The 56,917-nt window shown below is 70.9% G+C and carries 44 protein-coding genes and 7 pseudogenes (1 of these 51 only partly in view); 31 read left to right on the top strand and 20 right to left on the bottom strand.

What is annotated here, in order from left to right; all coding sequences use genetic code 11:
• Nucleotides 1-105: 105 nt before the first annotated feature.
• Nucleotides 106-2,178 carry an RICIN domain-containing protein gene (locus ACFQ79_RS05410; protein ID WP_383579501.1) on the bottom strand — a complete coding sequence of 691 codons (2,073 nt, stop codon included), beginning with the start codon at nt 2,176-2,178 and terminating at the stop codon, nt 106-108.
• Nucleotides 2,179-2,999: 821 nt separating this feature from the next.
• Here ACFQ79_RS05410 and ACFQ79_RS05405 point away from each other — a divergent pair.
• Both ACFQ79_RS05405 and ACFQ79_RS05400 read left to right on the top strand, forming a co-directional pair.
• Nucleotides 3,000-3,533, top strand: a pseudogene (locus tag ACFQ79_RS05405) (ATP-binding cassette domain-containing protein); the annotation flags it as partial.
• A gap of 222 nt (nt 3,534-3,755) precedes the next feature.
• Nucleotides 3,756-4,856, top strand: a pseudogene (locus ACFQ79_RS05400) (SpoIIE family protein phosphatase); the annotation flags it as partial.
• Nucleotides 4,857-5,079: 223 nt separating this feature from the next.
• Here the strand turns inward: ACFQ79_RS05400 and ACFQ79_RS05395 are convergent.
• Complete coding sequence (locus ACFQ79_RS05395) at nt 5,080-6,141, bottom strand: hypothetical protein (RefSeq protein WP_383579500.1); 1,062 nt, start codon at nt 6,139-6,141, stop codon at nt 5,080-5,082.
• A 164-nt stretch (nt 6,142-6,305) separates the two neighbouring features.
• A complete protein-coding gene (locus tag ACFQ79_RS05390) occupies nt 6,306-6,542 on the bottom strand; it encodes a hypothetical protein (RefSeq protein ID WP_383579499.1) in 237 nt (78 codons plus the stop codon).
• Nucleotides 6,543-6,913: 371 nt separating this feature from the next.
• On the opposite strand from ACFQ79_RS05390, the gene ACFQ79_RS05385 reads away from it, so the two are divergent.
• A complete protein-coding gene (locus ACFQ79_RS05385; RefSeq protein ID WP_383579498.1) occupies nt 6,914-8,845 on the top strand; it encodes an NAD-binding lipoprotein in 1,932 nt (643 codons plus the stop codon).
• A gap of 270 nt (nt 8,846-9,115) precedes the next feature.
• Here ACFQ79_RS05385 and ACFQ79_RS05380 read toward each other — a convergent pair whose 3' ends face one another.
• Nucleotides 9,116-10,021, bottom strand: a complete 906-nt coding sequence (locus ACFQ79_RS05380; protein WP_383579497.1) for a S41 family peptidase — start codon at nt 10,019-10,021, stop codon at nt 9,116-9,118.
• Nucleotides 10,022-10,077: 56 nt separating this feature from the next.
• Here ACFQ79_RS05380 and ACFQ79_RS05375 point away from each other — a divergent pair, with 56 nt between their 5' ends.
• Together ACFQ79_RS05375 and ACFQ79_RS05370 are read left to right on the top strand one after the other, a co-directional pair.
• Nucleotides 10,078-10,665, top strand: coding sequence for an ArsR/SmtB family transcription factor (locus ACFQ79_RS05375; protein ID WP_383579496.1), 588 nt, complete (start codon nt 10,078-10,080; stop codon nt 10,663-10,665).
• A 193-nt stretch (nt 10,666-10,858) separates the two neighbouring features.
• A complete protein-coding gene (locus ACFQ79_RS05370) occupies nt 10,859-11,683 on the top strand; it encodes a hypothetical protein (RefSeq protein ID WP_383579495.1) in 825 nt (274 codons plus the stop codon).
• A gap of 741 nt (nt 11,684-12,424) precedes the next feature.
• Here the strand turns inward: ACFQ79_RS05370 and ACFQ79_RS05365 are convergent.
• Nucleotides 12,425-12,928, bottom strand: a complete 504-nt coding sequence (locus ACFQ79_RS05365) for an N-acetyltransferase (RefSeq protein WP_383579494.1) — start codon at nt 12,926-12,928, stop codon at nt 12,425-12,427.
• Between the two features lie 207 nt (nt 12,929-13,135).
• Here ACFQ79_RS05365 and ACFQ79_RS05360 point away from each other — a divergent pair.
• A pseudogene (locus tag ACFQ79_RS05360) lies at nt 13,136-13,931 on the top strand (IS5 family transposase).
• Nucleotides 13,932-14,300: 369 nt separating this feature from the next.
• On the opposite strand, the gene ACFQ79_RS05355 reads toward ACFQ79_RS05360, so the two are convergent.
• Nucleotides 14,301-15,113: a DUF6426 family protein gene (locus ACFQ79_RS05355; protein WP_383579493.1), complete on the bottom strand. Its 813-nt coding sequence runs from the start codon at nt 15,111-15,113 to the stop codon at nt 14,301-14,303.
• Nucleotides 15,114-15,457: 344 nt separating this feature from the next.
• Here ACFQ79_RS05355 and ACFQ79_RS05350 point away from each other — a divergent pair.
• From ACFQ79_RS05350 to ACFQ79_RS05310, 9 genes and pseudogenes are all read left to right on the top strand, one after another.
• A pseudogene (locus tag ACFQ79_RS05350) lies at nt 15,458-15,832 on the top strand (ATP-binding protein); the annotation flags it as partial.
• 114 nt (nt 15,833-15,946) lie between these two features.
• On the top strand, nt 15,947-18,748 hold the full coding sequence (locus ACFQ79_RS05345; protein WP_383579516.1) for a LuxR C-terminal-related transcriptional regulator: 2,802 nt from the start codon (nt 15,947-15,949) through the stop codon (nt 18,746-18,748).
• A gap of 184 nt (nt 18,749-18,932) precedes the next feature.
• Entirely contained in the window at nt 18,933-19,646 is a 714-nt protein-coding gene (locus ACFQ79_RS05340) for a glyoxalase (protein ID WP_383579492.1), read from the top strand.
• Between the two features lie 44 nt (nt 19,647-19,690).
• Entirely contained in the window at nt 19,691-20,125 is a 435-nt protein-coding gene (locus tag ACFQ79_RS05335; protein WP_383579491.1) for a YdeI/OmpD-associated family protein, read from the top strand.
• 81 nt (nt 20,126-20,206) lie between these two features.
• Nucleotides 20,207-20,668, top strand: coding sequence for a DoxX family protein (locus ACFQ79_RS05330; protein WP_383579490.1), 462 nt, complete (start codon nt 20,207-20,209; stop codon nt 20,666-20,668).
• 185 nt (nt 20,669-20,853) lie between these two features.
• Nucleotides 20,854-21,273: an MmcQ/YjbR family DNA-binding protein gene (locus ACFQ79_RS05325; RefSeq protein WP_383579489.1), complete on the top strand. Its 420-nt coding sequence runs from the start codon at nt 20,854-20,856 to the stop codon at nt 21,271-21,273.
• A gap of 177 nt (nt 21,274-21,450) precedes the next feature.
• Nucleotides 21,451-21,879, top strand: a complete 429-nt coding sequence (locus ACFQ79_RS05320; RefSeq protein ID WP_383579488.1) for a VOC family protein — start codon at nt 21,451-21,453, stop codon at nt 21,877-21,879.
• Between the two features lie 349 nt (nt 21,880-22,228).
• Nucleotides 22,229-23,419: a cytochrome P450 gene (locus ACFQ79_RS05315; protein WP_383579487.1), complete on the top strand. Its 1,191-nt coding sequence runs from the start codon at nt 22,229-22,231 to the stop codon at nt 23,417-23,419.
• 14 nt (nt 23,420-23,433) lie between these two features.
• Nucleotides 23,434-23,625 carry a ferredoxin gene (locus tag ACFQ79_RS05310; protein WP_383579486.1) on the top strand — a complete coding sequence of 64 codons (192 nt, stop codon included), beginning with the start codon at nt 23,434-23,436 and terminating at the stop codon, nt 23,623-23,625.
• Between the two features lie 181 nt (nt 23,626-23,806).
• On the opposite strand, the gene ACFQ79_RS05305 is transcribed toward ACFQ79_RS05310, so the two are convergent.
• Nucleotides 23,807-24,835, bottom strand: a complete 1,029-nt coding sequence (locus tag ACFQ79_RS05305; RefSeq protein ID WP_383579485.1) for a hypothetical protein — start codon at nt 24,833-24,835, stop codon at nt 23,807-23,809.
• Between the two features lie 378 nt (nt 24,836-25,213).
• Here ACFQ79_RS05305 and ACFQ79_RS05300 point away from each other — a divergent pair, with 378 nt between their 5' ends.
• A complete protein-coding gene (locus ACFQ79_RS05300) occupies nt 25,214-26,188 on the top strand; it encodes a hypothetical protein (RefSeq protein ID WP_383579484.1) in 975 nt (324 codons plus the stop codon).
• Nucleotides 26,189-26,577: 389 nt separating this feature from the next.
• Here ACFQ79_RS05300 and ACFQ79_RS05295 read toward each other — a convergent pair whose 3' ends face one another.
• Nucleotides 26,578-27,123 carry a flavoprotein gene (locus ACFQ79_RS05295; protein WP_383579483.1) on the bottom strand — a complete coding sequence of 182 codons (546 nt, stop codon included), beginning with the start codon at nt 27,121-27,123 and terminating at the stop codon, nt 26,578-26,580.
• A gap of 17 nt (nt 27,124-27,140) precedes the next feature.
• On the opposite strand from ACFQ79_RS05295, the gene ACFQ79_RS05290 reads away from it, so the two are divergent.
• The 5 genes from ACFQ79_RS05290 (at nt 27,141) to ACFQ79_RS05270 (ending at nt 34,740) form a co-directional block, all read left to right on the top strand.
• Nucleotides 27,141-28,592 (top strand): competence protein CoiA family protein, encoded by a 1,452-nt coding sequence (locus ACFQ79_RS05290; protein ID WP_383579482.1) that lies wholly within the window; start codon nt 27,141-27,143, stop codon nt 28,590-28,592.
• A 431-nt stretch (nt 28,593-29,023) separates the two neighbouring features.
• A complete protein-coding gene (locus tag ACFQ79_RS05285) occupies nt 29,024-30,268 on the top strand; it encodes an FG-GAP repeat domain-containing protein (RefSeq protein WP_383579481.1) in 1,245 nt (414 codons plus the stop codon).
• Between the two features lie 323 nt (nt 30,269-30,591).
• Nucleotides 30,592-32,724: an FG-GAP repeat domain-containing protein gene (locus tag ACFQ79_RS05280; protein ID WP_383579480.1), complete on the top strand. Its 2,133-nt coding sequence runs from the start codon at nt 30,592-30,594 to the stop codon at nt 32,722-32,724.
• A gap of 192 nt (nt 32,725-32,916) precedes the next feature.
• The gene (locus ACFQ79_RS05275) at nt 32,917-33,108 is read left to right on the top strand and encodes a hypothetical protein (protein WP_383579479.1); all 192 of its coding nucleotides are present in this window, start codon (nt 32,917-32,919) and stop codon (nt 33,106-33,108) included.
• 1,203 nt (nt 33,109-34,311) lie between these two features.
• A complete protein-coding gene (locus ACFQ79_RS05270) occupies nt 34,312-34,740 on the top strand; it encodes a pyridoxamine 5'-phosphate oxidase family protein (RefSeq protein ID WP_383579478.1) in 429 nt (142 codons plus the stop codon).
• A gap of 38 nt (nt 34,741-34,778) precedes the next feature.
• On the opposite strand, the gene ACFQ79_RS05265 is transcribed toward ACFQ79_RS05270, so the two are convergent.
• Nucleotides 34,779-36,257: an alpha/beta hydrolase gene (locus tag ACFQ79_RS05265; protein WP_383579477.1), complete on the bottom strand. Its 1,479-nt coding sequence runs from the start codon at nt 36,255-36,257 to the stop codon at nt 34,779-34,781.
• 208 nt (nt 36,258-36,465) lie between these two features.
• Here ACFQ79_RS05265 and ACFQ79_RS05260 point away from each other — a divergent pair.
• Nucleotides 36,466-37,698, top strand: a pseudogene (locus ACFQ79_RS05260) (sensor histidine kinase).
• Nucleotides 37,699-38,376, top strand: coding sequence for a response regulator (locus ACFQ79_RS05255; protein WP_383579476.1), 678 nt, complete (start codon nt 37,699-37,701; stop codon nt 38,374-38,376). It abuts the pseudogene before it with no gap.
• 129 nt (nt 38,377-38,505) lie between these two features.
• On the opposite strand, the gene ACFQ79_RS05250 is transcribed toward ACFQ79_RS05255, so the two are convergent.
• Nucleotides 38,506-38,853, bottom strand: coding sequence for a winged helix-turn-helix transcriptional regulator (locus ACFQ79_RS05250; protein WP_383579475.1), 348 nt, complete (start codon nt 38,851-38,853; stop codon nt 38,506-38,508).
• Between the two features lie 114 nt (nt 38,854-38,967).
• On the opposite strand from ACFQ79_RS05250, the gene ACFQ79_RS05245 reads away from it, so the two are divergent.
• Entirely contained in the window at nt 38,968-39,807 is an 840-nt protein-coding gene (locus tag ACFQ79_RS05245) for an SDR family oxidoreductase (RefSeq protein ID WP_383579515.1), read from the top strand.
• A gap of 504 nt (nt 39,808-40,311) precedes the next feature.
• Nucleotides 40,312-41,439 carry a hypothetical protein gene (locus tag ACFQ79_RS05240; RefSeq protein ID WP_383579474.1) on the top strand — a complete coding sequence of 376 codons (1,128 nt, stop codon included), beginning with the start codon at nt 40,312-40,314 and terminating at the stop codon, nt 41,437-41,439.
• Nucleotides 41,440-41,561: 122 nt separating this feature from the next.
• Here ACFQ79_RS05240 and ACFQ79_RS05235 read toward each other — a convergent pair whose 3' ends face one another.
• From ACFQ79_RS05235 to ACFQ79_RS05225, 3 genes and pseudogenes are all read right to left on the bottom strand, one after another.
• On the bottom strand, nt 41,562-42,428 hold the full coding sequence (locus ACFQ79_RS05235) for a phosphatase PAP2 family protein (RefSeq protein ID WP_383579473.1): 867 nt from the start codon (nt 42,426-42,428) through the stop codon (nt 41,562-41,564).
• Between the two features lie 62 nt (nt 42,429-42,490).
• Nucleotides 42,491-43,445: pseudogene (locus ACFQ79_RS05230) on the bottom strand (YihY/virulence factor BrkB family protein).
• A complete protein-coding gene (locus tag ACFQ79_RS05225; protein WP_383579472.1) occupies nt 43,445-45,442 on the bottom strand; it encodes a phosphatase PAP2 family protein in 1,998 nt (665 codons plus the stop codon). Before ACFQ79_RS05225 ends, ACFQ79_RS05230 begins: the two are co-directional and overlap by 1 nt.
• Before the next feature lie 220 nt (nt 45,443-45,662).
• Here ACFQ79_RS05225 and ACFQ79_RS05220 point away from each other — a divergent pair, with 220 nt between their 5' ends.
• Nucleotides 45,663-45,977, top strand: a complete 315-nt coding sequence (locus tag ACFQ79_RS05220; RefSeq protein WP_383579471.1) for a hypothetical protein — start codon at nt 45,663-45,665, stop codon at nt 45,975-45,977.
• A 25-nt stretch (nt 45,978-46,002) separates the two neighbouring features.
• On the opposite strand, the gene ppk2 is transcribed toward ACFQ79_RS05220, so the two are convergent.
• Entirely contained in the window at nt 46,003-46,944 is a 942-nt protein-coding gene (gene ppk2, locus ACFQ79_RS05215; RefSeq protein WP_383579514.1) for a polyphosphate kinase 2, read from the bottom strand.
• Between the two features lie 953 nt (nt 46,945-47,897).
• Here ppk2 and ACFQ79_RS05210 point away from each other — a divergent pair.
• Both ACFQ79_RS05210 and ACFQ79_RS05205 read left to right on the top strand, forming a co-directional pair.
• Nucleotides 47,898-48,179, top strand: coding sequence for a hypothetical protein (locus ACFQ79_RS05210; RefSeq protein ID WP_383579470.1), 282 nt, complete (start codon nt 47,898-47,900; stop codon nt 48,177-48,179).
• A 647-nt stretch (nt 48,180-48,826) separates the two neighbouring features.
• Entirely contained in the window at nt 48,827-49,471 is a 645-nt protein-coding gene (locus ACFQ79_RS05205; RefSeq protein ID WP_383579469.1) for a GAP family protein, read from the top strand.
• Nucleotides 49,472-50,099: 628 nt separating this feature from the next.
• On the opposite strand, the gene ACFQ79_RS05200 is transcribed toward ACFQ79_RS05205, so the two are convergent.
• A complete protein-coding gene (locus ACFQ79_RS05200) occupies nt 50,100-50,876 on the bottom strand; it encodes a hypothetical protein (RefSeq protein ID WP_383579468.1) in 777 nt (258 codons plus the stop codon).
• 476 nt (nt 50,877-51,352) lie between these two features.
• Complete coding sequence (locus ACFQ79_RS05195; RefSeq protein WP_383579467.1) at nt 51,353-52,540, bottom strand: IS30 family transposase; 1,188 nt, start codon at nt 52,538-52,540, stop codon at nt 51,353-51,355.
• 416 nt (nt 52,541-52,956) lie between these two features.
• On the opposite strand from ACFQ79_RS05195, the gene ACFQ79_RS05190 reads away from it, so the two are divergent.
• Entirely contained in the window at nt 52,957-53,193 is a 237-nt protein-coding gene (locus tag ACFQ79_RS05190; protein WP_383579466.1) for a hypothetical protein, read from the top strand.
• Between the two features lie 345 nt (nt 53,194-53,538).
• Nucleotides 53,539-53,742, top strand: a complete 204-nt coding sequence (locus ACFQ79_RS05185; protein ID WP_383579465.1) for a DUF5954 family protein — start codon at nt 53,539-53,541, stop codon at nt 53,740-53,742.
• A gap of 115 nt (nt 53,743-53,857) precedes the next feature.
• Here the strand turns inward: ACFQ79_RS05185 and ACFQ79_RS05180 are convergent, their stop codons facing one another.
• The 4 genes and pseudogenes from ACFQ79_RS05180 to ACFQ79_RS05165 form a co-directional block, all read right to left on the bottom strand.
• Entirely contained in the window at nt 53,858-54,154 is a 297-nt protein-coding gene (locus ACFQ79_RS05180; protein ID WP_383579464.1) for an integrase core domain-containing protein, read from the bottom strand.
• Nucleotides 54,138-54,635 (bottom strand): annotated as a pseudogene (locus ACFQ79_RS05175) (IS30 family transposase); the annotation flags it as partial. The pseudogene ACFQ79_RS05175 and the gene ACFQ79_RS05180, both read right to left, overlap by 17 nt.
• Nucleotides 54,636-54,742: 107 nt before the next feature.
• The gene (locus ACFQ79_RS05170) at nt 54,743-55,003 is read right to left on the bottom strand and encodes a transposase (protein ID WP_383579513.1); all 261 of its coding nucleotides are present in this window, start codon (nt 55,001-55,003) and stop codon (nt 54,743-54,745) included.
• Nucleotides 55,004-55,239: 236 nt separating this feature from the next.
• Nucleotides 55,240-56,304 carry an IS110 family transposase gene (locus ACFQ79_RS05165; protein WP_383579463.1) on the bottom strand — a complete coding sequence of 355 codons (1,065 nt, stop codon included), beginning with the start codon at nt 56,302-56,304 and terminating at the stop codon, nt 55,240-55,242.
• 332 nt (nt 56,305-56,636) lie between these two features.
• On the opposite strand from ACFQ79_RS05165, the gene ACFQ79_RS05160 reads away from it, so the two are divergent.
• Nucleotides 56,637-56,917: the start of an IS110 family transposase gene (locus ACFQ79_RS05160; protein WP_383579462.1), read on the top strand. It continues 754 nt past the right edge of the window; only the first 281 of its 1,035 coding nucleotides appear in the window; its start codon is at nt 56,637-56,639; the stop codon falls past the right edge of the window.

Here is a 56,917-nt window from a genome sequence, read left to right as displayed (position 1 = left end):
GGGGGGGGGGGGTGCCGGGGCGGGGGGGGGGGGGGGCCCGGGGGGGGGGGCCCCCCCCGGGGCGCCCCGCCCGAGGTACGGCGCGGAAGGGACTTGTGGGCCGGCTCAGCCGGCCCGGCGGGTCGTCCAGATCTGAGCCGGCCGTCCGTCCACGCGCTGGAGGTCGAGCAGCCAGGACCCGTAGTACGGGCGGTTGCTGACGGTCAGGGCGTAGGACCCGCTCCGGTCGGTGAGCGTGACTGCGCCGTTCGCGACCGTCATCCTCCACTGCTGGGCGGAGGAGCCGGCGGCACAGGGCTGCTGGGCCACCCACATGCCGGGGGCAGGCGTGCCGCCGGGTTGCAGGCACTTGGCGGAGGCCGCCGACCTGACGCGTACGAGACCACTGCCTGCATCGTCGAAGTACCACTGCTGCTGCTCGTATCCGCTGCTCTGAGCACCGACCAGGACCGTGCCGTCGGCGCTCCTGCCGCCCCACAGCTGGGCGCTCAGCCCGGTGCTGCCGTTGGAGAGCAGGTAGCGGGTGCCGGGAGTGGTGGTGCCGCCCGCCCCGGCGGTACGGAAGCTCGTCGCCCGGCCCTGTCCGCTGTCACGGCCTTGGCCGTCGCGGACGGAGACGGCGGCGGTGTGCGAGGTGCCCGGCCGCAGGTTGTAGATCCGCAGTGCGGTGCCCTGGACCCAGGTCAGGTGCCGGCCGTCGAGGAGTACCTGGTACCAGGACGCTCCGCTGACCCGGGGCCAGCTCACCACGACGGAGTCCGCCTGGATCTGGCCGACCGTCACGTCCGGTCCGGCGCCGGGCCGCGGCCCGGTCGGCGTGGGCGTGGGAGTGGGTGTGGGTGTGGGAGTTGGCGTGGAGGTGGATGTCGGGCTGGGCGTGGGGTTCGGTGTCGGGTCCGGTCCCGTACCGCCGCCCTTCGCCCGCATGAGGAACTGGTTGTCGGCGATGTTCCAGTGCGTGGCGAGATAGCTGCCGGGCCGCGGGCTGGTGTGGAAGTAGTCGTCGTGGTTGCAGTCGAGGATGTTCTCGGAGGCCCGGTTGGTGCAGACGTTCCGCATCTGCGGGTAGTGCGGGCTGTCCGAGTAGCACATCACGTCCCACTCGTCCGTACAGTGCGCGCCCCGGCTGGTGTTGGGCGCGCTGTTGTTGACCGCGCCCAGGTTGTGGCCGAGTTCGTGGGCCGCGGTGTGCCCGCCCCAGCAGCCGCTGTCCGTACGCCCGTACGAGGGGCCGAAGTTGCTCTGGTTGGACTGGCCCGGCCGCTCGTCCCCGGCGAAGGTGCCGATGCCGCAGTACACCTGCGCCTCGGCGAAGATCATGTACTTGCGGTCGCGTCGGTCGAGGCCCTTGGCGGCGAGGGCGCGGTTGGTGGCGCTGAACTCGGCCAGTGCGGAGTCGGGGAGTTCGATGTTGAGGACGGTGGGCGTGCAGTCCGCGGCCGTCACGTACCGGATGTGGCGGACGCCGCCGGTCTCCTGGGCGCTTGCCGAGTAGATGAGGTCGGCGTCTGCGGCCCACTTGCGGAAGGAGGCCAGGTACTCGGAGTAGCGGTCGCGCCCCGGGCCGTGGACGTAGACGACCTGGACCCGGTTGCCGGTGCTGCCGTCGCCGTCGCACTGGACGGTCTGCCCGGCGGGCCCCGCGGCGGCCGTGGTGGTCCCGGGGGCGGCCGGGGCCTTGGGGGCGGCCGGGCCCGGCGACGCGGCGGCCCCCGCGGTCCGCGGGTCCTGCGCGTCGACGGCGGGCGCGTCCTGCGAGGGTCCGCGGCTCTTGCGGGGAGCGGGCTGCGGCGCGGCCGTCTTGGCGGGATCGGTAGCGGGCGTCACGGACTTGACCGCGGGTGGAGTGTCCTTCTTGATGTCGACGCCCTTGGGCGGCGCGTCGGGGCCGTGGGTACACAGGCCGGTGCCCGTGGCGTAGACGCCCGCGCAGCGGTCGCCCTCAGGGGCCACTTTCAGCCCGTCGTACACCATGCCTCTGGCGGGCTCGTTGGTCGGCTTCTTCTCGATCGGCTCGGGCTCCACGCTCCGGGCCGGCGCGGCGGCGGGGGCGGTGGGCACGGCGGTGTCGGCGATGGCGGTGACGGGGGTCTCGAGGCGGGCGAGCGGAGTTCCGCCCGAGTCCGCGCGTCCCGCCCCGTAGGCGATCCCGCCGGCCACGACGGCGGCGATGGCCATCGCCGCGGTCAGGCCTATGAAGGGTCTGCGAGGCCGTGCCCCGCGTGCCCGACTCTCCTTCGGCTTCCTATGTCTAGGCATGCACACCTCAACTCTTTGGTCAGAAGACTGGGTGCGCGGAAGCCTGTCAGAACCTCCCGGTGAAGAATTCGGACAAAGGGGAGAGGGTTCAAAGAATCCATTCCGTTACCTACGCTTCCGTTTCTGATGAACACTCAACTTGCTTTGTTTTAAGGATAGTTGAGGAAATCGCGAAGCCCTGGTCCAGGCCTTTCCGGCGAGCCTGTTATGTAATCGAAATAAACTCCGGCGAGGCGAAGGCGGTTATTGACGCGAATTCAGTGAAGGATTCACCTAATTTCTCACCTCGCGAATCCCTTCGATCACCAGCTGTGAGCACCTGGCCCACTCGGCTCTCGAACTCGCCCGGCTCCCGGCCCGACACGGCCGTGGCGACGAGGCCGTCGACGTGATGCGCCCGCCGGCGGGATCGCCGTGAACGCCGCAGCGACAAGCGTGTGATGGGGCCGGTCGGGTGGCGGAAACGGCGAGGACGTCCCTGGACGGTGGGACGTGTCGGCGAGAACGTGTCGACGTGCCGGCGCGAACGTGCCGACGTGCCGACGTGCCGACGTGCCGGCGTGAACGTGCCGAGGTGCCGGCGCGAACGTGCCGAGGTGCCGGCGTGAACGTGCCGCCGAACGGGGCGTTCTCGCGTGTCCCGTCACCACCGTTCACCGGGCGGGCGCCGGGGTGGACAACCCTTGCTGCAGGCTCCTCGGAAGGCTCGCCCGTTCGGGCGGCGGACCGGGTGCCGTCTGATGGGCTGCGGAGAGGGTGGAGGTGGGGGAGTGCCCGGAGGGCCGCTCTTGTCCCTGCGCGGGATCACCAAGCACTTCGGCGGAGTCGTCGCCCTCGACTCGGTCCACCTCCAGGTGGACCGGGGTCAGGTGCTCGGCCTGGTGGGTGACAGCGGAGCCGGCAAGAGCACGCTGGTCAAGGCGGTCTCAGGGTTGGCCCCGCCGGATGGCGGGATCATCGAGTGGCAGGGCGTGCCCGTCGAGCTACGCAGGCCCGCCGATGCCCAACGGCTCGGCATCGCCACCGTCTACCAGGATCCGTCGCTGGTCGACCGCCTGGACGTGGTCGCCAACCTCTACCTCGGCCGCGAACTGCGCAGGTTCGGCGTACTGCGGCAGATCGAGATAGAGAAGCGGACCATCGCCCTGCTCGAACGACTCGCCATCAGCCTTCCCGGACTCCGCACTCCCGTGAAGGCGCTCACCCTGGGCCAGCGTCAGACGGTCGCCATCGCACGGGCGCTGCTGGGCAGCCCTCAGCTGGTGGTCCTCGACGAGCCGACCGCCACGCTCACCGTGGAACAGACCTCGCGGATGCTCGACCTGATCCGCCGGCTGCGGGACCAGGGCCATGCGGTGATCATGGTCAGCCACAACCTCGACGACGTCCAAGCCGTCGCCGATCGCATCTCCGTGCTCCGGCTGGGCTGCAACGGAGGCGAGTTCGAATCCCGGTACACCAGCCAGGAACAGCTGGCGGCCGCCATCAGCGGCGGCCATCCGCTCGCGGTGACCCTCCAGCAGAGCCTGCTGCCGCGTGGGCTCCCGGCACAGGACGCCGTCGAGGCCGCCCACCGGTACCTCCCCGCGCATTCGGGGGTGGGCGGTGACTGGTTCGACGTGATCCCGCTGTCCGGCGCCCGGGCCGCACTCGTGGTCGGCGACGTCGTCGGACACGGCCTGCACGCCGCCGCCACCATGGGGCGACTGCGCACCGCCGTGCACAACCTCGCCATGCTCGATCTTCCGCCCGACGAACTCCTCACCCACCTCGACGAGGTCGTTGCCCGCATCGACGAGGAGCAGACGGCCGGCGGCCGCGAGGACGCCGTCATCGGTGCCACCTGCCTCTACGCGATCTACGACCCGGTCACCTGCCGCTGTCAGCTGGCCCGCGCCGGGCACCTGCCGGCCATGCTGGTGAGCCCCGACGGCACCACCGGCATCCCCGAAACGCCGGTCGGACCGCCGCTGGGGCTGCGCGGGCTGCCTTTCACCACGGTCGAGTTCGACGTACCCGAGGGCAGCCAGCTGGTCTTCTACACCGACGGGCTGGTGGAGTCACGGACCCACGACATCGACGTGGGCCTGGAGCGGCTGCGCACGGTCCTGTCCCACCCCGGGCGCAGTCCGGAGGAGACCTGCCAGGCCGTGCTCAGGGGGATGCTTCCGGCGGACTCGGCCGACGACATCGCGCTCCTTGTGGCGCGTACCCGCGCGTTGCCCGGCGACAGGATCGCCGAGTGGAACGTCCCGCCCGACCCTGCGGCGGTGTCCGCCAGCCGGGCCGCTGCCACGGCCCAGCTGCGCCGCTGGGGTCTGGAGGACCTGGTCCTCGGTACGGAGCTGATCCTGAGCGAGTTGGTCACCAACGCCATCCGGCACGGCGGCAGCCCGATCGGCGTGCGGCTGGTGTACGCACGGACGCTGATCTGCCAGGTCGCCGACGGCAGCAACACCTCGCCACGGGTACGGCTGGCCGCGGACACGGACGAGGGCGGACGCGGCCTCTTCCTGGTCGGCCAGATCGCCCAGCGCTGGGGGACGCGGTACACCGAGAACGGGAAGATCATCTGGACCGAACAGCAGGTGCCCTGACCGCAAGGCGCCGCGTGACGTGCCCGTCCCGGTCGGCCGGTTGCCGAACCTCACCGTCCGTCAGCGCACGCAGGAAGGCACTCAGCGAGCTACGGATCCGTGTACCCGTCCCGTGTACCCGTCCCGTGTACCCGTCCCGTGTACCCGTCCCGTGTACCCGTCCCGTGTACCCGTCCCGTGTACCCGTCCCGTGTACCCGTCCCGCGTACGCTGGGCCCGCTGCTCAGGATGCGTCGGAGAAGCACACTCGCACGGCCACGAGGCCACCCGACGAATCCAGATCGGCGACCACCGGGAAGAACCCGTCGCCCCAGCTCGTCATGGCGCACAGCAGCCGGGCATCGCCGAGTTCCACGGATCCGGCCCCGACGTGCGAAGCACGGACCTCGCGCATGATCTGCCAGTGATGGGAGTGCGGTCGGAAGTCCACAGCCATGCGGCGTCCGGTCTCGTCCTTCCACCTGGTCAGAGCGCGTGCTCTGTCCATCGCCTCAGAGACGGGCAGGCCGGTCCATCCGCGAACACCGTCCTCGCCGGGCTCGCCCAGTTCGGGTGCGGCGAATACCGCGGCCGCTTCGTCAGCCGCAGCACCCCAGAACGCCACGTCGGCCAACCCGTCCACCGGCTCGTCGTGCTGCCAGGTGCCCAGGGCGTCGACATCGCCGAAGAGCACACGGGCCCAGTCCACGCCGATGTCACCCAACGGAACCGATGACGTCACCTGGCCCTGACCCATGCGGATCGAGATCTCGGACCAGCGCTCGTCGCCACCGACACCGCCACTGACACCGACACCGCCACCGTGGCCGACCCGTGTGGCCAGTACGGGCAGGCGCCGACTTCGAGGTACGCCGCCCACGGCGACGACGGGCACCCCGAACATCAAGAAGCCGCCACCGCCCTCTTCGGCCGTCCGGCGGGCCCTCTGGGCATGCGTCTCGCGAACCGGCAGGGCCTCCAGCCGGGCGTCGAGGCCGGCAGATCGGCAGTGCTCATCGAAGGTCGCCTCGAGTTCGGCGGCTTTCGAGGCGGGGATGTCATGGAGCAAGGAGCCCGGCTGACGGTCGAAGCTCCGAACGGCTTCGGAAGCGTCCGGCCCGGTGACCACGAAGTCGATGGAGCCCGCGACGTCGGCGGCCACGACGGGGTCTTCGATTCCCAGGCAAGCCGGATCGATGTCAGCCGGTGACTGATCCCCGCTCCACAGCCCCAGATAACCCCCGTCGATGATCACCAGGATGCCGGACGGGCAACTGACGGCCCCCAGCTCGAACGTCTCTTCCACGAGGTGAGACTCTACGGCCACCCGGCAAGCCGTCCGTAAGCGGAGGCGGCTCGACCGCAGGCGGGAGGTGGCTCGACCGCAGGCGGAGGCGGTTCGACCGGGCGGGCCGCCTGAGGCAGGCTCACCTTCTCCGGCCTGAGGCACCATCGGTTCTGTGTGTGAGGTCAGGGCGCGAAGTACCAGCAGTACAGGCTCAGGCCGCTCTCCGTACGGCTCCCGGCCAGGGCTGACACACGCTCAAGGAGGTCGACGGCACTGCCCGACTCCAGCTCGTCGCCCGCTTCGGAGACTGTCCCGGCCCACGTGAGAGCGGCGGCTCGGAGCTGCCCCGCTCCGGCACGGGCCAAGGCCGCCGAGAGCGTCTGCGGAACCTCGAAGACGGTGAAGCCGTCGTTGGCCATGGGCACCACATGCCGGAGCGGACTCTCCGCCCCCGTCAGAAGGGTCTCCCACCTCGGAACCGCGTCATCCGGGTAGATGCCGTCACACGGCACGGCAGGAAGACCGTGGCCCTTGCTCGGCCCCACCCGCTGTGCGGACGCGTCGTCCGCAGCAAGGAAGAACTCTCCTACAAGCACCATCCGCCGATGATGGCATGCCTCGATACTCGCCCGACACCCACGCCCCGACCCGGCGCCCAGGCGCACGGAGGAGCGCGGTGGAGTGCGCTGGCGCCTGCGGATCGAACGCCTGACTCCCGGCCGCCTGCCCGAAAGGATGAACGGCACCCGACGACGGCGTTTCGCCCCGGCGCCGCCGTCACCCTGCTGACGTGCGCAAGGAGCTCGAGAACACGGTCCCGCCCCAGCGGCCGCCCCGTCCCGCGGGCGTGCCGGCCCCGCCCGCCCCCGGCCAGCCCCGCCACCGTCCCGCGCCGTCGCTGCGGGACCGGACGCGGTACTGGGTGGACCGGACCGTGGTGAAGGGCATGACCACGGCAGCGGGCTGGCTCGCGTTGGTCTGCCTGGCCGTGGTGGCACCGGCGAGCGCCCTCCTCGTCTGGACCGACAGCCGCTCGCCCGACACCGTCGAGGGCAAGGTGGCGACCGTCTGGCGGACCGTCGGCCAGACCTTACGGCTCGGCGGCGAGGTCGGCCCGCCGCTGCGGATCGTCCTCTCCGTCCTGCTGGCGCTCGTCTCCCTGCTCTACGTCTCCACCCTCGTCGGTCTCGTCACCACCGCGATCACCGACCGGCTGACCGAGCTTCAGCGCGGCCAGTCGACGGTCGTGGAGCGCGGTCACTCACTGGTCCTCGGTTGGTCCGAGCAGACGCCGACGCTGGTCGCCGAGCTGCTCGCCGCTCATGCCCAGCGGCGGAACAGCGCGGTCGTCGTCCTCGCCGACCGTGACAAGCTCGACATGGAGCGGGAGCTGCGGGCGGTTCTCACCGCAGCCGGCGGCCGACGCGTCCGGCTGCTCTGTCGCCGGGGCCGCCCCGCCGACCCGGCGGCTCTCGCCCGCGTCAGCCCGGCCGCCGCCGGGGCGGTCGTGGTGCTGCCGCCGGACACCCCCGAGGCCGACACCCAGGTCGTCAAAACGCTGCTCGCGCTGCGGGCCGTGGTCGGCGACGCGAGCCCGGTACGCGTCGTGGCGGCGGTCCGGCAGACCCGGTACGTCGCCACCGCCCGGCTCGCCGCCGGGCCCGGCGCGGTCGTGGTCGACGTCGACGGCATCGCGGCCCGGACCCTCGTCCAGTGCGTCCTCGAACCCGGACTCTCGCGCGTCCTGGAGGACCTGCTCGACTTCGCCGGTGCCGAGCTCCACGTCCACCGTGTCCCCGGGCTCGGCGGCCGGACGTTCGCCGAGCTGCGGGCCGCCTGCGCGGACGCGTGTGTGGTGGGCCTCGTACGTCCGAACGGCTCGCCGCTCCTCAACCCGCCGCCGCAGACAGTCCTCGGCCCCGGCGACGCCGTCGTCGTCCTGGCCGAGGACGAGACCCCACCGACCTGGACCGCGCCCCCGGCAGCACCACTCCCGCCGCTTCCTCCGTTCCCGCCGCCCTCGTCCGCGAAGTCGCCGACCGCCGCCGACATCCATGCCGCCCCTCGCCGTGTCCTCGTCCTCGGCTGGAACCGGCGCGGCCCGGAGATCGTCGACGGCCTCGCCCGCAACGGCTGGGAGGCGGTCCGTGAGATGACCCTCCCGGCGCCTGACCCGGCCCACCACGTCCTCGTCCTCGGCGGCCCCGACGGCCACCCCGACCCCGACGAGCACACCCTCGTCACCCTCCTCCGACTCCGCGCCGCCGAGCGCGAGTCGGGCCGTCGGAGCCCCACCGTCGCCGAACTGGCGGACGCCCAGCACCGCCCCCTCGCCCCGGCCGGCCCGCACACGGATCTCGTGGTCGGCGGACGGCTCGTCGGCCTGCTCATGGCCCAGGTCTCGCAGACCGTCGAACTCGCGGCGGCCTTCGACGAGCTCTTCTCCCCGGCGGGCAACGCGATCCGCCTCCGCCCCGCCACCGACTACGTCCCCGCAGGGACCGAGGCGCCCTTCGCCACGCTCGTCGAGGCCGCCGGACGGCAGGGCGCCACCGCCCTCGGCCACTGGCCCGGCGACTCCCCGACCCCGCTCCTCAACCCGCCGAAGACCGGAACACGCCGTTGGTCGCACGAGGACACCCTGATCGTCGTCACCATGGCAGGAACCCTCCGGCCCCAGGAGGACCCCGCCAGGCCGGCCGATACGCCGGTCTCTCCCTGAGACGGCACGGAGAAGCGCGGGGGCCGCCGCGCCCGCGCTGACGGCGAAGGCACGTGAGGCGGACGAGGCACGTCACGCACGTGAGGCACGTGAGCCACGTGAGACGGATGAGGCGGAGGAAGCAGACGAGGGCCGAGGGGGACGAGGCGGTGAATCATGTGCCCCGCGGCATCACCGGGTCAGATCAATTGCCTCGGCGTCGTAGTGCCGCGACGTCATGGGAAGGGACGCCGCGCACAGTGCTGCCGATGGCCGGCCCCGTGGGCCGCGTCAGTCCGCGAGCCGGACCAGGGCCAGCGCGTGCGCCTGGTCGAGGGCGTCGGCGGCAGGGCACGAGATGTCGGGCTGGACTCCGGTGCCTTCCCAGTTCGTGCCGGAGACGGGGTTGACGGCCCGGCCCATGGGGACGGTGACTTCCAGGTGGGGGTGGACCGTCCAGCCCTTGCAGGGATGTGCGCCGCCGCGGGTGCGTTCGCCGACGACCACGGCGCGTCCGAGCTGCTGGAGGTCGTACGCGAGCTCTTCGGCGGCGGAGAAGGAGCTGTCACTGGTCAGCACGTACAGCGGCTTGCTGCCGCCGAAGCGGCTGCCCGGAACGTGAGGCAGGCTCCAGGACTGCTCGCTGGGCTCGCGGCTGCGCCACTCCATGGTGTTGAGGTGGGTGCGGCGGTCCAGGAGGTAGCTGCAGACGAAGGCGACGGTGTCGGGGTCGCCGCCGCGGTTGCCGCGCAGGTCCAGGATCAGCGCTTTGGCGCGAGAAGCCAGGGTGAGCGCTGCGCCCAGCGGTTCGGCGGCCCACTCCAGCGGAAACAGCATCGGTGCCAGCTCGACCACGGCGACGCCTCCGTCGAGCAGCTGCACCAGGGGGGCGCCGCCGAGCGAGGTGTCGAAGTCCCGGCGCATGGCGTCCAGGGTGGCCGCCCCCTGCTGGGGGGACACCGGGTCGGTGTGGTGCTTCAGCCTCAGGTGCCGGTCGCCGTTGACGGACTGCAGGTCCGCGGTGACCAGACGGGCGAGCTCCTCGGCACCGTCGACGTCGTAGGCGCCCTCGGCGAGGCGTCGTCGCATCAGTTCGGCGACCTGCTCGGCTATCTCGGGGAACACGTACTGCTCGCTCACGAGCCGGGCTGTCTCGTCGACAACAGGGGCCGGGACAAGTTTCGTTGAAGTCGTCATGGCAGGGAGTACAGCACCACCCTTGCGTAAGCGTCAAAGAATTTAGACACTTTGGTATGCGTGATCAGCCCCCCGAGCAGCCCCCCGACCAGCCTCCCTACCTGCCGCCTCCCGAGGACGTCCTGGAGATCGGTGCGCCCGAGCAGTTCGCGGCACTCGCGCACCCCTTGCGCCAGCGGCTGCTCTTCGCCCTGGGCCACCGGCCCGCCACCACCAGCCAGCTCGCGGCGCAACTCGACGCGAAGAAGGGCAACGTCGCCCACCACCTCAAAGTCCTCCGCGAAGCCGGACTGATCCACATCGCCGAGACCCGCCAGGTACGCGGCGGGACCGAGCAGTACTACCAGCGCACGGCCCGCCACATGGTCGTCGCCCGACCCCAAGCGGCAGGCACCACCGCGATGCTCGCCGCCGTCGCCCAGGAACTGGACCGCTCGCCCACCGACACCCACCTGACACTGCGCCACCTGCATCTCAGCCCGGCGAAGGCAAAGGAACTCGGCGAGACCCTCACCCGACTCGTCGACGAGACAGAGGAGCACACGGATGACCAGCCGCTGCACGGTGTACTGGTGGCGCTCTACCAACAGGCCCCGCCCACCGGCTCGCAGGCCTTACCCACCAGCACCACCAGTCCTGCCTGACGGCGACGGCCTCACAGGACCGCACGCCTCAGGATCGCGAGGTCCTGGTGGTCGCCGTACCTCGGGCCCTGCCAGTCGTTGTGGCAGTCCACGAGCGCGTCCGTGCTTGCCACGGGACCATGGGCGCGCGCCCCGCCTCCGGGAGGACGGTGCTCCTGTCCCGGGCGGCCCCTCCCGCCGTACGATCTTGCCCATGTCGATCACATCGTCCGTACCGGTCCTAAAGGGACGCGACGCCACCGTCCTGAGTGCGGAGCAGGATGGACTGGCTCTGGAACGCCCCGGCGAGAAGGTGATGATCCCGTTCGGGGCGATCGCCCGTGTCCACGCCGAGGGGCGGAGCCTCACGGTCGAGCTGAGGGCCCTTGCCGGGGCGACGCCGGCCGTTCACCGGGTCGAGGACGTGAGCGCGGCAGCAGCCGTCGCCTTCGCGGACGCCGTGAACGCACTGCTGCTCGACCCGGCCGAGGACATCGACGGCAGCGCCCTGGTCGATGCGCGCACCTTCACCAGCACCTGGCTGCAGAGGTTTCGGCGTAGGCTGGGGCGGGTCCTGCTCGGTTGTCTGGGCGGGGTTCTCGCCCTGTCCGTGACTACCGCCGTCGCGGGGGACGGGCGCACCGCAGTGACCGGGGCCGTCTTGATCGCGGCGCTGGGCGTCATGGCTGTCGTGGGCATCGGGCTCGGCGCGGTGTGTCTGGTGCCGTGGTTCCACGAGGCTCGCCGGCGCAGGCACGGTATGACCGTCATCGCGGTCCAGGTGGACGGGCCAGGGACGTACCAGTACACGGACAGCACGGGTACCACCCGCGTCTTCTCTCACCCGAGCCCCGCGCCGTCTGTCCAGGCCGGCTACGACCCGCGTAACCCATCGGACGTGCTCGTGCTCCAGGACCACCGGTCCACGCGGCTCCTCGACATCACCCTCGGACCCTGCTTCCTCCTCGCAGGGCTGGGCGGGATCGCGGTTGTGATCGGGCTGACCGTCATGGCGATCCTCGGCGAACCCCTCCTGTAGACGTCATCGACATCTGATCCAGCACCAGCCGATCGACAGTCCGCATGAGCTGTCGCGCCTACGCCTTGCTTGAGCAGAGGGTTTCGATCCACGTCGCCCGGAGGCCACGGCAGACGATGGTGTGCCGACCCAGCAGGCGATCTCGTGGCTGCAACCGTCCCGGCGCGACACGATCTCGTCGACAATCACCGTCCCGAGGTCCGTCCCCAGGTCCTCATCGACGTCGACTACTGGACCAGCATGAGTTCGTTGCTCGACGTCGGGTCGATGGCCGGTGTGATGAGTCCGACCATATTGAGGATGAGTTGGCCGCAACCGAGGAGGAACGGCAGGAGTGGGCGATCGCCCGGCGGCGGGTCGATACGGTTCTGACTCCGGACAGCGCCACTGATGCCAGCCCCCGAGCCGCCGCTGGCCCTGTTCGCGCGGCTTCATCGAGCGCTCGCAAGACGAGGCCCACCTGTTGCGCAATGGCCTGTTGGCACTTGGGGTCCCGCTTCTCGTCTTCGACTGTGACTCGCCCAGTCAACTGGGATATCAGGACTGCCTCGTAGCAGGTGGACATGCACTCCAGTGTTTCGTCGACCGGCAGGAAGCCGCCAGGCGCTTCGAAGAGGCGAACCAGCGCCATCAGGAAGGGACCGACCGCCGGCCTCAGGACGGCCTGGTGGGAACATTCGGCAGAAGGTCGTACTGAGTCAGGAAGTTTCCTGGCCCCCAGAGCATTACGACAAAGGCCGCTTACGCGTCGGGGTGTTTCGGCAGGGCGAGCCAGTCCGACCAGGAGATCTCGCGACCGAGGAAGCGCGGCTGCTCGAACGGCCAGTCGGTGGCGATCCACCGCGGCACCAGCTCGTCGAGGGCCTGCTCGATTTCGCTGTCCACGAGCTTGTCCACCACCCACCAGGAGATCTCGCCGTCTGCGCCGGCCTTCTCCGGTGGGTCGATGTAGACGCAGCCGAGCAGAGCTGTCTCCGCCGCATCGAACAGCGCGTAGTTGAAAGACTGGTGCGCGGCGATCTCCTTCTCGTGCCGCAACAGGTCTGCCTGGTCGGCCTCGTAGGTCATGGTGGCCGCAGGCCAGCCCCAGGCCGGGCCGAAGATGGTCCACAGCCGCTCGCGCGAACCCATCACAGCCGGATAGTCGAGAGCGGTGTCCGCCTCACGGATCGGCCGCAGGTGATGACCACTGCCCGGCAGCGGTACCAGGACGGGATGGACGAAGTCGTCGGGGAGCCAGCTCATAACGCCCGACCGTAGCAGCGCGCGGCCGTCCGCTCTCCTGGGATTTCCGGGTGAAGGGCCAGGCCCTGCTCTCGTGCCGGGCGGTGCCCGCGATCACCCGATCGAGACTCCCGTTCGATCGACAGACTCGATGCCCGGCATGGCAACGGCTTCTAAGAGGTCATCTCATTTGGATGGCCGGTAGGGTGCGGGCTCGTTGTGGGGATTGTGGAGCGGCTGGTGCCGGACGAGTTGTGGGAACTGTTCCAGCGAGTGGTGCCGGAGCTCCATCGCGGCCCCAGGGCGGTGGCCGGCGTCGGCATGGCGACCGGGAGGTGCTGGCCGCAATCCTGTTTGTGGCCACGTCGGGCTGCACCTGGCAGCAGTTGCCGTCCGCGTCGTTCGGGCCGTCGGGAGCGACAGCCCACCGGCGCTTCTCGGAATGGACGAAGGCCCGCGTGTGGGCCAAGCTCTACCGCCTGATCCTCGACGACCTCGGCTCGCGAGGCGAGCTGGACTGGTCCCGATGCGCGAGCGACTCGGTGAACCTGCGGGCAATGAAAAGGGGGACCTGACAGGCCCGAATCCTGTCGATCGGGGCAAGTACGGCTCGAAGATCCATCTGATCACCGAGCGCACCGGTCTGCCCATCTCTGTCGGAACCTCGGCAGCCAACCTGCACGACAGCCAGGCCCTGATCCCACTGGTCAAGGGCATACCGCCGATCCGCTCCCGCCGCGGGCCTCGACGGCGCGAGCTGGGCAACCTTCACGGCGACAAGGGCTACGGCTACCCCCACCTGCGGCGACGGTTAAGCGAGCGAGGTATCACCCACCGAATCGCCCGCAGGGGCGTCGAGTCCTCGGAGCGACTCGGCCGCCATCGCTGGACCGTCGAACGCACCACGGCCTGGCTCGCCGGCTGCCGCCGGATCCACCGACGCTACGAACGCAAAGCCGACGTCTTCCTCGCCTTCACCACGATCGCCTGTGTCCGCGTCTCCTGCCGCCGACTCGCTTGCTGATGTGGGTACGCAGCAGCTGCACGGCCAGGTCGTGATCGTAGTAAGCGGCCACGTCCAATGGCCTCTAAGCCGGCCCGACGGTTCTCAGATCTCACCAACACGCGTCAGGCATCCGCGGAAGACCGGTGCTTGCCGCACCTGGTGACGAACGCTCTTCGTTCTTGCGACGGGGCCGCCGTCTCTATGGACGACGGCCCCGTCTCCCCGTGGAGTGATGCCTTGGACCACGGCTGCCGCAGAGCCGTTCGGCTACGAGTGGCCCCGTCACCGCATCGGCAGTCCGCACTCGGCGCCACTCAGCTCATGGCTTCGTCCACGTCCACGTCCACGGACTGGGGGCCTGCGGAACTCGGGGCTGTCGGAATGCGCCTAGCAGGCGCGGCCGGTCACGGCGCCCGTGGGCTGGGTGACGTTGACGAACTCGGTCGAGTAGTTGCCCCAGAAGTCGGACGTGGTGATCGCGTAGACATTGGTCTGGTACTCGACGTACACGGCCCAGGACTCACCCGGCTTGAGCGTGAACTCGGTGTTGTAGGTCTCGGTGACGGTGGTGTTGAGCTGTGTGCCCAGCTGGGCGGTGAGCAGTTCGAGCGCCGTCGCGGAGATGTTGGTGCTGGTCTGGGCGGCGAGCGTGTAGGTCACCCCGCGGCTGTACTTGGCCTCGACAGTGGGGGACTGGTTGCGGTAGCACTTGCCGCGCTCTTCCCACACTCGGCCCCGGCTGTGCACGGTGACCAGGGGACCGTTGCCACTGAGACCGCCCCCGTGGGTCGTCGGGATGCCGGGGCTGGACGGGGCGGAGGGGCGGACGGCGTGCCCGGTGACCACGACCTCGGGAAGGGTCGCGTCGATGGGCTGGCCGATCGGCCCGTCCACGATCTCCACTCCCGGCCCGCCCGGATCGGACGGGCCGTTCCCCGGGTCGCCGGGGTCACCGGGGTCGCTCGGGTCGTCGCTCCAGTCGCCGCCGTCTCCTCCTTCGCCATCCCCTCCTTCGCCGCCCCAGTCACCCCAGTCGCCGCCACCCCAGTCCCCGCCACCGCCCTCTTCACCCGTGTCCTCGTCCTGGCACAGGGTGGAGCCATCGCAGGCGTAGGCGGTGAAGGGGACGGCCACGGCCGGAACGGCGGTGAGGACGACGGCGCCGAGTACGGCCGTCGCCGCCATGGATCTCAACTTCACGGGTTCTCCAAGGTCGGGGATTGATCTGACGGCATGGGAGTCTTCCCGGCGGCCCGGCCGCGCACAGCCGTAGAACTACGCAGCCGGCTACGCAGCCGGCTGCGGAGTGCGGGACACGGCGGGCGCGCCCGGAGGGTCGCCGGTCCCGGATCCGAGAGGCGTGAGAGCGGTCCTGGCCTGCACTGCGGGCGGTGGCAAGCCGCTGTCAGTGCGGAGCGCTACGTTGGGTGGGAAGACTGGATCGGGGGAGCAGTTCCGGGACTGAAGTGCGGCTTTGCCACGCGTGATCCGCGGCGAGCAGAGGCTGCAAGGGGGGAGTAGGGGTGTTCGTCGTGCCGTTACCGATGGCGGACGGTCCGCCGGTGGGGTGTGAGGTCGAGCGGGCGCGGCTGGCTCAGGTCCTGGACGGATTGGACCGCGGCCGAGGGGCCGTGATCGAGATAGCGGGTGAACCGGGTTCCGGGAAGACGCAGTTGGCCTGCGGTCTGGCGGAGCAGGCGACTCGGCGCGGGCGTCGAGTGCTCTGGGCCCGCGCGCCTCGCTCGGGAGAGGGCCCGTTCCGGGTCTTCCGCGATGTCGCGGGGCCGACCGGGGCAGCCGACGGGTCCGCCCCGGCCGTCTGGTGCGAGCTGGTCCGGCAGCGGGCGGCCGGTGGCGTGCTGGTGGTCGACGAGCTGCACCGGGCCGATCCGTCCTCGCTCGAGGTGGCCCTCAGGCTGATCCGCGCCTCTTCCTCCTCGACCTCGGCTTCCTCCCCGACCTCAGCGTCTTCGTCGCCCAAGTCGCCCAAGTCGCCCACGTCGCCGTCGTCCCCTTCGTCTCCCTCGGCTTTCGTGCTGGTTCTGGTGCACCGGCCCCGGCAGAGCCCGCCGGCCCTGCTCGAAGCGCTCGACCTCGGCGTACGGACGGACGGGATCGTCCGGGTGGAGGCCGGCGCGCTGGGAGTGGACGCGGTGGCGATCCTGCTCGACCACTGGCGCCGGTCCGCCGGCCCGCCGTACGGAGCCGGCTCGCCATATGGAGCCGGGACACCGTACGGAGCCGGGACACCGTACGCAGCCAAGGCCTCTTCGTATGGGCTCCCGGGCCAGTCGACAACCGTCTCCACACGTACCTTCGCGGACGGGACGACCGCTTCCGCAGCTGCCCTGCACGATGCGTCGGAGGGACTGCCCGGTTACCTGCGGCTGCTGGTCGCGGGCGGGTTCGACGCCGAGCTGTGGCCGGACAGCGCAGGCGGGAACGCGACGCGCCTGTTGCGTGAGGCGGCACCGCTCCTCGCCGAGCTCGGCGAGCTGAGCGGACCGGCCCGAGCCGCCATACGCGCGGCGGCCGTTCTGGGCGGGACGTTCCGGCCGGCGGACGTCGCCCGGATCGCCGGACTGGGGACCCAGGACGGTCTGGAGGCGTGTGCGGAGCTGGTCCGTGTGGACCTGGTGCGTCCGGCGGACCACGACCGGCGGCTGGCGTTCCGTCATCCGGTCGTCGGACACGTCGTCCACGCCGACTGCGAGCTGCCGTTCATGCTGGACGCCCACCGGCGTGCCCTGCGCCTCGCCACCGAGCGGGGCGCGCCCGCGCTGGAACGGGCCCGGCACGCCGAGCACCTGGTCCACACGGACGGAGCCGTCGCGGCTCGCGTCCTCGTCGAAGGAGCCGCTCAGACGGCCACCCGGGCACCCGCGCACGCGGCGCGCTGGCTGCGGCTCGCCCTGGACGCAGGGCCCGCCCGCGGCCCAGGGGCCGAGGAGCGGGCGGCCTGGGAGCTCGCGTACTGCCGGGCGCTGATCGCCTCCGGACGTCTCAGGGAGGCCCGCGCCCTCGCCCACGACCTGCTCGCCGACGGCGGTCCCCGGCTCATAGGGCCGACCGGCGACGGCGGCGGTCCCCGGTTCACCGGGCCGACCGGCGACGGGGGTACGAGGCCGACCTCGGGGCTGCTGCTGCGGGCGTACGCGGTCTGCGCCGACGTGGAGCGGCTGCTCTGCCGTTACGAGGAGGCGGAGGCCATCTCCCGTACCGGAATGGCGCTGCTGCCCCGGCCGTTGCCCGCCGTGCTGTCCGCCGAGGCCACCGAGCTGATCTACGGGTACGGGCTGGTGCACGTCCTGCGCGGCACCCACGACCGGATCCGGCCGCTGCTCGGGGAAGCCGCCCGCGCGCGGACCGAGGCAGGGCCCTCCGCCACCGCGGCCCTTGCCGTCCTCATCGCCTTCTGCGACGTCTTCTCCGGCGACACGGCACGGGCAGCGCCCGAAGTGGCCCGCTGCGCCGCGCTGGTGGACGCGCTGCCGGACGGGGTGGCCGGCCAGACCCCGGACGTCCTCGCCCTCCTGGGCTGCGCGGAGCTGTATCTCGAACGGTTCCCGGACGCCCGCCGCCACCTCCAGCGGGGTCTGGACGCCGCGACCGGCGGGGCGCAGAAGCACATCCGGGCCCACCTGCTGCTGGGCCTGACCATGATCGACCAGTGGGCCGGCCGGCTCGACGACGCGGAACGCCGGGCCGCCGAGGCAGAGGAACTGGCCCGTGCGGTCGACGCCCCCGACGTGGTGACGCTGGCGACGGCGATGCGCGCCATGACGCTGGTGTGGGCCCGGGGGCGGCGACACACCGAGGAGGCGATCGCGCTCGTGGCGCGAGCGGTGGACACCGCCGCTCTCGGCAGGGGCTGGTGGGCCACCTCAGCCATCAGCCTGCTGGCGCATGCGCAGCTGATGGGCGGGGACGCCGCCGGCTGCCTGCGGACGCTGCTGGACGGCGGGGGCGGCGACGGCCTCCCACAGGTGCAGCCCGCCTTCCGGCCCTCGCTCCTCGCCCTGATGGCGACCGCCGCGCTGAGCCGTGGGGATGTCGCGGAGGCAGGGCGGCTGCTCGCCGACGCGGAGGCGGACGCCGAGCGGCTCGGTCTGCCGCTGCAGTGGGCGTGCGTCCACCGGGCGGGCGCCCAGCTGAGGTCGGCACGCGGGGAGCACGCCGCGGCGCTGGAGCTGTTCGAGCGCGCCGCGCAGGGGTTCCGCGGTGGAGGGCTGCCCGTGCAGCACGCGTGGACGCTCATCGCTACGGCACCGATGACCCTTTCGCTCAGCGGTCGGGAAGCCGCGCTGGACGTCCTGGCGCGGGCCGAGGCCCTGGCCCGTCCCTGTGGCGCGGCCCTGGCGGTGGAGGAGGCGGCGCGTGTCCGCGACCGACTCACCGCGGACACCCGGCCGGTCCGGGGCCCCGATCCGACCTGGGTCTCCGGGGCCGCGGAACTTCCGCGCTCCGCACTCCAGGCCGGGGAAGGTCCTTGCTCCGAACCCCAGGCCGGGGAAGTTCCGTGCTCCGAACCCGGGGCGGCGGCACTCCCGTCCACCCGACCCCGGGCCTCGGAAAGCCTGGCCACCGAACCCCGCGCCGTAGGTGTCCCGTCGTCCGCCGCAGCCCGAGCCGTGGATCTCCGGTCCGCGCTGAGCGAGCGCGAACGGGAGATCGCCGACCTCGCCGCCGAGGGACTGCGCTCCCGGCAGATCGCCGAGCGCCTCTTCCTCAGTCACCGCACCGTCGACTCTCATCTGGGCAACGCCTACCGGAAGCTGGGCGTCTCCTCGCGCACCGCCCTGGCACGGGCACTGGGCCCGGCCGTCCCCGGCTAGGCACTGTCCAGCGGATCATCGTCGCGCCATACGCGGACCTGGGGGCCGGGGGCCGGGGCTGGGGCTGGGGTAACGGTCTGATGGAGGAAACGCCGGCGTTCTCCCAGAACGTGCGACCGTGCCGTCCACCGACCCGTCAGGATTCGAGAAGCCCAGCCGCTGCGCGGCCTCTAGCGTGATGGTCATGGCAATCACCGCTTCCACCGAAGCCCCCACGTCCCTCACATCCCCCACGTCCCTGACGTCCCCTACGTCCCCCGCGTCCCCCGCGTCCCTCTCGTCCGTCACCCTCGAAGTGGACGACCTCGAGGCCGCTCGCCGCTTCTACAGCGCCTTCGGCGTGGACACGTACATTCGCCTGAGGGCGTCCGACGCACACTCCACCGGATTCCGGGGCTTCACCCTGGGGCTGACGGTGTCCGGTCCGGCCACCGTCGACGGCTTCGTCGGCGCCGCCGTCGCGGCCGGCGCCGCGGTGCTGAAGCCCGCCGTGAAGTCGCTGTGGGGCTACGGGGGTGTGGTCCAGGCGCCGGACGGGACGATCTGGAAGATCGCGACCTCGGCGAAGAAGGACACCGGCCCCGCCACCCGCGAGATCGACGAGGTCGTCCTGCTGATCGGCGTCGAGAACGTGAAGGCCACCAAGGAGTTCTACGTCGCCCGGGGCCTGAGCGTGGCCAAGAGCTTCGGTGGCAAGTACGCCGAGTTCACCCCCGGCCACTCCAGCCCCGTCAAGCTGGCGCTGTACAAGCGCCGTGCCCTGGCCAAGGACCTCGGTGTCGCCGCCGACGGCACCGGCTCGCCCCGCATCGTCCTTGGCGGCACCGCCGGAGCCTTCACCGACCTGGACGGGTTCGCCTGGGAGGCCGCCGAGGCGATCACCACGATGCCGTCCTGACTCCCGAATCCGCGGTGAGCAGGCAGAACAACGGGAGGATGCTCATGAAATTTCGGTCCCAGGTCGAGCCACCGGAGCCCATGCGGGGCCTCGAGATCCCGCCCGAGGTGGTGGCAGCGCTCGGCGGGGGAGCGCGTCCGCCGGTGACGATCACGCTCAACGGGCATTCCTGGAAGAGCCGGGTCGCCCTCCTCCGAGGCCGCCACCTCCTCGGCCTCAGCAATGCCAACCGGCAGGCCGCGGGCGTCGGGATCGGCGAGGAGGTCGAGGTCGAGCTGGAGCTCGACACCGAGCCCCGCGTCGTCGTCGAACCCACCGACTTCACGCAGGCCCTGGACGACAACCCCGTCGCCCGCGCCGCGTACGACAACCTCACCTACAGCCGCAAGCGCGAGCACGTGCGCGCCATCGAAAGCGCGAAGAGGCCCGAGACGCGCCGACGGCGCATCGAGAAGGCCATCGCCACCCTGCAGGGCTGACCCCTCGAACGCAAAGCCCCGCGGCACCGCAGATTGCCGTGCGGGGGCCCGACCCTGCCCGATTCCCCTGAAGGGACACCTATGTCGAAGCGACTGATGACCGGTCTGTACTGGTTCCTGGCCCTTGAGTTCGCCCTGGGCGCCGTCACCAAGTTCTGGCCGGGCGACACGATGTTCAGCTCCGCGTACTCCACGAAGTTCGTCGACTGGGGCTACCCGCCCTGGATGCGCTTCGTGGTCGGCGCCCTGGAAGGCATCGCCGCGGTCCTGCTCGTGATCCCCGACCGGCGAGCACGCTTCGTGGGTGCCACGACGCTCGCGTTCGTCCTCACCGGCGCGGCCACCACCCACATCGTCAACCACGACCCGGCCATGGAGAGCTGGGCCGCGCCGGCCCACCTCCTCATCATGGGCATCCTCGCGCTGGCCAACTGGCCGGCCGACTGGCGAGACCTCCTGCGGTCTCCCACCGCGCCGACCCCCCGAACACCACGCCCAACCCACGACACGACAACGGCGCAGCACCTCACAGGCAGTCCCTGACCCGCGCCGACCGGCAGCGACCTCGACGCACGGCCGATGGGCCCGCCACCATCGGCCGGGTCACCGCGCGCTGGTTCCGCGCAGGGCCTCGACAACCGCCAGGCACTGGGTCTCCGCGCTGCCACACGGGCCTCCCGCCCGGCCGCGTCTGGCGCGGGATTCGCGGCGGTCGATAGGGTCGGCCCATGTCCAGTCCTGGAGACGTGCCGCCGGAGATCCTGAACAAGTTGCGGTCGATCTGCCGGCAGCTGCCCGAGTCGTACGAGGAACCCGCCTGGATCGGGGTGCGCTGGCGGATCCGTACGCGGACGTTCGCCCACGTCTACACACCGGACGTGGATCGCTCCCCGGTCTACGCCTCGTATGCGACCGCGGAACAGGAGCCGGTCGTGATGACCTTTCGGGTACCCGCCGACGACCTGCTCGGCCTGACCGCCACGGGGTTCCCGTTCCTCCGTGCCGACTGGGGCCACAACGTCGTCGTCGCCGTCCTCGGTGACCACACCGACTGGACCGAGCTCGCCGAACTGATCACCGACAGCTATCGCGAGACGGCTCCGAAGTTCCTCGCAGCCCGGCTCCCCCTCCTGCCGCCGCTCAGCTGACCGGTGATGGGCCTCGCCTCCCGCCACACCCCGTACTACGTGTGGACCTGGGACGCTACAGAGCCCCGACACGTAGCTGAACGCTCCCTCCCACATCTGCCCCTGCCGTTGCCTCCCCATGACTTTCGGACAGGACTTGGGGAGCATGGCCGTGGACCCGCGGGGCAGACGAAAAGCATGCCTGTTCTCAAGACCAGTGTCCTGGTCCTCGACTCCACCGATCCGGAACCCCTCGCGCGCTTCTACGCGACCCTGCTCGGGGCCACCGTGCAACCCGCGAGAGAAGACCACGACCTGCTCCTCGTCTCCGGCCACACCGGAGTCGTACTCGGGATCCGCCGTGACCTCGGGCAGGCGCCGCCGAGTTGGCCGCGCCCCGAGGACTCGCAGCAGGCCCATCTGCAGATCCTCGTGGCCCCCGACGCCCTCGACGAGGCGGAGCGCGAGGCTGTGTCGCTCGGAGCTCGGCCCATCGCCGCCGAGCGCGACGGAACTCGGACCGACCGGCGCACGGACGTGCGCCGCTACACCGACCCCGGTGGTCACGCCTTCCTCCTGGCCACGATGCCCCCCGCCGATACCGACCCGGCCTTGCGGCGTTCCTGACCTCTTGGACGGCGCCCGCTGTTCCAGGCGGCTGCCCGATCGCGCCTGTCGCTGGATCGGGCCCGCTGCCGGATCCGGTCCGCGGACCCGATCCGCCGACGAGCGGCGCAGGAGCGGTGCAGCGGCGCACGAGCGGCGCACGGCTTCCGCCTCCGCGCGGGGAGAGTCGCGAGCGCTGTCGAACCCACGCATGGCGCGGGCCGACCACGTCCTCCCGCGCCTGCTGCCGAATGGATGCCCCCGTTCCGGTGGATTGGCCGAACTGTGCGTAGACCAGATAGGTGCCTGAGGCATGTAGTGGAGACGGCATCATTCTCGAAGCCGCCGATTCGCCCCTTGCGAGGCCCCCATGACGGAAGCCGTGGCGTTCCCCCAGAACCGGACCTGCCCCTACCACCCGCCCACCGCCTATGACCCGTTGCGCGAGGAGCGCCCACTGTCGCGGGTGACCCTGTGGGACGGGCGCTCCGTGTGGCTCGTCAGCGGACACTCCGCCGGCCGGGCACTGCTCTCGGACCCGCGTCTGTCCACCGACTCCACCCGGCCCGACTTCCCGCTGACGACCGAGCGGGCCTCGGCCGTACGCCGCCGCCGACGCGCGGCGCTGCTCGGCTGGGACGATCCCGAGCACAACGTCCAGCGCCGGATGCTGATCCCGAGCTTCACCCTCAAGCGCGCCGAGCGGCTGCGCCCGCGCATCCAGAAGACCGTGGACCGGCTCATCGACGCGATGGAGGCCGCCGGCCCGCCGGCCGAACTGGTGAGCGCGTTCGCGCTGCCGGTGCCCTCGATCGTGATCTGCGACCTGCTCGGAGTCCCGTACGAGGACCACGACTTCTTCGAGGAGCAGTCCGCCCGGCTGCTCCGCGGACCGACGGGCCAGGACACCGAGGACGCGCTCGCCCAGCTCGAGGGCTATCTGGGCGAGTTGATCGAACGCAAACGGCGCAAGCCCGGCGACGGCGTGCTCGACGACCTGGTGGTCCGGCAGTCGGAGGACGGCGGGCCCGACCGCGAGGAGCTGGTGCAACTCGCCACGATCCTGCTGATCGCGGGGCACGAGACCACCGCCAACATGATCTCCCTCGGTACGTACACACTGCTGCGTCACCCCGAGCGGCTGGCCGAAGTCCAGGCGGATCCCGGTCTCGTACCGGTGGCGGTCGAGGAACTGCTGCGGTTCCTGTCGATCGCGGACGGGCTTCTGCGGGTCGCACGCGAGGACGTGGAGATCGGCGGCACGATCATCCGCGCGGGGGAGGGCGTGGTCTTCTCGACCTCCGTCATCAACCGGGACGCCGCCGCTTACACCGATCCCGACGCCCTGGACTGGTCGCGCTCGGCACGGCACCACCTGGCCTTCGGCTTCGGCATCCATCAGTGCCTGGGGCAGAACCTGGCCCGCGCGGAGATGGAGATCGCGCTCGGGACGCTCCTCCGCCGGCTTCCGGGGCTGCGGCTGGCCGTCCCCGCCGAAGAGATCCCGTTCAAGCCCGGTGACACGATCCAGGGGATGCTCGAGCTCCCCGTGACATGGTGAGAGGACCGCACGGGATGCGCATCTCCATCGACGGGGAACTCTGTATCGGCGCCGGGCAGTGCGCCCTGACCTCCCCGGATGTCTTCACTCAGGACGACGACGGCTTCGGGAAGGTGGTGCCGGGCCGGGACGGGGGTGGCGGAGGCCCGCTGGTCCGCGAGGCCGCCCGTGCCTGTCCGGTCCGCGCGATCAGCGTCGAGGGCTAGGCAGGAGGCAAGCCAAGCCAAGCCAAGCCAAGCCAAGGCAAGGCAAGGCAAGGCAAGGCAAGGCAAGGCAAGGCAAGGCAAGGCAAGGCAAGGCAAGGCAAGGCAAGGCAAGACAAGGCGAGACAAGGGCAGAGGGCCCGGCGTCGGTCCTGACCCGCCAGATCGGGCCCTCATGACTCGATTACTCGGCCCAGTACGCGGCCCTCACTTCCCCCTCCGCGAAGTCCCGGCGCGGGAGACGTAGACCGAGGGATTCCTCCAAGGCGTGGAAGTACAGCTCGAACGTGTTGCTCAGTTCGGGGTGGTCCAGCTCGGCACGCCGTACCGCCTGGTTGAGGAAGTCCAGCTCGCCGCCCCGCAGATAGGGAGCGTGGCCGCGCTCGTACCAGATCAGCTCCAGGATGCCCCAGTCGTCGTCGACGCGGCGGCCGTCCCGCGTGTAGTCGAAGGTGTAGATGGCCTTCGCGGAGGTGGCGGCCAGCCAGACGCTCTCCTTGATCCCGAGCGCGGCGTACGCCTCCTTGTCGGCGTAGGCCCCCGGCGGCGTGTCGTGGTGCAGCAGGTACGTCCACCCGCCCGCCTGCCCGAAGCAGCAACTCTCCCACTGGCGGTCCCAGTGGGCCCGGCCACCGTCCACGGCCTGGAGGTCCTTCAGACGCGTGCCGGCTGCGACCTGCGCCGGGGCGGCCCCGTACAGCAAGGCCAGCCGCTCGGCGTCGACGGGTTGCCCCGGTGCCGCGCGGAAGAAGGACAGATTCGTGTACGGATCCTGGTTGCGCCAGGACTTGGCTATCCAGGCAAGGCCCTCCAACGGGTCGCGTCCGCACTCCTCGACCGCCGCCGTGTCGTCCAGGCCGCCACTGCGGAACCGTCTGCCCCAGGCCGGATCGATCCGGCCCAGCGCGACTGCCGTCTCCTCGGGGCTGCCGCCGTGCCGGCTCATCGCGGCCTCGGCGATCAGGTAGAGCACCTGTTCGAGGTCTCGGGTCACAAAGACCTCCCGGTAGGCGCCGTGATGGCCACGCACCGTGCCGTCCTCGTCCAGCAGCAGACACAGGCCGTCCTCCGCCGCCTCCTCGGCGCGTTCGGCACACGCCTCCAGCTCGTCCTCCGAGAGCGCCACGGGCGGCAGCTCGACCTCATGGAGCAGGGTGTGTCCGGCGGCCGTCCGCTGCCAGGCCTCCGCAAGTGTCAGCTTGGTGATCTTCATGGCGTCAGCATAAGAAGAGGCACTGACATCCGGCGTAAGAAGAGGCACTGACCGTCGGCCCGTCCTCTCTGCCGCATGAAGCCGGTATGGTCCCGCCCCGTCTCGGCGAGCGGCCGCGCGAGCACGGACGCTTTCGCCCCGACCGCTACCCGCTGCCGGAACCCCTTCTTCCGCTTGCATCGCGGACTTCTTCGTCCACTTGCTCCGTCGGCCGCGGATGAGCCGCGGATGAGGGGAAGCCGTGGACAGGGGGGCTCGGCGGCAACCCGGAACGAGGCTGATGGGGCAGATGCACACCGGGTGGCTTCGGGAGGCAACTTCGACGCCCGATGACACGTCTGGCAGTCCGTACCAACCCTTCCGGAACGGAGCCACTCGGTGCTCATAGGACTGCTGACCGCCATCGCCGCCTCGATCTGTTACGGCACGGGATCCGTCCTGCAGGCCGTCGGATCGCGCAAGTCCGCCCGGCGAGACGCGGCCGCGGGCCGGCTCACGGACCGCGGGGGGCCGAGTCTGTCCTCCACGGCGAAGGCGGCCACGACCTGGGAGTTCGTCGTCGGCACGATCCTGGACTTCATCGGCTTCGGTCTCGGGGCGCTGGCGGCCCGGCTGCTGCCGCTGTTCCTCTCCCAGACCGTGATCAGCGCGAATCTGGTCGTCACGGCGGTTCTGAGCGTCCGGCTGCTCGGCATCCGACTCACCCGTGCGGAATGGACATCGATCGGCGTGGTCTGCTCCGCGCTCGTACTCCTGGCGAGCGCCGCGGGCCCGGAGGGCAGCGGGCACACTCAGCTCGCCACGCATTGGTGGCTGCTCGCGATCGCCCTGCTCCTGATGGTGGGCGGCACAGTCCTCGTACGGCTCCTGGGTGCGCGGGCGGCGATCCTGGCCGGTCTGCTTTCCGGACTCGGCTTCGGCGCGCTGGGTGTCGGGGTGCGGATCCTGAACGGCGTCGACCCCTTCGACCTCGGCACGCTCCTTGCCGACCCGGCGCTGTACGCGATTCTCGTCGCCGGGATCGGCGGCATGTACCTGCACACCGTCGCGCTCCAGATCGGTTCGGTGAACGGGGCGACGGCAGCGTTGGTGGTGGGCGAGACGGTGCTCCCCGGCATGATCGGGGTGTGGTGGCTGGGCGATGCCTCACGTCCGGGCTTCGCCTGGCTCGCCGTCCTCGGCTTCGCCCTCGCGGTCGTGGGCGCGGTCGCGGTGGCGTGGTTCGGCGCGCCAGAGGGCCACGGGGCGGAAGTCGGGGACGTGGCGGCAGGCCTCGGGGGAGAGGCCGGGGAGGAACCGGAAGGCCTCGGAGCGGTGCCCGGGAGCCTTCCTCGTCCCGTACGCGTTCCCTGACTCGACCCACACGAGACAGGCCGGACGGAGCCATCGCCCCCCCGCCAGAACCTGGTAGGCCGGTACCGGGGAGGCCTGGCGACCGGATCACCACTGGTGCCCCATCAGAAGCTGCGTCGGCGAGGCCGGGCTCGTAACGTCATGAGAGCGGCGCGCACCACGGGCGCCCCATCGGTTGCCGCCGGCCCCTTGTTTCCCCGAGCAGGGGCCGGCGGTCTCGGTGGTGGCGATCGGTCGCGTGCCCGAGCCGCCCCGCACAGGAGCCCCCCCAGGGGTGGCGCTGACGGCGGGAAGAGCTCACACCAGGCCGCTGGTCGGCCTCGACCTCTTGCCGGGGGCCTGACCCTCGGACGAGCAGTGCCCCTGGCCGCGACGGGGCGAATGCGCGACTACGCCCGCCCCAGGACGTCGGCGACCGCCCCCAGAGCTGCCTGCCACGGGTACGCCGCCGGGTCGCCCTGCCCCGGTTCGTTCGGCATGAACCCACCCTCCCCGTAGACCACCCGGACACCGGCGCTCCTGAGCGTCTCGAGCGACCGGTCCCACTGAGGATGTGCGGTGTAGGCCCGGTTCACGCACGGCATGACGGCGATCGGGATGTTCTTTCCGATGCCTTCGGCGACAACGCCGACAAGCCACTTGTCCGTGATCCCGAGGGCCCACGCGTTCACCGTGCCGAAGGTCGCCGGCGCGACCACGATGGCGTCGGGCTCGGGCCAGAGGTCCGGTTGACCCGGCATGCGGTAGTCCCACCTGACCGGGTGGCCGGTGAGCACGGCCAGACCGTCCAAGGATTCGCTGAGCCAGCGCGCGGCGGTCGGCGTGAGGCCGAGACACACATCCCAGCCGTCGGCCTGGGCCTCCTCGATGACCCGGGCGACGTCGAAGACGGGTGTGGCCGCGCTGCTGAACAGGTACAGGATCCTAGTGCTCATGATCCATATCCGATCATATGGAAGCGCTCCCGAACCGGGGGGAGTCCGGTTCGAACCCATCTCGCGCGATTCGAGACGCGATTCGAGACGGGATTCGAGACGGGATTCGAGACGGGATTCGAGACGCGATTCGAGACGGGATTCGAGACACGATTCGTCCGCCTGAAGTTCCAACACCACTGCCCCTGCGGAGCTGCTCACCCACCGGGGCGCCGCCCTCGCCGCCCGGACGGGTGCATGGCGCTCTCCCACACCACATGACACCGTGGCCAAGGGCCTGTGACGCTGCTGGGGGGATACCGATGAGCTTCACCGCTGTGCATCCGGATCGTGGGCGCCTGGATGCCACGCTGCCTGACCTCGGGTGCGGCTGGGCCTGGACCGCGATTCACCGTGTGCAGCCTCCCGTCTCGCTGGCGTGCCCGGAGTGCGGCCACGGAATGCACGCGAAGAAGTCGTCGTTGGGTCTCAGGTTCTTCGCCCACGCACCGGGTTCGCCGGCGTGCACGCTGTCCGAGGAGTCCATGGCGCACCACTTGCTCAAGCTCGAGCTCGCCCAGGCGGCACGAGCCGCAGGGTGGACGGCCGAGCTCGAGGTGAGCGGGCCGGACGGCAGCTGGCGGGCGGACGTACTCGCCTCCTCCGCGACCGGTGGCCGCGTCGCCCTGGAGGCGCAGCTGGCCGGCATCACCGTCGACGAGATACGCGCCCGGACCGCAAGGATGAACTCCGACGGCGTGCGCGTGTGCTGGTTCAGCGACCGCAGCCGTATCCCCTGGCTGGGTGCGGTCCCCTCCGTTCAACTCATCCGCCAAGGAGATGAACTGATGGCGGCCGGGCCGGTCGCTCGGTTCCGCGGCACCTACTGGCACCCCGAGCCGTCCATCCGGCTCGCCGAGTTCATACGCGGAATCCTCACGTCGCGTCTCCTGGCACGCGCTCCGCAGAGCCCGCAGCGGTTCAGTGAACAGGTGGTCGAGACGCTGTGGGCGTCGCCACGGTGCTTCTCGGCGGAGGCCGAGAAGCTGCGGGAGGACGAGCAGCGGCAGCGTGCCGCGGACGAGGGGGAGCTTCGGGCCGAACGGTGCGGATGGGCGCGCCTCGATGCGAAGGAGGCCGAGCTCCTGGCGCGCGGCGACCACACCCGAGGGGCTCTGGTGCGGCACTCGGCCGGGCTGCCCGGCCTCGAGGATGCGATGGACCAGGTGGCGGAGATGCACCGGACCCGTGTGACAGTGGGCTGGAGTGTGGGGGACGCCCGGTACTCCTCCGGCATCCCCCTGGTCGACGACGCCGGAACCCTGCTGGCCGTCTTCGACCCCATGCCCCAGTCGCTGCCCTGCCAGGACTTCCTCCTGGACGTCAGCCTGCCTCTGCTCTTCGCCTCGGACGAACGGCGCGAGCGCTTCGACGAGTACCGCGCCCGCTGCGAGCGGATCCGAGCCGGCCGCTACGCCGTCTCCTCCTGATCTCACCGACCGGACCGGTCGGAAGCGCCACTGAGAGGGCCGGCTTTCCAGGCTCCGCCTCGCGCTGCCGTCTCCGCTCGTGGCCGGCGCCCGCTTTCGGTCGCCCGGGCTGCCAGTGAGGAGGTATCGGGGCGACTGTGTGACTACCCTTCCTCGTCGGCGAGTTCGGAGACGACCATCTGCTCCAGCTCTGTCATGACGCGCGCCCATGACGGGCTTGTCGAGGTCGCCGACGTGGCCCATGAAGCTCCGGGACGCGCATGGTCTGCCGGCTCGACTCGGCAAGGTCCATCGTGTCGACCGGATCGTCCTGATCTGGTCGAGTCGATCGATCCACTCGAATGTCGACGTACAACCATTCGAGCCCTCCATGAGTCATGCGGGCGTGACGTGACACGCCACGCCCGCACTTCCGGAAAGGAACCACCTTCTTGTCCCGAGCAGGTACGTCCCGTCGCCGTCTCGCCGCGGCCGTCACCGGCGCCCTCGCCGTCACCGCGGGCACCCTGACCGCCGTCCCCGCAGCAGCGGCGACGGGTGGGACCGCCGACCTCGGCGTCAAGGACCACGCGCTCGCCCCCATCCCCACCGTCGTCGACTTCTCGCGCGGCCAGGACGCCACTCTGGTGTGGGAGTTCGACGCGGCGGCGGTGATCCAGGTGGTCCTGACCCACAAGGCCTCCGGGAAGCGCTGGACTGCCGAGCCGGTCCACCTCGACCGGCCGCACGTCACCGGGACGACCTGGACGGGCATGTTCGACGACATGTCCTCAGCCTTCAAGGGCGACTACACGTGGAAGATGACCGCACGGCCGCTCAGCGGTGTTGGTCCGGCGGCCGAGCGGACCGGCACCCTCAAAGTCGCCGGCAAGGCCGCCCCGCACGACTTCTCCGACAGCGGTGTCCCGGACCTCCTCGTCAAGGACAGCGCGGGCCGCCTCCTCAACTACGATGCCCGTCAGTCCCTTTACATGGCCAACATCGGCTACCGGCGGACGCCCGTGGTCATGGGCACGGGCTGGCAGACCTACGACCGGGTCGCGGCCCCAGGGAACCTCGACGCCTCGCCGTACGCCGACCTCGTCGCCCGGGACCGGACGGGCGCCCTGTGGCTCTACTCCGGAACGGGCCGTGCCCTCGCGCCCCGGGTGAGGATCGGCGGCGGGTGGCAGACCTACCACCAGCTGACGGGCGGCAGCGACCTGACCGGCGACGGTCGGGCCGACCTGGTCGCCACGGACAAGGCCGGGGACCTCTGGCTCTACAAGGGCACCGGGAACGGAACCGCCCCCTTCGCCCCGCGCAGGAAGATCGGCCACGGCTGGGGTGTCTACAACAAGATCACCGCCACCGGGAACATCGGCGGCGGCCCGGCCGGTGACCTCGTCGCCCGTGACACGGCCGGCGTCCTCTGGCTCTACCTCGGCAAGGGCGACGGCACCTTCGCCGCCCGCACCCGTATCGGCGGTGGCTGGGACCGGTACAGCGACATCGTCGGCGTCGGCGACATCGACAGGAACGGCACGCCCGACCTCGTCACGCACGGAGTCATGGGCGGCAGCTTCGAGACCTTCGCCTACTACGAGGGAACCGGCGACGGGGACACCCCCTTCGGCCCCAGGCGCTCGGTCTACAGCCCGGACAACGTGGGCACAGGGACGTTCACCCTGTTCTGACCGGTCGCCCAACCGACCTGTCGACCGCAGTTCCAGACATCACCCGGGCGCGGCGGAGACCTCCGCGCCCGGCCCTCCGGAGAGAGATCATTTCCTTGGCACACGCAAACATGACCCGACGCCCGCTCACCGCCGCTGTCGCCGTAACGCTCGGCGTCACAGCGGGCACGTTCATGACGGGCACGTTCACAGCGGGACCGGCGATGGCGGGTCCGGCGATGGGTGGACCGGTCATGGCTGGACCCGCGATGGCTGGACCGGCCATGGTTGGACCCGCGACGGGTGGACCGGTCATGGTTGGACCCGCGACGGGTGGACCGGTCATGGCGACGACCGGCGCGGTGACCGCCCCCGCGCAGTCGACCGGCCAGGAGGTCCCGTTCCCGGTCGACGCCGTAGTGGTGAACGTAGGCCCGACGGGCTTTCTGACTTTCCAGAGTGGATCCCCGGGCGTCTGGCGCTGGACGCGGTTCGCGGACGGCGTCTCGACCGTCCTCCCCGAGAGGCCCGGGTGGGCCGACCGGACGGACGTCCTGTCGCGCGCCGAGAACGGTGTCTTCACGCTGTACGACATGGGGACCGGCGCCGAGCCGGTGGTGATCGACATCAACCCCCTCGGCGGAGGTCACGCCGTCGCGGGGTTCGCCGGCACCGACATCGTGACGAAGAAGGCCAACGCGACCGGCGGCACCGACCTCCATGTCATCGGCCTGCGAGAGGGCGTCCTGGTCGATCACACGGTGACCGGGCTGCCCGCGGACACCGTGCTCACCGCCTTCAACATGGACTCGCCCAGCAGCGCCGTGATCCGGTACACGGGCACCGTCGACGGGGTGAAGCGACACCGCGCCGCCGTCGTCGACATCGCCGCCCACACGGTCGTCGAGGAGTACGAGACGCCCGCGACGTCGGTGACCACCACCGCCCTGTCCGCCACCCACATCGCCTGGGTCGAGGTGGGCAAGGACTCGACCACCACGAAGGTGGCCGTGACCCGGCGCGGCACCGACGAGACCGTCCGCCACGACGTGGGCACAACGAACCCCGTCGCCATCGAGCTGGTCGGCGACTGGCTGACGTACCGGCAGTTCACCAACTCCCCGGGCGGCAGCTGGATCAACCCCCGGTTCGCCCTGTACGCGCGCTCCCTGGCGACCGGTGAGACGGTCAAGCTCCTCGAACACACGACGAGTTCCTCCTCCGGACCCGACGGAACGCAGATGGCGCGGGGCGGGACCCTCGAGCACGACGAGGGCCTCTACCGGATCGCCCCCGGCGCCGACGGCGCCCGGCCGGCCGTCACTCTCGTGGCGTCGACCGGCGAGTCCACCACGCTGAAGCCGCTGAGCCACGGCATCGCCGAGACGATCGACTTCGACCGCGAGACCGGGCCGGTCCTGCTGAACTGGAAGCTCAGCAGCTACGCGGGGGAGACGCGCATCGAGCTGGTGCACACCGCGACCGGGAAGACGTGGAAGCCCAGGGTCGGCCGCTACGAGGGGAACGTCGTCGGCTTCCACTGGGACGGCATGTATGCCGCCAACTGGACCAGGGTCGGCCACTACAAGGACGGCGTCCCCGCCCCCAACGGCGAGTACACGTGGCGGCTGACGGCCGAACCCTTCGGCGGCATAGGCCCGGCCGTGCAGAAGACCGGCGCCTTCACGGTCGCCCGCAAGACCGTCCCGCACGACTTCAACGACAACGGCACCCCGGACCTGCTCGTGCGGGAGCCCGCTGGCCACCTGTCCCTCTACAACACGAGCACGCCCCTCGGGGCCTGGCCCGTCCGCCCCTCCGAGCCGCTCGGCACCGGCTGGAACATCTACGACGCGCTCCTCTCTCCGGGTGACGTGGCCGGCGCCGCCCACTCCGACGTACTCGCCCGCGACACGAACGGCGTCCTCTGGCTCCACCAGGGCACGGGCCGTGCCCTCGCGCCCCGGGTGAGGGTCGGCGGCGGGTGGCAGATCTACCACCGGCTGGCGGGTGGCAGTGACCTGACCGGCGACGGTCGGGCCGACCTGGTCGCCACCGACAAGGCCGGCGACCTCTGGCTCTACAAGGGCACCGGGAACGCGAACGCGCCCTTCGCCCCGCGCGTCAGGACCGGCCACGGTTGGGGTGTGTACAACAAGCTCGTCGCCACCGGGAACATCGGCGGCGGCCCGGCCGGTGACCTCGTCGCCCGTGACACGGCCGGCGTCCTTTGGCTCTACCTCGGCAAGGGCGACGGCACCTTCGCCGCCCGGACGAGGATCGGTGGCGGCTGGAACACCTACTCCGACGTCGTCGGCTTCGGCGACGCCGACCGCGACGGCCGCCCCGACCTGATCGCTCTCACCGCCGGGGGCGGCGTCCCGTACGTCTACAAGGGAACCGGCGACTGGAAGACCCCGTTCGCGGCCCGCAGCGAGGCCTACGGCTACGCCCTTCTGGGAGGCACCGCGTTCTGACGGTCGGCGAGGCGTCGGCGGGACGGTCACCCGGACCATCCCGCCGACGCAGCCCCTGCAGATACGTCGCCCCGGACCGACGCGCGACCTTTCGAGGAGGCACGAGTCACCCCGACCGCCACGCCCGTCGCGCTCGAGGTCCTGAAGCAGTCGGTGCCACGGCGCGCGGACTTCCGTACGACGAGGGGCGACGTGGACTTCGCGTGGGAGGTCTCCGAGACGACGGACGTGACGTCGGTGCGCCTGGAGCTGACGCACATTGCCTCCGGAGAGACGCAGACGTTCAAGGAGGACACGGGCGCCGGGCGTGCCGTCATCCGGTGGAACGGCCTCCTCGACGGCTTCACGGCCGCCTACAACGGCGCGCCTGCACCTGGCGCATGACGGCGACCGTCTACGGCACCGAGCGGTCGGTCCATCGGACGGGCGCCCTCACCGTCGACACCGGTGGGACACCGCACGACTTCTTGGACACCGGCTCGCCCGACATCCTCGTTCCGGGGCAACGACATCCTGTAGACGCTCGACAGCCGCGAAGCGCTCCAGCACGCAAGTACGCACACGTGGAACCGGCGCCCGCGCGGAACACGGGACCCGGCTGGGACGCCTGCGACAGGATCGTCGCGGCCGGGAACGTCGGCGGCGACCGGTTCTCCGACCTGGTCGCCCGTGACACGGTCGGCGTCCTCTGGCTGTACCTCGGCAAGGGCGACGGCACCTTCGCCGCCCGCACCCGGACCGGCGGCGGGTGTGGAACTCGGAGCCGCGCTCCGAGGTCCCGTCGGTGGGCGTGGCGTGGCGTGGCGTGGCGGGGCGGGCCGGGGCGGCCGCGGCATCGGGGTGAGGACCTGGCCTCGGTCGGCAAGCGGTGTACGAACCGCTCGCGCTCCGGAGCCGCAAGCGCGTGTGGGCCCCGTCTCCACCGGAATCGGAAAGCTCGTAGGCGCCGCTGAGAGGCAACGATCCGCCGGTCAGCGATTCCGTCGAGCAACGGAGCTGACCGGCGCCCGCTCGTCATGCCACACCTAGAATGTCGCGGCCCCGGGATCGCATCGCCCGCGGATACGGACCGGGATGGCTGAAGCCGTCCGCTCGAAGGCGGCCACCACGGTGGCGACGGACAACGACATCCTGTCCTCGTCCTCCGCGCTCAGCCACCAGGTGTCGGTCTCCCACTCCACCCGACGGCCAGCCGGCTCCAGTACCAGGCGCTGTCCGCCATCTCAGCGATGCACGTCAACAGCATCACAGCAGTATCCCCACGTAGCGCGGGCAGTATCCCCGCGTAGCGCGGGGCTCAGGAACCGCCGCAAGCAGCGACGTCCTACAGGATCGTCCGGTCCGCCCTGTTGAATGGACGTCATGGGTAAGGGCGTCACTCTCGTCCTCGGTCATCGGACAAGATCGGCCGGCGGATCGCCGCCCGGCTCAGGCCGTGCGGCGCACCGGTCCGCGCTGCCTCCCGGTCGAGCCGGACCCGGCTCGACCAGTCCGACCCCGGAGGGTGGGACTCGGCCCTGCGGTACATCGCCCTCGCCTCCTTCAGCCACCTCGTAACCGTCCCCCAGCTACCGGAAGGACCGTGTGATGAGCACCGATGCCAATTCGTTGACCGTCCAGGACCTGGAGTTCCTCCGACGGCCCCTGTACGGGTTCCTGTCCGTGGCCGGAGGGCCACTCCCGCCGCAACCCCGGCCGGTGTGGTTCGAGGTCACCTCCGAGGACACGATCCAGCTGTTCACGGGTCCGGACACGCTCAAGGTGCGGCGTCTGCGCCGCGACCCCCGCGCCTCCATCGTCGTCGCCGCCCCGGTGGGTGAACGCGAGCGCTGGCTGTCGATCGCCGGCCGCACCACGGTGGAGCCCGACGGAGCACACGACCTGGCAGCCCGCCTGGCCGCCCGCTACTGGAACCTCGACGACCCAACCCGTGCCGAGGACCTCGCAAGGATCCTGGCTGCGGACTGGGTTCGTCTGGTCCTGCACCCGGAGACCGTAAGCCGCTACATGTACTGAGTGCGCCTACCGCCGCGACAACCTGTTGTTCGCTCCGGTTACTTGTTCGGCTCCGCCGCGCAGGCGAGGTCCTCGGCCGGGAGCTGTCCGTCGGTCAGGAAGGCTGTCACCGTGTCGTTCGCGCACGTGTTGCGGCCGAACGGGTAGACGCCGTGTCCGCCCTGGTCGGCCGTCACCATCGTGGCCCGGTCGCCGAACGCCCGACGCGTCTTCATGGCGCCGACCAGGGGTGTCCCGGGGTCGCGTTCGTTCTGCACCATCAGGACGTTCGACGGGCCGCGGTCACCGATCCGCACCGGGGGCTCGACCCGGCTGTCGGGCCAGTACGCGCAGGGCTTGATGTTTCCGGTGGTGCCGCCCAGCATCGGGTACGCCAGCCGGTCGATCGCGGCGTTGCGCTGGTAGTCCCGTACCCTGCCGGGCCAGCGTGAGTCACCGCAGGTCACGTAGAAGTGGCTGGCCAGGAAGTTCTCCGAGATCGGCGCCGGAGTCGGCAGCGGCTTGCCCTTGTCCAGCAACTGCCATTCCGCGGCCAGCTTGGGCATGAAGCCCTCGATGTAGAGGTTCTCGAACGTCACTCCGCGCAGCCCTGTTCCGTCGATGCCGCCGACCGGCTCGGCGTCCAGCCGTTTCGCGAGTTCGAAGAACTTGGCGGTCACCTGCTTCGGTGTGGTGCCCAGGCCGTACTCGGGGTGCGCGGCCGCGTACGCCGCGAAGTCCGGGAACCGGTCCTCCATTCCGCGGCCGAGCAGGCGGAAGCTCGCCAGATCGTAGCCGCCGGGGCCCATGTTGCTGTCGAGCACGATCCGGTCGCTGCGCTCGGGGAACAGCGTCGTGTACACCGCGCCGAGATAGCTGCCGTAGGAGGAACCGAAGTACGAGGTCTTCGGCTCGCCCAGTGCCGCCCGGATGCGGTCCATGTCGCGCGCGGTGTTCGCGGTGGTGGTGTGCGGCAGCATCCACGCCGTCCGCGACGTGGCGCACTGCTCGGCGATGGTCCGCGCGTACGGCGCCTCCTCGGCGACGTCGGCCGCGGTGTGCGCGTACGGCGGAAAGTTGCCGCGTGCCTGCTGCTGCGGTGTCAGGTGGCAGGTGACCGGCGTGCTGCGGCCCACGCCACGCGGGTCGAAGCCGATCACGTCGTACGAGTCGAGGACGCCCTTCGGCAGCCCGGCGCCGGGGAGGAGGGCCGGGTAGTCCACCCCGGAGACACCGGGGCCGCCCGGATTGGTCAGCAACACACCGCGGCGCTTCGAAGGGTCCTTGCTCGCCAGACGGGAGACGGCGATCTCGATCTGCCGCCCGCCGGGATCGCGGTAGTCCAGAGGGACGTCGAGCGTCGCGCACTCGAGACGGGGCGCGTCGGCGTTCCGCGACGCGGCCTCCTGGGGACACGGGCCCCACCGCAGGCCGTCCGGTGTGGCCCTGACCGTATCCGGAGCCGTCGCCGACGCTCCCGACATCGCGGCCGCAGCGACCGCGATGCCCGCGAGGGCGAGGGACAGGGTTCTACGCATCTGGTGTCCTCCTGAAGAGGCGCACGACGTCGCGCGCCGGAACGATCGGGTGACACGAACGAGTCTGGTCCGCCGGCGTCATCGACGCATCGGCCCGTCGGCCCGACTCGCCCTAGACCTGCGTCGAATCGGTGATACGACTCTGGGCCAGGGCGGGAGCGTCCTCGGGCGCGATGCACCGGCGGCACGGGTTCGCGACAATGACCGGATGGACACGGACGTCGCGCCACGGTTCGGGGGGTGGCGGCAGACATGGCGGCTGGTGGCGGCCGCGGCACTGGGCATCCCCTTCTGGGTCTCCACCGGTGCGGCGCTGCCGCGGGGGTGCGCGGCGGACACGTGCTCCTGGTTGGTGACCGGTGATCCGCTGGTGACTCTCGGCTGCCTGACGGCGCTCCTGTGGCGGCGACGGTTCCCGTTCGCCGTCGCCATGGCGGTCGCCATCGCCTCGGGCGCGGCGACACTCGCCACCGGTGCCGCGCTCATGGCCCTGTGCTCGATCTCCACGCGTCGCCGTCCGGCGGAGATCGGTGCCGTCGCGCTCGTCTACGTGGCCGCGTCCCAACTCACCTTCGCGTTCTACCCGATCCAGAGCCCTCCCGGCTCGATCTGGCTCCAACTCGCACTCCCGGCACTGAGCGCGGTCATCGCGGCGGCCATGGGCGTGGCCATCGGCGCACGGCGCGTCGAGGTGCGGTCCTTGCGAGAGCGGGCAGAGAGCGCGGAACGGGAACAGGCCGCACGGGCGGCGCAGGCACGGGCCCTTGAACGGAAACGTATCGCCCGGGAGATGCACGACGTGCTCGCGCACCGGATCTCCCTCGTCGCCTTGCAGGCCGGAGTCCTGGACCACCGTGGCGACCTCACCCCAGAGGAGAACCGCATGCTGATCCGTGGCATCGCCGACGGCTCCCACCAAGCCCTGGAAGAACTACGAGACGTCCTCGGTGTGCTCCGCGCCGACCCGGACCGCCTGGAACCGCCGTAGCCCTCCCTCGACCGCATCCCGGAGCTGGTGGCCGACGCCCGTACTTCCGGACTCGACGTCACGCTCACCACCACGGTGACGGGAAAGCCGTCCGACGTCGCAGGACGGACCTGCTACCGGGTCGTCCAGGAAGGACTGACCAACGCGGCCAAACACGCCCCCGGCTCCCACGTACACATCGCCGTCGAGCGAACGGCCGACGACGAACTGCACGTGAGCGTCCACAACTCCCCGGCCACCACGACGACCACTCGACCGCCGGAATCAGGTTTCGGCCTGCTCGGCCTCGCCGAACGCATCACCCTCGCCGGTGGAGAACTCATCCACCACCCGACACCCGACGGCGGATACGCCCTCACCGCGCACCTGCCCTGGCCGAACCACGACCACGACCACGACCACCACCACGATCACGATCACGACCACGACCACGACCACGAAAAGAGAAGCTGAGTGGACAGCGAGCGGGAGCCGGTGCGTGTCGTCATCGTCGACGACGAACAACTCGTGCGCCTTGCGCTACGACTCGTCATCGACGGTGAACCGGACCTGACCGTCGTCGCGGAGGCGGCCGACGGGGACGCCGCGATCACCGTGGTGGACGAGCAGCGGCCGGACGTCGTGCTGATGGACATCCGGATGCCCGGTCGTGACGGTCTCAGCACGACCCGGGAAATCCTCAACCGGCCGGCGCCGCCCCGGGTGCTCATGCTGACCACATTCGACTCCGACGATCTGGTGCTCGGCGCGCTGCGCGCCGGAGCCCTCGGGTTCGTCCTGAAGGACACCCCGCCGGCGCGGATTCTCGACGCGGTGCGGACAGTCGCGGACGGAAACCCTGCGCTGTCGCCGGCGGCCACGGCACGAGTGATCGCCGCAGCCACCGGACCGCAGTCCGCCGAGGCCCGCCGCTCGTCCCGCGAAGCCGCGCGGAGACAACTGTCCGCGCTGTCCGAACGAGAACTCGACACCGCCCGGGCCATCGCGGACGGCCTGGGCAACCCGGAGATCGCCGAGCGGCTGTCCATCAGCATCGCGACCGTCAAGGCGCACACAGGCAACCTCTTTGCCAAGCTGGCGGTCGGCAACCGGGTGCAGATCGCACTCCTGGTCCGCGACGCAGAGCAATGACCGCCCACCAGCCGGCCGGACGACCATCTCGGGTGTGTCCACTGCCACCCCGGTGAGGCTCCTGCAGGGCCGTGCAGCGAAGGTTCCCTGGAGTCATCTCCCACGTGCGCGGTACTGCGCCCCGGGCCGTCACGCCTCGCGTGGTGGCAGCCGGCGTGTGATCCGGTCGAGTAGCTCCTTCAGGGGTTCGCCGACGTCGTGGCCGAACTCCGTGAGTCCGTAGGTGACCTGGGGCGGCGTGGTCGGCTGGACATTCCGCCAGACGAGGCCGTCCTCCACGAGTGTGCGCAGGGTCTGGGCGAGCATCTTCTCGCTGATGCCCTGAATGCTCTCGCGCAGCTCGTAGAAGCGGAGGTCGTTGGCCCGCAAGGAGATCAGCACCCACACGCCCCATTTGCTGGTCACGTGGTCGACCGCCGCGCGCGCAGGGCAGTCCGTGTGAAACACCTCATACGCCCTGCCTGTCTCGGCCTGCATGAGCTGCGCGCCTCCCGCCCCGTCATGGGCTTACCTCAAGGTATGCCCTTACTGAAGGTTAGCCCCATGTCTAGCGTGAAGACCGACACAGGACGACGGAATCAGGAGCTGATCATGATCGTGGTGACCGGGGCTACCGGGAACGTGGGGCGGCCGCTGACGCGGGCGCTGGTCGAGGCGGGCCAAGAAGTGACGACGGTTTCGCGGCATGCGGCGGCGGTTCCGGACGGCGTCCGCCATGTCGTGGCGGACCTGGCCGAGCCGGCGGGCCTCGCGCCCCTGCTGGCCGGTGCGAAGGCGTTGTTCGTGCTGCTCTCCGGTGATCTGCATGCCACCGGAGCCACCCCGGCCTCCATCATCGGCAAAGCCGCCGCCAGCGGGGTCCGTCGGATCGTCCTGCTGTCCTCACAGGGCGTGGCGACCCGGCCGTTCGGCCCTACACGGGTCGCTTTGCGCGCGGTGGAGGACACCCTGCGGGAGTCGGGAGTCGAGTGGGCCGTCCTACGGCCGGGCGGCTTCGCCTCCAACGCCCTGTGGTGGGCCCCGTCCGTCCGAGCGCGGCGGGTCGTCGCAGCGCCCTACGGTGACGTCGGCGTGCCGGTCGTCGACCCGGCGGACATCGCCGAGGTGGCGGCTGCATGCCTGCTGGACGACCGGTACGCCGGCGGCGTGTACGAGCTGACAGGACCCGAGGTCATCACGCCGCGCCAACAGGCCGAGGCCATCGGCGCCGTGCTGGGCTCGCCGGTACGGTTCGACGAGCTCACCCGCGACGAGGCCAAGGCCGCCATGGCCCGGAGCATGCCGGCCGAACTCGCCGACGACACCCTGGACATCCTCGGTTCCCCGCGCCCGGCCGAGCTGCGCGTCAGCCCGCACGTCCAGCAGGTCATCGGCCGCGCCCCGCGCCGGTTCGCCGACTGGGCGGCCCGCAACATCGCCGCGTTCCGCTGAGGTCGGCCGGACCACCGCGGCTGCCGCGACTGCCGGGACTGCGGCCGCCGCGGCGGCCGGGTGAGGACGTCACGCGGTGAGGGTGTCACGCGCTGAGGCCGTCACGCGGTGAGGCCGGGTGGCACCAAGCCCGCGGTCTCGACGAACGCGTCGCTCGTCTCGGGGCGTACCGTCCGGGGCCCCTCTGGGGCGGGGCCATCAAGCAAGGACCGGGCGAGCGTAGGGAACGCGGCGAGAACCACGACCGCCGCGCCCGAGGTCCTTGCCGAGGCGGGCCGCTTCGACGAAGGCGGCACAGGCCACCTTCCCCACCCTTCCGTTCTCGCCGCCCCCGTCCGGCGGGCGGAGCTCACCTCAGCCGCTGACCGCCCCCGCCGCCCCTTCCGACCCGTGCACGCGTCCTGGCCCGAGCTGGTTCGAAGACGTATGAAACATCTCCCGTGGGTCGGCGCGTCAAAGGGGTGAGACACGTACGACACCCGACTCCCTGCGAGGAATCCCGCCATGAACCTTTCCCTGCCCCGTGCGGCCACCGCCGTCGCCGTCGGCCTCGCCTCGTTCGTCGCCGTCGCCGCGGCCCCCGCCGCCGCGGAGCCCCAGAACTGGCGCAACGTCAGCCCGCCGGGCAGCAGCGGCAGCGTGCTGTTCGACGTCGAGACCGCCGGCGGCGCGACCTGGGCCGTCGGCAAGCACGACGACGCGACCACCCGGCCCTTCGCGCCGGTCGCGCTGCGCTGGACCGGGACCCGCTGGCAGGCGCCCCCGCAGCCCGCCGAGCACGGCCGCCTGGAGGACCTCGCCGTCGGCGCGCCCGACCAGGTGTGGGCCGTGGGCACCCGTCACGAAACCGTCGGCGAGGACGACTGGGACCAGGGGCGCGCCCTGCTCCAGCACTGGAACGGCAAGGCCTGGAGGGCGGTCGAACTGCCCTTCCCGAAGGGGGCGGAGGGCACGTCGCTGTCGGCCGTCGACGTGGACGCGCGCGGTGCGGTCTGGGTGCACGGCGGATACACCGACGCGAGCGGCGAGTACCAGCCGGCCCTGTTCCGCGGCAGGGCGGACGGCAGCGGCGGCTGGACCCGGCTGCCGGCCGACACCGGGCTCGCCTGGGTCTCCCAGCTGGAGGTGGGCCCCGGCGGGGTCGTCCTCGCCATCGGCGACGGCGTCTCGAGGTTCGACGGCACGTCGTGGACGAAGCAGAAGCTGCCCAGCGAGCTCGACGGCGCCATGTTCGACGGCATCGAGCGGCGGTCGGCGAACGACATCTGGGCCGTCGGCCACATGCGGGACGAGAACCTGTGGCGCCGTCCCGTCGTCATACGTTTCGACGGCCGCACCTGGTCCACCGTCCCCACGCCCGCCGAGACGGGCCAGCTGTTCGACATCGCCTTCGACGGCTCCGGCCGCCCGGTGATCGTGGGGGAGACCATGAACCCCGACGTCAACCCGGCCGGGAACTACGTCCTGACGCTCGGACCCGACGGCCTGCTCAAGCGTACGGAGAACCCGCGCGGAGCCGGCTACCTCTACGGCGCCGCGACCGACGCGGCCGGCCGGGTGTGGACGGTCGGCGGCGCCCAGGGCGCGGAGGGCGGCATCTCCCCGTCGGCGTACGCGGGCGTCCGCCGCTGACCGGGCACATCTAGGGATCCGGGCGGAGCCGCTTCGGCCTCGTGGACGGCGGCGACGGCGTGCGGAGGTGCCGTGTGCCGACCGTCCTCGGGCCCACCGGCCTGTAAAGCGTGGGCCCGTGGTCAACCGGATCGATGCGTGCCGCGCGGCTCGTGCTGCTCGCGCGGCTCGTCCGAGCGAACCGGAGGGCGGCGCAGGGCCAGGGGCGGTTCCGGTGCGGTCGAGGAGATCTCGGGTTCCAGACCCTGTACGGGCGTCGTGCGTCCGCGCCCGCTGTCGAGCCGCCAGGCTTCGAAGACCAGCGTCGTCGCTGTGACGATGGTGACGCCGAGCAGCCACCCCCCGACGACGTCGCTCACCCAGTGCACCCCCAGCGCGACCCTCGTGTACCCGACTCCCAGGACCGCCGTCACCGCGAGCGCCCAGGGCAGCAGGCGCCACTCCCGGGGCACCAGGGGAAGCAGGACCAGCAGGAGGACGGCGCAGGAGGTGGTGGCGGTCATCGCGTGACCTGAGGGGAAGGAGAAGCCGGGAGCATGGGACACCGGATCCGGCAGGTGCGGGCGGGCACGCTCGACCACGTGCTTCGTCAGCAGGCCGATCAGACCGCCGGCCACCGCCGTGACGGAGGCCCAGGCGGCCAGCCGCCACGCGTGGCGTGTCAGCAGCCACACCACCACGACGGCGACCAGCAGGCGCATCACGACCGGGTCCCACACGTAACTGGTGAGAAACTCCAGGAAGCCTACCCAGCCCGGGTGTTCGAGGGCGGTCTCGTGCAGCCGCTCCGCCGTGGTCCGGTCGAGCCGGTACAGCGGCGGCCAGCGGGACTCGACCAGGACCAGGGCGAGCGCGAAGGGGACGGCCACCACGGCGGTGGCGATCGCCGCCAGGACGAGTCGCGTCCCGAAGGTCGCGTCGGCACCGCGGTGCCGGGGGAGCAGGGCCAGGACGCCGGGCTTTCGGACTCGCGTGGTGCGCTGTGCCATGGGGAGGCCGACTTCCTTACGTGTCGTGTGGGCGAGCCGCGATCGGCTCGTGGGAGATGCGGTCACACTCCGGGGTCCCGGTCCACGGGCTCCTTCACGCCCGCGCGCGTGGCCTCCAGCTGTGCGGCGAACGCGAGGCCGAGGAAGAGGGCCAACGAGGTCAGGTAGGACCACAGCAGCAGGGAGATGATCGCGCTCAGGGGTCCGTAGACGGTGGTGAACGAGCCGCTCGCGCCGACGTACAGGCTCAGGGCCCAGGTCGCCGTGATCCACAGGAACAGGTGGACGACGGCACCGAAGGCGAGCCAGGTGTAGCCCGGTTGGGCGCGGCGCGGCGAGAGGCGGAAGATCGCGCTGGTCGCCAGGACGGCCAGCAGGATCCCGATCGGCCAGCGCAGGACCTCCCAGGCCCGAACGGTGCCGGCCCCGAGGTGGTAGACCTCCGCGAACGCGTGCGTGAGGTCACTGCCGAGGACCGTGACGACGAAGCTGAGCCCCAGCGGGAACCCCGGCGAGCGCGGCCATCACCAGCCCCCGGGCGTACTTGTGGAGGAACGGCCGGTCGCGCTCGTTCCCGTAGATGCGATTGGCGCCCCGCTCCACCTGGCACAGGCTGGTCGTCACGTTCACCAGGGAGAAGAGCAGCCCCAGCCAGAGGGCCGCCTGGCCGCCGTCGTCGGCGTGGTTACGGCTCTCGCGCAGGGCGTCGTCGACCAGCTGCCGGCTCGGACCGCTGGTGATCCGGCCTATCGTCAGCTCTGCGACACGGCCGATGTCCTCGGTGTGCAGCACGCTCGACAGGCCGATGGCGGCGATGGCCAGCGGCACGATGGACAGCACGGTCTGCAGGGCCAGAGCGCGGGAGTGGCTGAAACCGTCGGCGTAGCGGAACCGCACGAAGGAGTCCCGGGCCAGCCGCCAGCCCCCGTAGCGGCGCAGCGCGGCCCACGCCTCGTCGCCGGAGAGTTCCTCGCCCTGGACGTCACGTCTCTGCGGTACACGCGTGGCGGTGCCCATCATGATCCTGACTGTGTGTGCCCCGGCGCGAGCGGCGCGAGGACGTCGGGCGGGGCGGCACGTTCCGGGGCGCCGGCGGCGCGGGGCGTCCCGTCGCTCCTCGCCGTACGGTGCGGGGTCGGGGCGGCGGGCGGCGTCGCGGCGGATCCCGGAGCACGAGGCAGCCGTACGCGCAGCGCGCCCGGCTCCGTCTCCACGGTCAGCCGACGGCCGTCGGTGAGGGCGTCCCCGTCGATCTCGCGAGGCAGCGCCCCGGCGAAGCGGATGTCGACGCGCCGGCCGCGGTAGTACGTCAGAGCGCCGCGGGCGACGGATCGTCGGCCGGCCTCCGCCGTGGCGGCCACGGTTCGCGGCTTCTGCCGCGGCTCCGTGGAGCGCGGGCGCACGGCCCGGGACATCAGGTGCCCGGTCGCGGCGAGCCACCCGGCCGCGCCCTCAGGGTCGAACAGCACGACGTCCAGTTGCCCGCTGTCGGCGCGCGCCCCCGGCAGGAGTTCGACTCCGCCCTGCAGTGTGCCGACGTTGCCGACGACGACCATGCGGGCCCGGTGGCGGCGCCGCCGCCCGCCGTCCACCCGGATCGTCACGCGGGTGCGGGGATCACGGAGGTGCCGGGCCGCCGCGAGGAGGTACGCGGCCCAGCCCAGCCGCGCCTTGAGTCGCGGGGACGCGTCGCGGACCATGGCTGCGTCGAAGCCCGCCCCCGCCATGACGGTGAACCGCGTGGGCCGGAGACGGTCGCCCCGCACACGCCCCAGGTCGATGCCGAAGCAGTCCCCGCCCAAGGCCTCTTCCAGGGCCGTCGCCGGGTCCAGGGGGAGCCCCAGGTTGCGGGCGAGGAGGTTCCCGGTGCCGCAGGGGACCACCGCGAGCGCGATCCCGGTCCCGGCCACCACGTCGGCACAGGCTCGTACGGTCCCGTCTCCTCCGCAGGCCACGACCAGGTCGACGGGGACCGACGCGGCCCCGCCCAGCGTCGGGCCGGAGCGGGCTGCCCCGTCCGGCGCCGGGCCGGAGCGGGCGGCCCCGTCCGGCGCCGGGCCGGAGCGGGCTGCCCCGCCCGGCGTCGGGCCGGAACAGGCTGCGGCGCCCTGTGCCGGGCCGGAACAGGCTGCGGCGAGGTCACCGCTCGGCCACTCGACCGTGGTCCTTGTCCACCGTTGATCCCGATGACCGTGGGCCTCCAGGACGGCGCGCACACGGGTGGCGAGCCGGTCGTCGCAGGCGTGCGGATGGCGGACGACGACGACCCGACCGGCCGGCCGCCTGCCCGGGGGTGCAATCGGCGCCGCGCCGGGAGAGGACCGGCGGCGGCTGCGGTCGTCGTCGGCGCCGTCCGGCGCTCGTCTGGCCAGGAACACCGAGCCGACGACCAGAAGCGTCAGCGCACCGTTGACCAGTCCGCCCACGACGTCGGTCGGGTGGTGCATGCCCTGGTACAGCCGCGACAGCCCCACCAGCGAGGGGACGAGCAGCAGAGCGACCACGGCGACGTACCGCCGGGGGCCTCTCGTACGGGTCAGCGCCAGCAGGGCCAGCCCCCCGAACAGAGCGACGGAGGCCCCGACATGGCCGGACGGGAAGCTCGACGTCGGCGGCGCCGCGTCGAGGTGTGGCACGGCGGGGCGGGGCCGCTGCACGCAGACGGTCACGACCAGGAACACCGCCGACTGAACGGCGACCGACGCGCCGAGGAAGACGGCCTCGGCCCACCGGGGTGAACGCGGCAGGAGGAGCAGTGCGGCGACGCAGAGCAGCGTCACCGCGGCGATCGACCCGGTCCCGGCCAGCACCGACAGCCCGCCCGAGACGGCGTCGGCGACGGGGGCGCGACCGGCGGCGAACGCGCGGCTGACCCGGTCCTCGACGGGGGTGAGCAGGTCGGCCAGCGGATCCGTGGTCACCAGCAGACCCAGCCCGACCATCAGGCTCACCTGCGCCGGCACCAACACCAGAAGCCGGGAACGTCTCGCGGCCGCGTCCGTCTGCGTCGTCATGACAGTCCGCTTTGCCCGTCGCGGCAGGATGATGTCTGTGCCGGGCGAAGTCCGCGCCGGCCGAGCGAGGCCCCCCGAACCGGCCGCGCGCGCCGCTCTTCCGTGGGGGCGCCGCGGAAGCCCCCCCCACCCTGCTTCTCGGGCCGGCTCGAATCCGATGTGCGTTCTGTCGATCGGCGTGGCCGCGTCGATGCCGACGCGAAATGCCTACGCTCGTCGTATGACCGAGAGTGAGATCCAGCTCAAGGCAATCGCGGCGCTCACGGCCCTGCGCGGGGGAGTCGCCCAGGACTACGTCTCCGACCTGCTCGGTGAGGTCATTCCGACACGGTTCCTGGTACCCGACACCGATGATGCCGTGGAGGTCGGAGCAGCGGTGCTGACCCAGCTCACCGGTCCGGTCAGCGCCCTGGTCCGCGGGTTCATCCTCGCCTTCGAGACGGTGGCCGACGCGTACGACCAGACGGAGTCCGGAGGGCCCACCGAGCAGATCTTGCAGGCCCTGGCCCTGGCCATCGCAAGCGACACCGAGTGACCGACCCCCGGGCTGCGGGTGAGCCCTACGTGTCGCCGTTCGTCTCCGGGTGGGCTCCCGGGCCTTGATGGCGCGGCGCCAGGGGCGTGGGGGAGAGGGTGGAGGTCTCCTCGCCCGCCTCGAGGAGGGTGTCCGCGGCGCCGACGACGAGAGGGTCCGGTTCCCCCACGGCCGAGGGGTCCTTGCTCGCGTAGTCGATGCGCCAGAGGAGGCTGCGCATGGCCTCCAGACGCCCGCGGCGCTTGTCGTTGCTCTTGACGACCGTCCAGGGAGCGTGCGCGGTGTCCGTCGCCCTGAACATGTCGACCTTGGCGGTGGTGTAGTCGTCCCACCGGTCCAGCGACGCCAGGTCGGTGGGGGAGAGCTTCCACTGTCGCACCGGGTCGACCTGCCGGATGGCGAACCGGGTGCGCTGCTCGGATCGCGACACCGAGGACCAGAACTTGACCAGGTGGATGCCGTCGTCGACCAGCATGCGCTCGAACACCGGGCACTGGCGAAGGAACAGCGCGTACTCCTCGTCCGAGCAGAACCCCATGACGCGCTCGACACCTGCCCGGTTGTACCAGGAGCGATCGAAGAAGACGATCTCGCCGAGGCCGGGGAGATGGGCGACGTAGCGCTGGAAATACCATTGCCCGGCCTCCCGCTCCGTCGGCTTGTCCAGGGCGACGATCCGGGCGCCTCGCGGGTTCAGGCGCTCGGTGAACCGTTGGATGGTGCCACCCTTGCCGGCGGCGTCACGGCCCTCACACACGACGACCACTCGCGCGCCGGTGTCCTTGGCCCATCGCTGCAGTTTGAGCAGCTCGATCTGCAGGATCCGCTTGGCCCGTTCGTACTCGCCTCGCCGCAGCTTGCGGTCGTACGGGTAGTTCTCCCGCCAGGTACGGATCGGGGCGCCCTCGGCGCTGAGGAGAACGGGCTGCTCGGGGTTGGTCTCGTCCACCCTCAGCCCGCTGAGCAGATCCGGCCTGCCCTCGTCCCGGTCCCTGCCCTCGTCCCGGTCCCTGCCCTCCTCCCGGTCCCTGTCCTCGTTCCGGTCCCTGCTCTCGTCTCGGTCCCTGTCCGGGGTGTCGGCGCCACTGATTCCCGTCACACCATTCTCCTCGTCGTCGTGTCGCCCGCTACGGGCCCGTCCCTGTCACCGGGACCGGACTTCTCGTCAGCCCTTCTGCCCCGATCATGAAGGGCCGTCGCCCGAGGCGGCAGTGTCCGCAGGACCCCCCGCCGCGAGTCCACCCGGTCGTCGGTCAGGAAGGGCGCCGCGGCAGCCGAAGAGCACGCGCTCCGCACCCCCCGGCGTAGTGGGCCGGCCTGGGCCCTGGACGAATCGCGAGCCGGGGGTGAACGGGTGGCCGGCCGATGACGGGGTAGGCGCGTAGGCAGGCGGCGCTCGCCCTGGCGCCTCCGGGCGGCGGGACGGCGGGCGCGTCCGTATCTGGGCTCCGCTCGTGCCGGGGGACTCCGGCCCGGTACAGGAAGGAGGCACATCGCATGGGCGCTGTACCGAAGGACCAGACTCCTGACCCGGCTGTGGACAAGGAGGCTCACGCCGCCACGCGGCTGCGTGGCACGGCTGCTCGTGCGGGGCGGCTCGCCGCCGAGCGGACGCCGGACGTCGTCGCCGACAAGGTCGGCCCGGCACCGGCCGCAGCACGGGCCTACCGAATCCCCCTGCTCGTGGGAGCCGCCGCGCTCGGCGTTCTCCTGCTCGTGAGCCGCAGCCGGAGGCGCGCCGATGAAGACCACCACGCTCGCCGACCGGCCGGTGGGCCTTGCGTTCGGCCTCGCCGGCGGCACCCTGGCCCGCGCAACCCCCAGGACGACGCTGCCAGCCGCCCGACGGCTCCTCGGCCAGGCAGGTACCGGCACAAGAGGAATCAGGCAGCGACCGTCACAAGAGGAAGGTGACCCTGTATGAACACCCGACAGGAGCACGATCGGACGAGTCGGCGCCCTGAGTCGGACGCGCGCTACGAGTCGGACGAGCTGGAGGAGACTGACGAGCCACTCCCTCGCGACCCGCAGAACCAGCAGGCGGCACCGGGCGAGGATCCTCTGGCGATACCCGTAGTGGACTGGCCCGACTCCGCAGCACCCGCGACCGACGTGGCGGGAACCGCACGCCGTGGCGGCGTCGACGAGGCGGAGGACGAGGCGCTGGACGAGAATTCCGGCATCGACGAACCGGTGGACTGAGGCGATCCTTCGCCGTCCCTCCGGAGCGTCAGTCACCACCCTTGACTCCGACCACTGCAGAAATCATGGGTCTGGAGCCGACACGCCGGTTGTCCCGCCGGACGTCCCGCCCGCGCCTGCTGATGCGGAAGGACGCGATGCCCCTCTTGGCAGCCGGCAGCCCGACGGACAGCACTCCCAGGGTGCCGAGCGCCACGAGGGCGGCCGCGATGACCCCTGAGCCGCGGCTTCCCGCTGTCTGGGCTGCTTCGAAGAAGAGCATCAGACCGGCGACGCATATCCCCACGAGCCCCACGGACGGCACCAGATCGCGCCAGACAGCCCGAGGGCCTCTTCTGGCCGCACTTCTGCCCCCACTGGTCGCCCTCATCCGAACCCCTCCCTCGCTCACGCGTCGACGGACCGTCTGTCCGTGCGAGCGACCTCGAAACGTGGCTCCCGAAGACGGGTCGTCGCCGGCCCGGGCGCCGGGCGGCGCCCGGGCGGAGGCGGGCGAACGAGGGTGACGTACGGGCGTGGCCTGCTTGACCTGCCCCGCCGCCACCCGCAGAGTCGAGATGCGGCTCCCCACCAGCGCCGCCCGACTCAGCCGGTCGGACCGCCCGTCCACCGGCACACCACCCTTACGTCCGGGAGCGGCTGATCCGATGTTCCTCGACCTGATGGTGATCGGCACGGCCATCAGCCTGGGGCCGCTGCACAACAGCGCCTTCATCCTGCTGCTCTCCTCGCGGCGTGGTGTACGCAAGGGGCTGACGTTTCTGTTGTCGTGGCTGGCGAATCTCGTCGCGGTGATCGCCTGTGTGGTGCTGCTGACCGGTGGCCGGCCTCCCGCGCACAACACCGCGCCGTCGACGGCCGCGATCGTTGCGAAACTCGTCGTGGGCGTGGCCATGGTGATCTACGGCGCGCACCGGCACCGCCGGCCCCGCCCTCCGCACGGGCCGCCGCGCTGGGCTGCCCGGATCGATGCCGCCTCCCTGGTCACCGCCGGAACGCTCGCATGGCTGCTGCAGCCATGGGCGATGGTCGGCGTCGGCGCTGCGACCGCCGTCGACGCGGACCTCTCCACCCTCGACGACTGGCTCGCTCTGAGTGGTTACTGTCTGCTGGCCACCCTCAGCCTCGTCGTGATGGAGATGTACGCGGTCTGGGCGCCCTCAGCCGCGAACGCCCGGCTGAACGCCCTGCGGAGCTGGCTGGAGCAGCACCAGGAGCAGCTGATCGTCACCCTGTCCCTGCTCGTCGGCCTGTGGGTGACGGGACGGAGCATCTACGAGTTGGTCGCCTGACACGTACGGCCGCGGTGGTGACGCGGTGCGCCCCGCAGCGGCAGGGCATGGGCGCCTACCGGCGTGGTCTGCCAGACGCACGACGACGAGCGGGCGGCCACGAGCCGTCGGGTCACGCGTCGGGCCGGTGGATCACCGACACAGGATTCCCCGCCGGCAGAGACACAGCAGGGATGAAGGGATGACGGAATGAAGAGATGACGGAATGAAGGGATGAGAGGAAAGGGGAGCGGGTCCGAGGGCGTAGCCTGCCCCCGGACCCTATGGATGCCGCTCACATCACACGCCGGCACACTTGAGGACCCGGGTCATTCGTCATTGCGTCGCGTCCTGCCTTTGGACCACCGCCGATCGAGCTCGGCGGACCAGATTCGAACTGGCATTTCGACGCACCAGGGCCCGGGCCCGGTCGATCCGGCGATGAGCGGCGCATGCTGAGTCTGGAGCAATAGTCTGAGATTGACCGCGGTCTGCCTCTGCCGGGTTGGGCCATCCCGGCAGGAAAAGCCGGGAGGAGGACTCGAACCTCCACTGGAACCGCGGATGTCACGACAAGGCTCAGCTTCAGCTTTGCGCTCCTCGCGCACCCCGACCGCTTTCCGCGACCGGGGAGTCTGTGGTGCTCCGGCTAGCCGAACAGGTAGCCGAAGACGGCGTCGCCGACCCGCTGGTCGGTGACCTCGGAGCTGTTCGCCTCCTCACGGGCGAACTTCACCGCCTGCTGGAGCTTCTCCACCCGCTCCAGCAGCTCGTTGACACGCCGGGCGGGCAGCGCACCCGAGAACTTCACGGTGGTCCAGTAACCGACCGGCACGTCCTCGTAGTAGACCTCGACCTGCGCCGGGTGCTTGTCCGTGGCTTCCGCCTTGACGTGGTTGCGCGGCACCTTCTTCGTACGGACCGTACGCACGACCTCGGTCTTCCACGCGTCGGTCGACGGGTCCTGCGTCCAGGACTCGGCGGCGTCCAGCACCGGAAGCTTGCGGACGAAGGTGTTGATGTCCGTGAGCTGCTTCTCCAGGAAGAGCAGATAGGCGACGGGCACCTGCTCCACCAGCACCCGGCCGTCGACCGTGACGTCGGCGCGCGCCTCGCAGTTCGCCCAGTCCTTGGTGGCCGTCACATCGAAGAGCCGGGTCAACGCCCGCGCGGTGTCCCGCAGCGCGTCTTCGGCCTTCACCTGCACCAGCGTCGACTCGGGCGGCAGCTGCTCGCCCTCCTCGTCCTTCGGCTGGTACGTACGGGAGATGCCGGCGAGCAACGCGGGCTTCTGCAGCCCGTGATGGGCCGCCGTCAGGTCCTGGTGCGCCCTGGACTTGACGCCCTTCTCCACTGCGATGATCTGATTGAGTTTCGTTGCCACGTCGCCGACCCTAGAACGAGCCGAGGCGGTTGATCGAACCATTTTCCACCGCGAGGTTCTGGAAGCCGGTCGACCGCCCAGCGAAATCGCCAGATTGTCAGCCCCCTCCGTACGCTGGGTTCACGCGTACACGCGGCGGCCGAGTCCGGCCGGTCGCGCGGACGGTGGTGGCGAGAGTGACAGTGGAGCGGAGAGGCGGAAGAGTTCCGGATGCCCGGGTGGCGACGCTGACGGATTGCTCAGCATGAGCGACCCACCGCAACTGCTGCGACGCCGACCGAAGCCGCAGCCGATCGGCCGTTCCGCAAAGGGTCGCAGGCTGCCCAACGCGATGGAGATCCCCCTGAGCCGGCCGTTGCGGACTCGTGGCGAGGCGGCGGTCATCGCGAGTCTTCCCGCGGTCCGTCTCATCGAGACGGACTCCCGCTGGCGCGTTTCCGCACCTGAGTGGAAGCGAAGGGCAGACGGAGCGGTGGGCGGTCCGGTGGATTCGCATGATCGTCGCAACGTTGCAGGTCTCATGCTGTCAGAGCGTCTGCGAATAGCTCGGCGGGGGTCCGCCATCCCAAGGTCTTGCGGGGCCGGTTGTTGAGGCGGGCCTCGATCGCCCGGAGGTCGTCGGCAGTGTGAATGGAGAGGTCGCTGCCCTTCGGCAGGTACTGGCGGAGCAGACCGTTCGTGTTCTCGTTGGTGCCGCGTTGCCAGGGGCTGCCGCGGTGGGCGACGAAGACACCGTCACGGAACAGCGGCGCGAGCCGGTCATGGCAGGCCATCTCGGCGCCCTGGTCCCAGGTCAACGTCATCCGTGCGGTGTCGGGGACGTCCCTCAGAGCCTCGGTGAGACGCGCGTGGACCTGGTCCGCGCCGTGGCCGTCGGGCAGCGCGACGAGACGGACGAAGCGGGTGCGGCGGTCCACGAGCGTGGCGATGGCGGTGCGGTTTCTGCGGCCGGTGATCAGGTCGCCTTCCCAGTCGCCGGCGCGTTCGCGGAGCTCGACGACGGACGGCCGCTCGTCGATGAGTGCCGCCGGCACGGCGAACCGCGGAGCGCGCTGGCCGGCCTTGCGGCGCTGCTTGCGCAGAGGCCGGCCGGTTCGCAGCTTCTTCGTAAGTGTCCTGCTCAGGACGCCTTTCGCGCCCTGGTAGAGGGCGCGGTAGATGGTCTCGTGGCACAGGTGTCGATCCGGCTGGTCAGGCCACAGAGCGCGCAGGTGGGCGGCGATCTGCTCGGGGCTCCACTCGAGGTCGAGCCTGGCCTGGACCTCGGCGCGGAGCTCGGCGTCGAGCCGCAGCTTCGGCCTTCGCAGCCGTTCGCCCCGTTGTCTGGAGCGGTGGTGGGCGAGGTCGGCGTCGTAGAGGCCCTGGTCGTGTTCGAGCATGTTGCGGCGGAGTTCGCGGCTGACGGTCGAGGGCGAGCGGTCGAGCCGTGCCGCGATCTCGCGTATGCCCAGACCGTGCTCGCGCAGAGTAGCGATGCGCTTGCGTTCCAGCAGCGACAGGTAGCGGCCCGAGTGCACGGCCTCGGACACCCGCTCCGGCGGCAGGCCGCCGTTCTCCGACCGCCACCGGTAGCCGGTCTTCCGCCCGATCCCGAGCTGCCTGCACGCCTCGACCGTGCCCACCCCGGACTGCAGAAGGCGCCAGTACTCCGCCTGCACCTCGAGCCTGCGCTTACGCCTCACCCTCGCCATCAACACACCCATCATGATCAAGGAGTGTTGCGACAAGCGTTAGAACCCAAGGGGCCGGAAGGGGTCAGTTTTCAGGAAGCGTTGACACCTTTACGTCCCGTGCTTCCCCGGCACGCCCCACCGCTCAGAGCCGCTTCGAGCGATCTGCCCGGCTCTTCAGGCGCCTGCACAGGCGCCAGCCTCACACAGGCCCGTTCCGCTGCTGGTCTGTGAGCCGGGCATTCCCGCATGAGCAGAGGTTGTCAGGCCTGCCTGGCCCGAGGCACAGTGATCCGGCCGGGCCGGCGCCCTGCACCGGAACCTCTCCGGTGTGCTGCGACCGCCCCGGTGGCCGGGGGCGCACGGCTTGCGGGCCTGCCCGTCCTCGCCGCGCGGTACGGCCCCTGCGGGCCCGCCCGGCCCGGCCACCCGATGCGACAAGGAAAGAGGCTGTGATGCGACTGGTCCCGTTCACCCCGGCGCCCGGGGGCTTCGTCACTGCTGTACAGCTCTCCGGCGGCCAGTTTCTCATCGAGGGATGGGTTCTCAATCTGGCCCCTTCTGACGGCGGTGAGCCGCGGCATGAGCCCAGCTACCACTTCCTCACCCGGGATGAGACCGAGGCTGCCGAAACGGTCAGCGAGTTCACCGGCTGGCTGGACAGGCCGCTCGGCCGGGGTGCGGTCTGACCCTTCCGGCCCGTTCCCGGCCCCTGGATCTGATCCGCCCGTACGGCAGGGCTCCCGGAGTGTGCCGCGCCAGAGCCGGGCGGCGGGAAGTACGGATACAGGCTCCCGGAAACCGCCGGCCAGCCCCTGCCGGCCAGGTCCTGCCCGGCAGGCCGGGTGAGGCGGCACTCCAGTCCGCTGGTGTCCGCAGCGCAGGACGCACCGCCTTCAGGAGACGGGATGGCTGGAACGGGCCGGTAGCGGTGCCTGGGTTTGCCCGGAGCCCGCTCGCATGGACGTCGCTGGTATCGGTGGACGGTCTGGTGGAACTGTGATGCAGACGCACGGGCCCGCCACGGTGGGGGTATGAGCGAAGAAGGTGCGGGACCTGCCGGCTGGCCGGTGGCGGTGAGGGTCCCGGTGCAGGCCGACGCCCGTGACGCGGCGGCCCGCAGCAGTGCCCTTGCGGTGCGGGGCCCGCTGTTCGGGGTGGCTGCGCAGGATCAGGACCGGGGTGGCGGGCGGTGGCGGCGGGTGGCCGTTGAGGTCACCCACGCCTGTCCGCAGTAGGGGCGCGAGGCGCTGAACTCGCTGCTGTGGTTCAGGGTGACGTCCACCGCGCCAGCACCGGTCGCAAGCCGGAGGTGAGCTTGTTCCGCTTTGACGGACACCTTTGGTGTGGTGGTCACGCCGCGAGGGCGGTCTCGTATTCGGCGGGGCTGCGGTAGCCGAGGCTGCTGTGGAGCCGGTGCAAGTTGTACCAGCTCTCGATCCACTCGAATGTCGCGGTGCGGGCGGCGGCCCTGCTGGGCCAGGGACGGCTGTCGTCGAGTTCGTTCTTCAGAGCGGAGAAGAACGACTCTGCCAGGGCGTTGTCCCAGCACTGACCGGTCCGTCCCACTGGCAGACGGACGTCGAACTGTGCGGCGGGGGTGGCGAGTTCGCGGCTGGTGTATTGCTTGGACTCAACCGGTCGTCGCAACACCGGTTTCTTGGAGGGATAGTAGGTGCTCGTTGAGGGCTTCGGCGGGGGTCTTCCAGCCGAGGGTCTTGCGGGGTCTGTTGTTGAGGGTGAAGGCGACGGCCCGGAGCCCGGCGGTGCCCCGGCGTGAGAGGTCTGTCCCCTTCGGAAAGTACTGCCGCAGCAGACCGTTCGTGTTCTCGTTGGTGCCCCGCTGCCAGGGACTGTGGGGGTCGGCGAAGTAGACCTGGAGGCCGGCATCGACGCGAAGCTGAGCGTGTTGAGCCAGTTCCGTGCCCCGGTCCCACGTCAGTGACCTGCGTAGTTGCTCGGGCAGGGTCGTGATGGTGGCGGTGATCGCGTCTTTCACGGCCTCGGCGCCGCGGCCGGCCAGCGCGGGCCCGTTCTTGGTGCGTGGTTCGGTGCCGAAGCCTTCCATCCGGGGCAGGTGCAGCAGCATGGTGAACCGCGTACTGCGCTCGACCAGCGTGCCGATGGCGGAGGGCCGGTGCCGATGATGGTACGCGTCCGTTTGTGTCGGTAGCCGTCCTGCCTGAGCAGCACAGACAACCGTGCCGAATGGATCCGCACACCCCGTTCGCACTCCAGTCAGGCCGCCATCCGGGGCAGGGTCCACGACAGGCCGCCACTCTCGGCGGACTCGTCGAGCACTCCCTCGAGCGCGTCCAGGTCGCCCCGGGTGACTTTCGGCGGCCTGCCAGAGCGGGGCGCATCTGCCAAGGCCGGCAGCCCGCCGGCGGCATATCGGCAAAGCGCTCCGCGCACTGTGACAGGGTGCACTGCCACGATGCCGGCGATCTCCGCCGGTGTCCGCCCCTGCCCCGACAGACGCACGCACTCGGCTCTCATCCGCGTAATCGACGCCAGATCCCGCCGCCGCAGCAGTTCCCCGACAGCACTCTTCTGATCCGACGTAAGCTCAAGTACCAGCAGTCTCGACACGGAACCCCGGGCCTTGACCCCGAATCCTGGAAACGGGTTATGCGGCTTGGGCCAGCGTAGTTGATGTTGTTGTGGCTGCTGTCTCGTAGGCGATGGGGCTGCGGTGTCCGAGGCGGGAGTGACGGCGAAGCTCCTATAGATGGTCAAGCGGTCTGTGGGAGCGGTTGGGCTGTGGTGGTCACGTGGGGTAGGTGGCGGTAGATCTCGCGGGCGACGAACGGTTTGAGGCACCGGATGATGTCCTTCTTGGACATTCCCTGGGCGGTGCGTCGGGTGACGTAGTCGCGGGTGCGCTGGTCGTATGTCATGCGGACCAGCACGATGGTGTGGAGTGCGTTGTTCGCCGCGCGGTCGCCGCCGCGGTTGAGGCGGTGGCGGTGGGTCCGGCCGGATGAGGCCTGAACCGGAGCGGACCCGCACAGATGCGCGAATGAAGCCTCGGAGTGAAGCCGATCAGGGTTGTCGCCAGCACTCATCAGGAGCTGGCCGGCTGTCTCCGGCCCGACTCCGGGCAAGGCGACAAGCCTGGGGGCGGCTCGGGTGACGAGCGGTCCGATCTCTTTGTCCGCGTCTTTGATCTCTTCACTGAGTGCCTGGTGTCGGCGGGCGAGGCGCCGCAGGGCGACCCTGACCGCGTAGGCAGGATCGTTGAGTTCACCGGTGGGACGGGAGCGGGTCAGGGTGTCGATCAGCTCGAGTGCCGTCAGTCCTCTCAGCCTGTCCCGCACTGTGGAGGGTGCGGTGACGATGAGGGTGCGGATCTGGTTCATGGTCTGCGTGCGGGCCTTGACCGCGCTCTTGCGCACGACGCGCAGGGCTCGGATTGCCTCCACGATGCCGTTCCGCGTCTTCGGTGTCCCGTCGGCACGGCCGGACAGGACCGCGGTCGCCGCCGCGTAGGCATCGATGGGGTCGGACTTGCCGTTGTCCCGCCTCGCCTTGCGGTCGGGGCGGTCGACTTCCACGACGGTGACCTCGCGAGTTGTGAGGAACCGGGCGATTTCGGCGCCATAGGCGCCGGTTCCCTCGATCCCGACAGCCAGGACCTCGCCGTGCGAGCGGAGCCAGTCCAGCAGCCGCTGATAGCCCCTTGGGGTCGTCTCGAACTGCTCGGTTGCGAGGTGCCGGCCGATGCCGTCGATGGCCGCGGCCTGGTGGAAATCGGTGTGGGTGTCGATCCCGGCGACCACCGCTATCTCGTCTGCCATGCTGGTTCGTGTGCCCTTCCAACGCTCACTGGTGGGAGGGCGCGAGCCGGTCGGGCCGACGGACAAGACAGTGATGGGACCTTTGGCCGGGCTCCTGACTTGTTGAATCGAGCCCAGATGCTCGGTCTGCAGCCGTAGCGTCCAGGGTGTCGGTCGGCATGGGCCCGCAGTGCTCCTTGCCGCCCTCGGGCTGGCTCACTGATAGCGTGCCGCCGCCGGCCGACACCCGCGCGGTGTGGCTCGACAGAGGCGTGAAGGTGACGTTGTGACTTCAAGTCAGGGTGCCCGCCGCACTCCCCTTCCTGTCTCTTCGAGTGCGAGGGCAGCAGCCTGTGATCCTGATCGGTGTCGATCCCCACAAGTCGTCCCACACCGCCGTCGCCGTCGACGCCGCAGGCCACCAGGTGGCCCAGCGCCGGTTCGCCGTCAACGCCGGGACCTTCCGCCAGCTGATGCGCTGGTGCCAGCAGTGGCCCGACCGTCGTTTCGCGGTCGAGGGTGCTGGCGGTCTGGGCCGCTCGCTCGCCCAGCAGCTGGCCGCCGCGGGCGAGAACGTGGTCGACGTGCCCTCCACCCTTTCGGCCCGGGCCCGGCTGCTGGCTACCGGCGGAGA

The sequence above is a fragment of the Streptomyces sp. NPDC056480 genome, assembly GCF_042795405.1.
GTDB lineage: Bacteria > Actinomycetota > Actinomycetes > Streptomycetales > Streptomycetaceae > Streptomyces.
The sequence above is the reverse complement of the archived record's forward strand: the minus strand, read 5'-3'. Positions and strand labels throughout refer to the sequence as shown.

Coding starts and splice junctions, on each gene's coding strand:
- ACFQ79_RS05410 (WP_383579501.1), bottom strand. CDS start 2,178: ATGGCCATCGCCGCCGTCGTGGCCGGCGGGATCGCCTACGGGGCGGGA.
- ACFQ79_RS05390 (WP_383579499.1), bottom strand. CDS start 6,542: ATGGCCAACGACGGCTTCACCGTCTTCGAGGTTCCGCAGACGCTCTCG.
- ACFQ79_RS05380 (WP_383579497.1), bottom strand. CDS start 10,021: ATGACGACTTCAACGAAACTTGTCCCGGCCCCTGTTGTCGACGAGACA.
- ACFQ79_RS05375 (WP_383579496.1), top strand. CDS start 10,078: ATGCGTGATCAGCCCCCCGAGCAGCCCCCCGACCAGCCTCCCTACCTG.
- ACFQ79_RS05370 (WP_383579495.1), top strand. CDS start 10,859: ATGTCGATCACATCGTCCGTACCGGTCCTAAAGGGACGCGACGCCACC.
- ACFQ79_RS05365 (WP_383579494.1), bottom strand. CDS start 12,928: ATGAGCTGGCTCCCCGACGACTTCGTCCATCCCGTCCTGGTACCGCTG.
- ACFQ79_RS05340 (WP_383579492.1), top strand. CDS start 18,933: ATGGCAATCACCGCTTCCACCGAAGCCCCCACGTCCCTCACATCCCCC.
- ACFQ79_RS05335 (WP_383579491.1), top strand. CDS start 19,691: ATGAAATTTCGGTCCCAGGTCGAGCCACCGGAGCCCATGCGGGGCCTC.
- ACFQ79_RS05330 (WP_383579490.1), top strand. CDS start 20,207: ATGTCGAAGCGACTGATGACCGGTCTGTACTGGTTCCTGGCCCTTGAG.
- ACFQ79_RS05325 (WP_383579489.1), top strand. CDS start 20,854: ATGTCCAGTCCTGGAGACGTGCCGCCGGAGATCCTGAACAAGTTGCGG.
- ACFQ79_RS05320 (WP_383579488.1), top strand. CDS start 21,451: ATGCCTGTTCTCAAGACCAGTGTCCTGGTCCTCGACTCCACCGATCCG.
- ACFQ79_RS05315 (WP_383579487.1), top strand. CDS start 22,229: ATGACGGAAGCCGTGGCGTTCCCCCAGAACCGGACCTGCCCCTACCAC.
- ACFQ79_RS05310 (WP_383579486.1), top strand. CDS start 23,434: ATGCGCATCTCCATCGACGGGGAACTCTGTATCGGCGCCGGGCAGTGC.
- ACFQ79_RS05305 (WP_383579485.1), bottom strand. CDS start 24,835: ATGAAGATCACCAAGCTGACACTTGCGGAGGCCTGGCAGCGGACGGCC.
- ACFQ79_RS05295 (WP_383579483.1), bottom strand. CDS start 27,123: ATGAGCACTAGGATCCTGTACCTGTTCAGCAGCGCGGCCACACCCGTC.
- ACFQ79_RS05290 (WP_383579482.1), top strand. CDS start 27,141: ATGGAAGCGCTCCCGAACCGGGGGGAGTCCGGTTCGAACCCATCTCGC.
- ACFQ79_RS05280 (WP_383579480.1), top strand. CDS start 30,592: ATGGCGACGACCGGCGCGGTGACCGCCCCCGCGCAGTCGACCGGCCAG.
- ACFQ79_RS05270 (WP_383579478.1), top strand. CDS start 34,312: ATGAGCACCGATGCCAATTCGTTGACCGTCCAGGACCTGGAGTTCCTC.
- ACFQ79_RS05265 (WP_383579477.1), bottom strand. CDS start 36,257: ATGCGTAGAACCCTGTCCCTCGCCCTCGCGGGCATCGCGGTCGCTGCG.
- ACFQ79_RS05250 (WP_383579475.1), bottom strand. CDS start 38,853: ATGCAGGCCGAGACAGGCAGGGCGTATGAGGTGTTTCACACGGACTGC.
- ACFQ79_RS05245 (WP_383579515.1), top strand. CDS start 38,968: ATGATCGTGGTGACCGGGGCTACCGGGAACGTGGGGCGGCCGCTGACG.
- ACFQ79_RS05240 (WP_383579474.1), top strand. CDS start 40,312: ATGAACCTTTCCCTGCCCCGTGCGGCCACCGCCGTCGCCGTCGGCCTC.
- ACFQ79_RS05235 (WP_383579473.1), bottom strand. CDS start 42,428: ATGGCACAGCGCACCACGCGAGTCCGAAAGCCCGGCGTCCTGGCCCTG.
- ACFQ79_RS05225 (WP_383579472.1), bottom strand. CDS start 45,442: ATGACGACGCAGACGGACGCGGCCGCGAGACGTTCCCGGCTTCTGGTG.
- ACFQ79_RS05220 (WP_383579471.1), top strand. CDS start 45,663: ATGACCGAGAGTGAGATCCAGCTCAAGGCAATCGCGGCGCTCACGGCC.
- ACFQ79_RS05210 (WP_383579470.1), top strand. CDS start 47,898: ATGAACACCCGACAGGAGCACGATCGGACGAGTCGGCGCCCTGAGTCG.
- ACFQ79_RS05205 (WP_383579469.1), top strand. CDS start 48,827: ATGTTCCTCGACCTGATGGTGATCGGCACGGCCATCAGCCTGGGGCCG.
- ACFQ79_RS05200 (WP_383579468.1), bottom strand. CDS start 50,876: ATGGTTCGATCAACCGCCTCGGCTCGTTCTAGGGTCGGCGACGTGGCA.
- ACFQ79_RS05195 (WP_383579467.1), bottom strand. CDS start 52,540: ATGATGGGTGTGTTGATGGCGAGGGTGAGGCGTAAGCGCAGGCTCGAG.
- ACFQ79_RS05185 (WP_383579465.1), top strand. CDS start 53,539: ATGAGCGAAGAAGGTGCGGGACCTGCCGGCTGGCCGGTGGCGGTGAGG.
- ACFQ79_RS05170 (WP_383579513.1), bottom strand. CDS start 55,003: ATGAGAGCCGAGTGCGTGCGTCTGTCGGGGCAGGGGCGGACACCGGCG.
- ACFQ79_RS05165 (WP_383579463.1), bottom strand. CDS start 56,304: ATGGCAGACGAGATAGCGGTGGTCGCCGGGATCGACACCCACACCGAT.